At 64.6% G+C, this 56231-nt stretch carries 57 protein-coding genes and 1 pseudogene (2 of these 58 running past the window's edge); 20 read left to right on the top strand and 38 right to left on the bottom strand.

The genetic code is table 11. The features are described from left to right. On the bottom strand, positions 1-2464 hold the 5' portion of the coding sequence (gene dpdE / locus ACT89H_RS17945; RefSeq protein ID WP_445109754.1) for a protein DpdE. The gene continues 848 nt to the left of window position 1, outside the view; 2464 of the gene's 3312 nt are visible here — the first part of the coding sequence; the start codon lies at positions 2462-2464; the stop codon falls past the left edge of the window. Between the two features lie 157 nt (positions 2465-2621). Between dpdE and ACT89H_RS17940 the strand changes: the two are divergent. After that, positions 2622-2755 (top strand): annotated as a pseudogene (locus ACT89H_RS17940) (ATP-binding protein); the annotation flags it as partial. Between the two features lie 105 nt (positions 2756-2860). Beyond that, positions 2861-4486, top strand: coding sequence for an IS1634 family transposase (locus ACT89H_RS17935; protein WP_445109753.1), 1626 nt, complete (start codon positions 2861-2863; stop codon positions 4484-4486). A gap of 308 nt (positions 4487-4794) precedes the next feature. Here the strand turns inward: ACT89H_RS17935 and dbpB (ACT89H_RS17930) are convergent, their stop codons facing one another. Genes dbpB (ACT89H_RS17930) through queC form a run of 8 tightly spaced genes read right to left on the bottom strand, consistent with a single transcriptional unit; the run spans position 4795 to position 11744 of the window. Next, entirely contained in the window at positions 4795-5901 is a 1107-nt protein-coding gene (gene dbpB / locus ACT89H_RS17930) for a DGQHR domain-containing protein DpdB (RefSeq protein ID WP_445109752.1), read from the bottom strand. Next, a complete protein-coding gene (dpdA, locus tag ACT89H_RS17925) occupies positions 5894-7141 on the bottom strand; it encodes a tRNA-guanine transglycosylase DpdA (RefSeq protein ID WP_445109751.1) in 1248 nt (415 codons plus the stop codon). Before dpdA ends, dbpB (ACT89H_RS17930) begins: the two co-directional genes overlap by 8 nt. A 2-nt stretch (positions 7142-7143) precedes the next feature. Beyond that, entirely contained in the window at positions 7144-8283 is a 1140-nt protein-coding gene (dbpB, locus tag ACT89H_RS17920; protein ID WP_445109750.1) for a DGQHR domain-containing protein DpdB, read from the bottom strand. Beyond that, positions 8280-9170 (bottom strand): hypothetical protein, encoded by an 891-nt coding sequence (locus tag ACT89H_RS17915; protein WP_445109749.1) that lies wholly within the window; start codon positions 9168-9170, stop codon positions 8280-8282. Before ACT89H_RS17915 ends, dbpB (ACT89H_RS17920) begins: the two co-directional genes overlap by 4 nt. Before the next feature lie 52 nt (positions 9171-9222). Beyond that, complete coding sequence (gene folE2, locus ACT89H_RS17910; RefSeq protein WP_445109748.1) at positions 9223-10038, bottom strand: GTP cyclohydrolase FolE2; 816 nt, start codon at positions 10036-10038, stop codon at positions 9223-9225. Further along, complete coding sequence (gene queD / locus ACT89H_RS17905; RefSeq protein ID WP_445109747.1) at positions 10028-10399, bottom strand: 6-carboxytetrahydropterin synthase QueD; 372 nt, start codon at positions 10397-10399, stop codon at positions 10028-10030. The genes folE2 and queD overlap by 11 nt, the downstream gene beginning before the upstream one ends. After that, positions 10399-11040: a 7-carboxy-7-deazaguanine synthase gene (gene queE, locus ACT89H_RS17900; protein WP_445109746.1), complete on the bottom strand. Its 642-nt coding sequence runs from the start codon at positions 11038-11040 to the stop codon at positions 10399-10401. Before queE ends, queD begins: the two co-directional genes overlap by 1 nt. Further along, complete coding sequence (queC, locus tag ACT89H_RS17895; protein ID WP_445109745.1) at positions 11040-11744, bottom strand: 7-cyano-7-deazaguanine synthase QueC; 705 nt, start codon at positions 11742-11744, stop codon at positions 11040-11042. The genes queE and queC overlap by 1 nt, the downstream gene beginning before the upstream one ends. Before the next feature lie 827 nt (positions 11745-12571). On the opposite strand from queC, the gene ACT89H_RS17890 reads away from it, so the two are divergent. After that, positions 12572-13048, top strand: a complete 477-nt coding sequence (locus ACT89H_RS17890; RefSeq protein WP_445109744.1) for a hypothetical protein — start codon at positions 12572-12574, stop codon at positions 13046-13048. Here ACT89H_RS17890 and ACT89H_RS17885 read toward each other — a convergent pair. Together ACT89H_RS17885 and ACT89H_RS17880 are read right to left on the bottom strand one after the other, a co-directional pair. Beyond that, positions 13039-13416 carry a hypothetical protein gene (locus ACT89H_RS17885; protein ID WP_445109743.1) on the bottom strand — a complete coding sequence of 126 codons (378 nt, stop codon included), beginning with the start codon at positions 13414-13416 and terminating at the stop codon, positions 13039-13041. The genes ACT89H_RS17890 and ACT89H_RS17885 overlap by 10 nt on opposite strands. Then, positions 13404-14429, bottom strand: a complete 1026-nt coding sequence (locus tag ACT89H_RS17880; RefSeq protein WP_445109742.1) for a hypothetical protein — start codon at positions 14427-14429, stop codon at positions 13404-13406. Before ACT89H_RS17880 ends, ACT89H_RS17885 begins: the two co-directional genes overlap by 13 nt. Before the next feature lie 1212 nt (positions 14430-15641). Between ACT89H_RS17880 and ACT89H_RS17875 the strand changes: the two genes are divergently transcribed. Next, positions 15642-16067, top strand: coding sequence for a hypothetical protein (locus ACT89H_RS17875; RefSeq protein WP_445109741.1), 426 nt, complete (start codon positions 15642-15644; stop codon positions 16065-16067). Positions 16068-16326: 259 nt separating this feature from the next. On the opposite strand, the gene ACT89H_RS17870 is transcribed toward ACT89H_RS17875, so the two are convergent. The 4 genes from ACT89H_RS17870 to ACT89H_RS17855 form a co-directional block, all read right to left on the bottom strand. Continuing rightward, complete coding sequence (locus ACT89H_RS17870) at positions 16327-16602, bottom strand: hypothetical protein (RefSeq protein ID WP_445109740.1); 276 nt, start codon at positions 16600-16602, stop codon at positions 16327-16329. 99 nt (positions 16603-16701) lie between these two features. Further along, positions 16702-18129, bottom strand: coding sequence for an EndoU domain-containing protein (locus tag ACT89H_RS17865; RefSeq protein WP_445109739.1), 1428 nt, complete (start codon positions 18127-18129; stop codon positions 16702-16704). A gap of 5 nt (positions 18130-18134) precedes the next feature. Next, a complete protein-coding gene (locus tag ACT89H_RS17860; RefSeq protein WP_445109738.1) occupies positions 18135-18431 on the bottom strand; it encodes a WXG100 family type VII secretion target in 297 nt (98 codons plus the stop codon). Then, on the bottom strand, positions 18428-18772 hold the full coding sequence (locus tag ACT89H_RS17855; protein WP_445109737.1) for a WXG100 family type VII secretion target: 345 nt from the start codon (positions 18770-18772) through the stop codon (positions 18428-18430). Before ACT89H_RS17855 ends, ACT89H_RS17860 begins: the two co-directional genes overlap by 4 nt. Before the next feature lie 447 nt (positions 18773-19219). Here ACT89H_RS17855 and ACT89H_RS17850 point away from each other — a divergent pair, with 447 nt between their 5' ends. Next, entirely contained in the window at positions 19220-19432 is a 213-nt protein-coding gene (locus ACT89H_RS17850; RefSeq protein ID WP_445109736.1) for a hypothetical protein, read from the top strand. Positions 19433-19477: 45 nt separating this feature from the next. Here ACT89H_RS17850 and ACT89H_RS17845 read toward each other — a convergent pair whose 3' ends face one another. Further along, complete coding sequence (locus tag ACT89H_RS17845) at positions 19478-20299, bottom strand: hypothetical protein (RefSeq protein WP_445109735.1); 822 nt, start codon at positions 20297-20299, stop codon at positions 19478-19480. 709 nt (positions 20300-21008) lie between these two features. On the opposite strand from ACT89H_RS17845, the gene ACT89H_RS17840 reads away from it, so the two are divergent. The 3 genes from ACT89H_RS17840 to ACT89H_RS17830 all read left to right on the top strand — a co-directional run bounded on the left by ACT89H_RS17840 (position 21009) and on the right by ACT89H_RS17830 (position 22987). Then, entirely contained in the window at positions 21009-21776 is a 768-nt protein-coding gene (locus ACT89H_RS17840; protein ID WP_445109734.1) for a phosphotransferase, read from the top strand. A gap of 537 nt (positions 21777-22313) precedes the next feature. Next, positions 22314-22556, top strand: coding sequence for a ribbon-helix-helix protein, CopG family (locus tag ACT89H_RS17835; protein WP_445109733.1), 243 nt, complete (start codon positions 22314-22316; stop codon positions 22554-22556). Further along, entirely contained in the window at positions 22553-22987 is a 435-nt protein-coding gene (locus tag ACT89H_RS17830; protein ID WP_445109732.1) for a type II toxin-antitoxin system VapC family toxin, read from the top strand. Before ACT89H_RS17835 ends, ACT89H_RS17830 begins: the two co-directional genes overlap by 4 nt. 131 nt (positions 22988-23118) lie before the next feature. Here ACT89H_RS17830 and ACT89H_RS17825 read toward each other — a convergent pair whose 3' ends face one another. From ACT89H_RS17825 to hppD, 11 genes are all read right to left on the bottom strand, one after another. Continuing rightward, positions 23119-23325 carry a hypothetical protein gene (locus tag ACT89H_RS17825; protein ID WP_445109731.1) on the bottom strand — a complete coding sequence of 69 codons (207 nt, stop codon included), beginning with the start codon at positions 23323-23325 and terminating at the stop codon, positions 23119-23121. A gap of 97 nt (positions 23326-23422) precedes the next feature. Further along, positions 23423-23740 carry a hypothetical protein gene (locus ACT89H_RS17820; protein WP_445109730.1) on the bottom strand — a complete coding sequence of 106 codons (318 nt, stop codon included), beginning with the start codon at positions 23738-23740 and terminating at the stop codon, positions 23423-23425. Positions 23741-23936: 196 nt separating this feature from the next. Further along, on the bottom strand, positions 23937-24359 hold the full coding sequence (locus tag ACT89H_RS17815; protein ID WP_445109729.1) for a roadblock/LC7 domain-containing protein: 423 nt from the start codon (positions 24357-24359) through the stop codon (positions 23937-23939). Further along, positions 24356-24724 carry a roadblock/LC7 domain-containing protein gene (locus tag ACT89H_RS17810; RefSeq protein WP_445109728.1) on the bottom strand — a complete coding sequence of 123 codons (369 nt, stop codon included), beginning with the start codon at positions 24722-24724 and terminating at the stop codon, positions 24356-24358. The genes ACT89H_RS17815 and ACT89H_RS17810 overlap by 4 nt, the downstream gene beginning before the upstream one ends. A gap of 356 nt (positions 24725-25080) precedes the next feature. Next, positions 25081-26271, bottom strand: a complete 1191-nt coding sequence (tuf, locus tag ACT89H_RS17805) for an elongation factor Tu (RefSeq protein WP_067809956.1) — start codon at positions 26269-26271, stop codon at positions 25081-25083. Positions 26272-26371: 100 nt separating this feature from the next. Continuing rightward, on the bottom strand, positions 26372-28474 hold the full coding sequence (gene fusA / locus ACT89H_RS17800; protein ID WP_445109727.1) for an elongation factor G: 2103 nt from the start codon (positions 28472-28474) through the stop codon (positions 26372-26374). A gap of 136 nt (positions 28475-28610) precedes the next feature. Continuing rightward, positions 28611-29081, bottom strand: a complete 471-nt coding sequence (gene rpsG, locus ACT89H_RS17795) for a 30S ribosomal protein S7 (protein ID WP_014353063.1) — start codon at positions 29079-29081, stop codon at positions 28611-28613. Between the two features lies 1 nt (position 29082). Next, positions 29083-29457, bottom strand: a complete 375-nt coding sequence (gene rpsL, locus ACT89H_RS17790) for a 30S ribosomal protein S12 (RefSeq protein WP_039801925.1) — start codon at positions 29455-29457, stop codon at positions 29083-29085. A 342-nt stretch (positions 29458-29799) separates the two neighbouring features. Continuing rightward, positions 29800-30351 carry a DUF3558 domain-containing protein gene (locus ACT89H_RS17785; RefSeq protein WP_445109726.1) on the bottom strand — a complete coding sequence of 184 codons (552 nt, stop codon included), beginning with the start codon at positions 30349-30351 and terminating at the stop codon, positions 29800-29802. A 10-nt stretch (positions 30352-30361) separates the two neighbouring features. Further along, positions 30362-30889 (bottom strand): DUF3558 domain-containing protein, encoded by a 528-nt coding sequence (locus ACT89H_RS17780; RefSeq protein ID WP_445109725.1) that lies wholly within the window; start codon positions 30887-30889, stop codon positions 30362-30364. A gap of 95 nt (positions 30890-30984) precedes the next feature. Continuing rightward, positions 30985-32187: a 4-hydroxyphenylpyruvate dioxygenase gene (gene hppD / locus ACT89H_RS17775; protein ID WP_445109724.1), complete on the bottom strand. Its 1203-nt coding sequence runs from the start codon at positions 32185-32187 to the stop codon at positions 30985-30987. A 163-nt stretch (positions 32188-32350) separates the two neighbouring features. On the opposite strand from hppD, the gene ACT89H_RS17770 reads away from it, so the two are divergent. Further along, on the top strand, positions 32351-32875 hold the full coding sequence (locus ACT89H_RS17770) for an Lrp/AsnC family transcriptional regulator (protein WP_445109723.1): 525 nt from the start codon (positions 32351-32353) through the stop codon (positions 32873-32875). Between the two features lie 39 nt (positions 32876-32914). Here the strand turns inward: ACT89H_RS17770 and ACT89H_RS17765 are convergent, their stop codons facing one another. Continuing rightward, positions 32915-33889, bottom strand: coding sequence for an NADPH:quinone oxidoreductase family protein (locus tag ACT89H_RS17765; protein ID WP_445109722.1), 975 nt, complete (start codon positions 33887-33889; stop codon positions 32915-32917). A 146-nt stretch (positions 33890-34035) separates the two neighbouring features. Here ACT89H_RS17765 and ACT89H_RS17760 point away from each other — a divergent pair, with 146 nt between their 5' ends. The 3 genes from ACT89H_RS17760 (at position 34036) to ACT89H_RS17750 (ending at position 36530) form a co-directional block, all read left to right on the top strand. Beyond that, entirely contained in the window at positions 34036-34368 is a 333-nt protein-coding gene (locus ACT89H_RS17760) for a type VII secretion target (protein ID WP_445109721.1), read from the top strand. Next, complete coding sequence (locus ACT89H_RS17755) at positions 34365-35543, top strand: transglycosylase SLT domain-containing protein (RefSeq protein WP_445109720.1); 1179 nt, start codon at positions 34365-34367, stop codon at positions 35541-35543. Before ACT89H_RS17760 ends, ACT89H_RS17755 begins: the two co-directional genes overlap by 4 nt. Before the next feature lie 201 nt (positions 35544-35744). Then, positions 35745-36530 carry an acyl-[acyl-carrier-protein] thioesterase gene (locus ACT89H_RS17750; RefSeq protein WP_445109719.1) on the top strand — a complete coding sequence of 262 codons (786 nt, stop codon included), beginning with the start codon at positions 35745-35747 and terminating at the stop codon, positions 36528-36530. Between the two features lie 96 nt (positions 36531-36626). On the opposite strand, the gene ACT89H_RS17745 is transcribed toward ACT89H_RS17750, so the two are convergent. Next, positions 36627-38297 (bottom strand): FAD-dependent oxidoreductase, encoded by a 1671-nt coding sequence (locus ACT89H_RS17745; RefSeq protein ID WP_445109718.1) that lies wholly within the window; start codon positions 38295-38297, stop codon positions 36627-36629. A 171-nt stretch (positions 38298-38468) separates the two neighbouring features. Here ACT89H_RS17745 and ACT89H_RS17740 point away from each other — a divergent pair, with 171 nt between their 5' ends. Further along, on the top strand, positions 38469-38960 hold the full coding sequence (locus ACT89H_RS17740; protein ID WP_445109717.1) for a SixA phosphatase family protein: 492 nt from the start codon (positions 38469-38471) through the stop codon (positions 38958-38960). Between the two features lie 24 nt (positions 38961-38984). On the opposite strand, the gene ACT89H_RS17735 is transcribed toward ACT89H_RS17740, so the two are convergent. Continuing rightward, on the bottom strand, positions 38985-39188 hold the full coding sequence (locus tag ACT89H_RS17735) for a hypothetical protein (RefSeq protein WP_355080041.1): 204 nt from the start codon (positions 39186-39188) through the stop codon (positions 38985-38987). Between the two features lie 58 nt (positions 39189-39246). Here ACT89H_RS17735 and ACT89H_RS17730 point away from each other — a divergent pair, with 58 nt between their 5' ends. From ACT89H_RS17730 to ACT89H_RS17705, 6 genes are all read left to right on the top strand, one after another. Next, positions 39247-39618 carry a VOC family protein gene (locus ACT89H_RS17730; protein ID WP_445109716.1) on the top strand — a complete coding sequence of 124 codons (372 nt, stop codon included), beginning with the start codon at positions 39247-39249 and terminating at the stop codon, positions 39616-39618. Between the two features lie 248 nt (positions 39619-39866). Further along, positions 39867-40325, top strand: a complete 459-nt coding sequence (locus tag ACT89H_RS17725; protein WP_445109715.1) for a MerR family transcriptional regulator — start codon at positions 39867-39869, stop codon at positions 40323-40325. Beyond that, positions 40322-41332 (top strand): aldo/keto reductase, encoded by a 1011-nt coding sequence (locus ACT89H_RS17720; protein WP_445109714.1) that lies wholly within the window; start codon positions 40322-40324, stop codon positions 41330-41332. The genes ACT89H_RS17725 and ACT89H_RS17720 overlap by 4 nt, the downstream gene beginning before the upstream one ends. A gap of 28 nt (positions 41333-41360) precedes the next feature. After that, positions 41361-41654 (top strand): putative quinol monooxygenase, encoded by a 294-nt coding sequence (locus ACT89H_RS17715; protein WP_445109713.1) that lies wholly within the window; start codon positions 41361-41363, stop codon positions 41652-41654. A 298-nt stretch (positions 41655-41952) separates the two neighbouring features. Beyond that, positions 41953-42264, top strand: a complete 312-nt coding sequence (locus tag ACT89H_RS17710) for a GNAT family N-acetyltransferase (protein WP_445109712.1) — start codon at positions 41953-41955, stop codon at positions 42262-42264. Beyond that, a complete protein-coding gene (locus ACT89H_RS17705; protein ID WP_445109711.1) occupies positions 42261-43250 on the top strand; it encodes a pirin family protein in 990 nt (329 codons plus the stop codon). Before ACT89H_RS17710 ends, ACT89H_RS17705 begins: the two co-directional genes overlap by 4 nt. Before the next feature lie 119 nt (positions 43251-43369). Here the strand turns inward: ACT89H_RS17705 and ACT89H_RS17700 are convergent, their stop codons facing one another. Both ACT89H_RS17700 and ACT89H_RS17695 read right to left on the bottom strand, forming a co-directional pair. Further along, positions 43370-43846, bottom strand: a complete 477-nt coding sequence (locus ACT89H_RS17700) for an SRPBCC family protein (RefSeq protein WP_445109710.1) — start codon at positions 43844-43846, stop codon at positions 43370-43372. Continuing rightward, entirely contained in the window at positions 43843-44175 is a 333-nt protein-coding gene (locus ACT89H_RS17695) for an ArsR/SmtB family transcription factor (RefSeq protein WP_445109709.1), read from the bottom strand. Before ACT89H_RS17695 ends, ACT89H_RS17700 begins: the two co-directional genes overlap by 4 nt. 264 nt (positions 44176-44439) lie before the next feature. Here ACT89H_RS17695 and ACT89H_RS17690 point away from each other — a divergent pair, with 264 nt between their 5' ends. After that, entirely contained in the window at positions 44440-45063 is a 624-nt protein-coding gene (locus ACT89H_RS17690; RefSeq protein WP_445109708.1) for a DUF8020 domain-containing protein, read from the top strand. Between the two features lie 184 nt (positions 45064-45247). Here ACT89H_RS17690 and ACT89H_RS17685 read toward each other — a convergent pair whose 3' ends face one another. The 6 genes from ACT89H_RS17685 to ACT89H_RS17660 form a co-directional block, all read right to left on the bottom strand. After that, entirely contained in the window at positions 45248-49201 is a 3954-nt protein-coding gene (locus tag ACT89H_RS17685) for a DNA-directed RNA polymerase subunit beta' (protein ID WP_445109707.1), read from the bottom strand. A 107-nt stretch (positions 49202-49308) separates the two neighbouring features. Further along, on the bottom strand, positions 49309-52815 hold the full coding sequence (gene rpoB, locus ACT89H_RS17680) for a DNA-directed RNA polymerase subunit beta (protein WP_445109706.1): 3507 nt from the start codon (positions 52813-52815) through the stop codon (positions 49309-49311). Between the two features lie 410 nt (positions 52816-53225). Continuing rightward, the gene (locus ACT89H_RS17675) at positions 53226-53957 is read right to left on the bottom strand and encodes a hypothetical protein (protein WP_445109705.1); all 732 of its coding nucleotides are present in this window, start codon (positions 53955-53957) and stop codon (positions 53226-53228) included. 10 nt (positions 53958-53967) lie between these two features. Next, on the bottom strand, positions 53968-54702 hold the full coding sequence (locus ACT89H_RS17670; RefSeq protein ID WP_445109704.1) for a hypothetical protein: 735 nt from the start codon (positions 54700-54702) through the stop codon (positions 53968-53970). A gap of 106 nt (positions 54703-54808) precedes the next feature. Next, positions 54809-56050, bottom strand: a complete 1242-nt coding sequence (locus tag ACT89H_RS17665; protein WP_445109703.1) for an MCE family protein — start codon at positions 56048-56050, stop codon at positions 54809-54811. Then, positions 56047-56231, bottom strand: the 3' portion of a protein-coding gene (locus ACT89H_RS17660) for an MCE family protein (RefSeq protein ID WP_445109702.1). The gene runs 1054 nt beyond the window's last position; the window shows 185 of its 1239 coding nt (coding positions 1055-1239); its start codon lies off the right edge, out of view; it ends in the stop codon at positions 56047-56049. The genes ACT89H_RS17665 and ACT89H_RS17660 overlap by 4 nt, the downstream gene beginning before the upstream one ends.

The raw sequence follows: 56231 nt of genomic DNA, 5'->3' as shown, positions 1-56231 counted from the left end.
CGATGGATTGCTCCAGCCTTCGGATGTCGATACCGCCGTTCTTGCCCGACGTATAGCCGAGAACCGCCTCTCGAATCTTGGTCCAATGGGTCTCTAACGAGCTCATGGCATCTGCCACGTCGTCGGAGTACGTCACGCTGTGATGGATCGACTCCAGCATGTCCATCTTGTCGATTTCGATCGACGCTTGCTTCAACGTCCCCTCCACTTCTTCTGAGCAATCCACCAGTGCGTCGGTCCCAACATCGAGCGCTCGACACCATACGGAGCCCAACCCTTGGGAGATCGCGTCCTGAAGTGTCGACACCGAGGCATCGAAGATCCGGTAGCCATTGCACAGCAGTTCCAGCCACGAAGTTGTCGCCGCCAACTCGCCTCCCGAAGGCAGGACAACATAGTTCGCGGCAGGGCCACGCGGGGCATGCTTGCCACTCTCCACGAACCTATCCACCCGGCCGAGTCGTTGTTCGAGCCGATTGGGCGACCATGGCAGCCTCAGATGAATCGCCGCATCCGCAACCTGAAGGTTCAGGCCGTCTTCGCCAGAGTCGTCGCATACCAGCAAGCCGGTAGGCGCATCCCGCCAACCGGCGACCGACTTCTCCGCGTCCTCCGCAGGCATGAATCTGGTGTGCCGAAACAACGGGGCTTTCGGGAATCGCGCCCGCAGGTGAGCAGCCAGATCATCCGCCAGGGCACCACCACCGCAGAACGCGATCGTTTTCCGGTGCTGTGAGAGCACAGGTAGCAAAGCCTTGGTCACCTGCTCGAAGACAGTCACGTCGCTCTCGGCCACCACCTGCTCGACTGCACGCAGAGTATGGGATTCGTGAGCCAAGACTGGGGGAAAGGTCAAGAGCCCGCGGTCGACCGGGTCCATGGCGACCGAAGGGTCGACGCCCTCGACCCGCAACCGCAAGATTTCGAGGAGGTCACGCCCGCTGACGCCCAAACGCGACACGAGGACGCCGTAGACATGAGCGTAGGCAGAATCTATGTCCTCGGCACCCTTGTCCAAGAGAGCGCCGCGTGTACCGGTCCGCCATTCTTCAAGAATCTCTTGAATTCGCTCATCGGCAGGGGACTGGATCGTCATACGTTTCGGTAGCTCGCGGCCTCGCACCTCGTAGGGCACAAAGTCGGAGTCGGCCCGGTCCGCCAAGACTCGAGATCGCCGGTGGCGAATCGTCCGCCGATGCAACCGGTAGGTCTCGCTGATGTGCCCTCGCAGTTCGTCCACACGCAACCGGAGCTCGTCCTCATCGGCCACATCGGCGAGGTCGCCGTCGGGAGTGAGCAGTGCGAGCACCGCAGCGCCCAACTCTTCCACCCGCTGGTCCTCGGGGAGGATGGCACGTACCCGGTCAATGTTCATCGGGAGCAGCGGTGGCCAATCGGCATCGATCGCGTAGGCGACGTCTGCCAGTTCGGCGCGCAAGGCATAACGAGTCTCGAACGCCGCTCGGTCCTCCCAGCGGTAGACGTCTGGGTCCAACAAGTGCAGCAGACCGAGGTGGGTGAGCGGGTTGGACGTGATGGGAGTGGCTGAAAGAAGCAGAAGCCGCTCCGAGGTGTGGGCCAATGATGCCAACTCGCGGTACGGCGAGGAGTTCGGGTCACCTCCTTGGACCAGCGCGTGTGCCTCGTCCACAACAAGCAGATCGCTATTCTTATGCTTGGCCCAACCGCGCGGGTTCTCGTGGGCAAGGACCTTGATTTCAGCTCGCGGGAAATCGTCGGTGAAGAACTTGCCCGTCAACTCGCGAATCCACTGCCTGCGCAGCACGTCCGGTGCCACGATTGTGATCTTGGCTAACGGGTTGTCGATCAGGATCTGCCGGATGACGAACCCCGCCTCGACCGTCTTTCCCAATCCCACTTCATCGGCCAAGAGGTACCGCTGAACCGGGTCTGACAGGACCGCAAGACTGGCTTCGATCTGGTGAGGGAACAGTTCGACCGCAGAAGACAAAAACGCTGGGACGTTGGCGCAGGCCGCGCGCTGCCAGACCAGCGCATTCAACATTGGCATACGAGCCTGTCGAAAGAACCAGGGCTCGCTTCCGCCGGCGGTCAGCACAAGCAGCGGATCCCGGACGGGGCGGTTCCAACGCACCCGTAGATCCGAGCCGCTCACTCGCTGGTCTGCGCTGCTATTGGGGAATCGGACAAAATACGATTCGCCCTGCCTTGCGGTGACCCTCCCGGCGGTCCAATCGTGGGTGTCGGGGTCGCGCCAAAATACTCGCGCACCCACGGAAAGCGTGACGAGTTGGCAGTCCCCTACGAGAGCGTCGACGGTTTCAACGATCGGTTCGGCAATCGACTCGAAGTACTCGATGCGAACTCGGCTCCCCTGGACCGCGGCCACGCGACCGATATCCCACCTGTATCGTTGGATGATAAAGCTGCCAGGCTGCAACCCCGGTACCCCTCCCGAACTCCGGCAAGATGGAGGCCACACCAGTAAGTGTGACAGACATCTCCCACTGGCCCTGTCCTGCAATAGAGTACGACGAGGTTCAAGGGCTCCGCTCCCTGGGTCCGTCACCAAGCCGCGTAGCAGCGTACCGGGTTATGGCCTTGGCCGAGTTCGGGTTTCGCAACCAAAGCAGTGCTCGCTTATCGGCAGGCCAGGGCCGGGGAAGATGCACCTGGCCACAGGACTGCCGCGTGCGGCCCGCATGCGGGCTACCGCATCTATTTCACCACCGCCGCCGACCTAGCCACCCGCTGTCATCGCGCAGCGATCGAACCTGAGTTAGGACACCTCTGGCCGGATTTTCGGCTTGGGGGGCTGTGACCTGCATCGTTGTCTGGTTGCGGGAGTGGATGGGGGTACTAACGGTAGGGTCGGCGGGTGTTCGTGCGGCGAGTGCGGACCGCGTCCGGCGCGGTAGCGGTGCAGGTGGTTGCGAAGGTCCGCGGCCGTGTCGTGGTCGTCGAGCATGTCGGCTCGGCGCATTCCGACGCTGAGCTGGGCATGCTGATCGAGTACGCGCGTGGGGTCGTCGCCGCTGGTCAGCAAGAGCTCGACCTGGGGGTTACGGCCGTGGTCGCGGTCGAGCGGATGGACGATGTCGCCGATTGGCGCAGCGGGCGGCTGCCGGTCACGCCGGAACCGGCGGTGGCGGTGGCGGGCCGCACGGTCGCGACAGGTTCGCGTCTGCTCTATCAGGCGTTGGGGTCGGTGTTCGACCGGCTCGGATTCGACGTCGTCGCCGATGCGGTGTTCCGGGATCTGGTGATCGCCCGGATCGTGGAACCCTCGTCGAAAGCCGACGCGGTCCGGGTCCTGACCGATCTCGGTGCGGATCCGGTGTCCTACAAAACGATTCAACGTCACCTCGCCCGGATTCAGGCCGGCGGGTATCGGGGCCTGATCGCCGGGAAGTGTTTCGAGCATGCCGCCGGCGGCGGCGGGTTGGGGTTGGTCCTCTACGACGTGACAACCCTGTATTTCGAGGCGGAGAAAGAAGACGGGCTGCGCAAGGTCGGATACTCGAAGGAAAGGCGGGTCGACCCGCAGATCCTGGTCGGGCTGCTGGTGGACCGGTCCGGGTTCCCGCTGGAGATCGGCTGTTTCGAGGGCAACACCGCCGAAACCACCACGATCCTGCCGGTTGTGCGGGCGTTTCTGACCCGCCACGGCCTTCCCGGCACCCGCCTGGTTGTCGCCGCGGATGCCGGGATGCTGTCGACATCGAATCTGAAAGAGCTCGATGCCGCCGGGTTGTCGTTCATCGTCGGATCCCGCACGGTCAAAGCTCCCGGCGACCTGGCATCTCATTTCCATTGGCACGGAGACTGTTTCGATGACGGTCAGATCATCGATACCGTTACGCCGAGGCATGCCAAGAGTACGGTCAACGACCCGAAACTGCGGGCCGAACCGGTCTGGACGGCCGACGACCGGAAAGCGTGGCGGGCGGTCTGGCAGTATTCCGCGGCACGCGCCCGCCGCGACACGATCACGTTGAACGCCCAGGAAGCCACAGCGCGAGCTGTCGTCGCCGGAGACACCGCGGTGAAGGCGACCCGGTTTGTGAAGATCGCCGGGAAAGACCGTGCCGTGGACGAGAAGTCGCTGCAGCGGGCGCGGTCGTTGATCGGGTTGAAAGGCTATGTCACCAACGTTCCGGTCGAGGTGATGCCGGCGGTGGAAGTGATCGGGAAGTATCACGAGCTTCGGCATGTCGAGCAGTCGTTCCGTATGTCGAAGACCGATCTGGCGGCGCGGCCGGTGTTCCACCGGACCCGGGACGCGATCGAGGCCCACCTCACGATCGTGTTCACCGCCCTCGCGGTCGCCCGCCGGGTTCAAGCCGTGACCGGGCTGGCGATCGGCAACGTCGTGAAGCAGCTTCGGCCGCTTCGCAGCGCGACGGTCACCGTCAACGGTGTCACTCAGACGTTCCCGCCCGAGATCCCGCCGACCCAGGCCGCGATTCTCGACCGGATCAACCGGGCCGAACCGGGACACTAAAGCAAATGTCCTAACTCAGGTCGAAGACCGCGGGCCAGCACGATACATTTCTGCGCCGACCCGCAACTGCTGATGATCGACGAACTCGGCTACCTGTCACCGACCGTGCCGGGGACGACCCCGGGGTCCAGCGCACGGGGCCGAGCATCTTCTTGGCCAGCGTGGCCTTGGCGGCGAACTACACGCTTTCGGTCACGTTCGCCTCTCCACAGCGGGCCGACGTCTCGGTACATGGCTTCGGCAGATGCAGTTCTCGACCGATCACGCGCGCACCATCACGTACTTCGTCGACGGCCCCACACCGCTGGCTAGGGACGGAGACCCACAGCTTTCTCCAGGACATTGGTTAGCAGCTTTATGTCGTTCGGTGTGTTCTGCAACGAGTTCCACCGACGCTGATCCTCTGGCCCAAGATCCCACGTCCCTCCAGTCCACGCTGTGACATCCCGCAATCCGTCCAACTTGCTCTCCAACCCACTTCCCACAAGTTGGTCGGCCGTACGCTCGGCGGTCAGGCCATCCATTACATAGCCGAGCGACTGGATACCGACCCCATGGGTCAATCGAGACTTCCGCGGCGGCAACGCCCATTCGATCGGCCACATGGACTCGATCAGTTTCCAGAAGATCTTCAGGTGCAGGACCATCTGCTCGACATCGCCCGTCCCGTCCTCGGGATTCCGGTATTGGTAAAGGACACCGTGGTACAGGCTGTTCTCGATCATCTTCAGGACACTGTTGTCCTTGATTCGTCCGTCCGGCGAGGTCGGGGTTGCGATCGCGCCGCAGAACGGGCTGTCTTCCTCTGTGTTGAGCCGGACCATTACTTCCGCGGGGAGTTTCCGCCGCGCGTACTTCGGCGGGAGGTAGCCAGCCGAATCTGGCAGCAACTCGTGAATCAGGCCTTTGGGGAGAGGTTTGGTGTTGTTGACGAGGATGAACTGCGAACGCTGCTCGTCCTGTCCTTCGGCGATGAATGCCACCACGGCGACTGCGAATTCATCGACGTCAGCGTCGCGGATCGCGGCTACCCGTTGCTGTCCATCCACAAGCAAGCCTGGCTTCTCCGCTTCGTCGAGAGCCTCGTCGATCGGAATAACCAGATCGCCGGTGATCGAATAGTCGACCGGGCTGAACTGTCGACTGGGCTCGAATCGGACGCGGTCGTCGAAAGCCAGGACGATGGCGTTCGGAAGCATGGCCTCTGGGGACTCCACATATCGCCGGATTGCGCGGATATGGCTGAGTACCTCGGGCCGCTGATAGCCGTCGAGGATGCCTTCGTTGGTCCGTCGTACACGCGATACGCTGGTGAAGTCGAGCAGTCGCTTGCCGTCGATCCCGAAGCAGTAGATATGCCGGTCGCCCTGTCGCACTTGTAGTGCCGGAACCCGGATGTCGTAGCGATCAGCCATGTGAAATCTCCTCCTGGGTTGGCAACGGTTCTGCATGGAGCGCGTTCATCTTGGCTGCAAGAACTGACAGATTATGAAATCCGCGTCTTTTATTGCGCTCCGTACCACGGAATATCATTATTTCAATGCCATGTTTAACGCACAGTCCGCAGTCACACGATTTCCATGGCGCATCCTCAAGAGTTCGCTGGTATGCATCGCGATAGCTCTTCTTAACTCCTACGATCTTCTCGTAGGCCAGCACTTCATCGAGGGCGTCGGCAACATTGCAGGCGCCCTGGTCGAATTCTCGCAGCGCGGCCAGGCAACTGCGCTCAGCTTCCAGAGCTGCGCGTTGAGATACCTTCCCTGAGAGTATCGCTCGTTTGAGTGCCACGTTGGCATCAACCTGCGGAACACGGATAGCCGTGTAGGTCGACGAGTGAGTGTGGTAGTTGTCTCGGTCATCCATGAACGACTGCCGGAAGGCGGAAGTACTGTCGAAACTGGCCACTCCAAGACTTTCGAAAACGCCAATGGATTCCAGTCGTGTGATACCAAGTAGATGCAGCTCTGTATCACTTGCCAGTATTTCAGCTATCTCATGCAGACAGTCGAGAATGTCCGGCGTCTTCAGTGGGACCATACCCCCAAGGGCGATACGTTTGTATCCCATCTTCTGCAGTTGGACAACACTGTCAGCATAGCTGGCCGGATCCCACCCCTGCGCTGCACCCACCGGTTCGACTGTTGATTTCCTAGCATCTACCGCAGCTAGAAATTTCTCAGCATATCGAAGAGAGATGAGACGGCGCTCCGTCCACTTTTGGTCGGGTTCGTTGAAAATGCCCGGCCTCTGGTATCCAAAGATCACATGATCGACACTCACGCCAGCGTCGAACCCGCACTCTTCATAAAAGTCCAAGACCTCGTCTACCGTATAGGGCGGAACCGGTTCGTCTACATAGTTGAACGCGCCGCAATCCCCCAAAGTCGCCACACCGTCAGGCAGCCGGAAGAAGTCCCGCACACCCAGCCTATATAAACGATGCCTCTGTGGCGATGAGTACTTTCCGGCGCCGCGGACCGAGCCGTCCACGATAGCCTTCGATACCAGGATTCCGTTGTAGGCCGGCTTGGCCAGCACTTCGTGAGCGTACAGGTCATCTCGTTGACGCACTCGCGTAGCCAAGTACTCGTCATGCATAAAGTCATACGTCGGACTAACCAAATCCTGACTGTCTGGAAAGTAGAATTTCATTCTCAGACGCCCGCCCTCGCATTGAGATACGCGCGAATCAGGTAGTTCGACAACTCTTGTATATGCTTGGGAACATTTTGAACCTCGTTCCACCGCATGCCGTTCCCATCCCAAGTACCCGAGGTCCAACAGCAATGCGGCGCAACCAGTTCGAGATGCTTTCGGATTGTTTCATCTGCGTGCGCATCGCGGGCGTCGACCGTTCCCAGTATGCGATCCATTAATCTCCCCATTGCCCGTATTCCTGCACCGTGCATAAGGCGACTCTTACTGGGCGGTTTACCCCAAGAATCAGGAAATGTATCACGCACAGCAGACCAATATGTCACCAATGCATGAATAATACCATCGAAATCAGTTTCGTTCTGCCGCACATCGCGATATGGGTACAGGCATCCGGAGGGTGAAGTGAGACTTTCCTGAATCATATCGACGATAGCAGTATCAGTTATCACCGCTCTTACGTTAGCGTTTTGTTTCGTCGATGAGCGGCGAATCATACCTTGCATCGGCGATCGCTCGTCGGTATTCAACACATCACAAAGTTCCGAGGGCGCCTTACGCAGCGCTAGCCTCGGCGGTAACTTGCTATCAACTTCGGGCAGTAGTTCGGTTACGAGACCTCGGGGCAGCGGGCGAGTATTGTTTACGCGAATGAACTGGTCTCGCTGAATCTGCACAGAGTCAGCGATGAATGCAGTAACCGGAACCGGAAAATCCTTCTTCTTTATTCTCGAAAGTGCAAGTGCCCGCTGTTGCCCATCGACTATCCAGGCAGGCTTCGTCCGTCCATTCATTGGTAAAGGTATAGTCACGGTGCCGGTGATTCCCAGTTCGTCCCCAGGCATTCTGTTACCGCGGATCGCCTGGAACTGCACCCGGTCGGACAGCGCCATGATTATCGGGTTGGGGAAGATCGCCTCGACGCCGTCGAGGTACTCGACGATATCCTGGATATGGCGCCGAACCTCAGGTCGCTGGTATCCGATTAATTTACCGGCCTCGTCCCGGCTGACTCGCGAGATATCGGCAACCTGCAGTATCTCCTCAGCCCTGAGGGTGAAGACATACAGCGGGTGCTTGCCTGACTGGGACAGGCAGAGAGCACGTCTCCGCAGAAGGTTCTGACTCCCCGATGTCATGCAGCCACCTCCTGCATCGTCTCGTGGAATAGCTTCTTGAAGCGCCCCTGTTCACAAGAGAACCCCGATTCACGCAACTGCCGCAACAGTTTGGTCGCACTCACAGAGGCCACGTGTCGGTGCCTGTCGATGTATTCCCGAACCGCTCTGTCGTCCATACGGACACCGGGAGCCCGCCGACTCGGATCGACCGGTGAATTGTCGATGGCACGCTGAGCGACGACGCGCAGGCTCCGCAGGCCGAGATCGCCCGAGTCGGCCACTGCAAGAGGCAGCAGATGAGCCGCGGCACGTACCTGAAGCGCGTGGAGGCTTCCCCCAACAACCGAGCGCAGGCGTGCCGGGATCGGAATGACTACATCTTCCAGTTCGGGAACAGCTTGGTTCGCGCCCATAACTACGAACCGGTCCTTAGAACGTAGCAACTCTTTAGCCACGCGAAGGTCTTCAGCGCAGGCGTACAGGTATGTGTTCGAGAGAATTGCGATGATCGTTGCGTCAGGATCTCGCCGAGCCAGATCCGCAAAGGATCGTGGCTGATCTGATTGTGGCCCTGGCCAGTCAGTAAGCCGCCGCCACCAGTCGACGGATTCCACACGACTGCGGCCAACGGAATCTCGGTTTCCGGGCGTGAAGGTCGCCATGTAGGGGTGCAGGTTCGTCTGGTCGCGAATAAGTCCATACCCAGCCGAGCAAATCCACAGCTTGTTATGCCCTCCGACCAGGGCTGGGAGATTTCGGGCGATGTTCCAATGCTCTCCGCAGTACAAGTCTTGCGCCGGGGTGGTCGGTCCCTCCGCGTTGAGGCGGTGGATCCAAGTGTCAAATCGGTTGCGGGGCTGCAGGTCGCCAATGCTCCCCAACATCAGCTGCGCGGGTACCGCCATCCGCTTACGGTTCGTGCAAGTGACAACGATATGGACAGGCGGTTCGGGGGCACTACTGTCCATCACGGCTCCCATCGACCGTGGCCACCGCTGTCCATGGAATCACCGCATAAGCCAGGTGATTGTGGATGCTCTCTTCGTTGACGATGCGAACGCGATACGCGGCGATGCGGTGGTCACGCTGGAGCGCCATCGCCGCGTTCCGGGCCATATCCTCGACGAACACCGGCTTGTCGTAGGCGGCCATGGTGACATGTCGCTCGTCAGGCCGCTTCAAGAGGGTGTAGACCGGCGACGATCCAGACGACTCCGCGACGTCGATGAGGTCGTCGAACCAGAGGTCACCGCGCGGGTCGCGCGGTCGCACACCGATCGTGGCGTAGCCTCGCTGGTTGTGGGCACCACGATCGCTGATCGCCTTGCTGCATGGGCAGACGCTGGTCACCGGGACCTGCACTTGCTGTATCAGGTCAGCACCCGAACCTGTAGCCGCAACCTCAAGTTCGCACCCGTAGTCGACAAACGACGGGATACCGGAGACTGGAGCACGACGTTCGAGGAAGTACGGGAACGACAGTTTGACTCGTGCCGAGTCGCTTCCCATCCGCCGCCGGAGTTCATCGACCATCCCGAGAGTATTGTCCGGCCCCAACTGCTCGCGCCAGTCGTGTAGCACCTCGATGAACCTACTCAGGTGCGCGCCTTTGACATTCGCGTCAAGGCCGACCGACATGCTGACGGTTGCGACTACTTCGCGCTTGCCACCCTGACCGTCTGCGATCAACAGCGGGTACCGCAACTCCTCAATCCCGACCTCGGCGAGCGGGACTCCGCGCATATCGGGCTCCGCTTGCACATCAGCCAACATCCGACTCGTCCTCCCCTCGGTACACGCATCCGGAGGTACAAGTCTCTTTTACAACCACCTGCGACAGCGGCAAATGCCCGACCAGCCGGACCCAGATCCATCGTGCGATCACTTCGCTGGTCGGATTTTCCAACCCTGGAACCTCATTGAGGTAGTGGTGGTCCAACTGATCGGACAGCGGCGCAAACGCCTTCTTGAGATCGGCGAAATCCATAACCCAGCCCGTCTCTGGTTCCACCTCGCCAGAAACGTGAACTACTACCCGGTACGAATGCCCGTGCAACCGCGCGCATTTATGTCCCTCGGGCACGTTCGGGAGCCGGTGCGCCGCTTCGAACGTGAACTCACGATAGATCTCCATCACTTGACTCCTATGTACTTATGGGTCTGGATGCTCAACCTCCATTGCGGATGCTGAAGGCAGTACTCGATCGCCGCCTTGGTGTTCTCCTGGAGCAACGGGCCATCCATCGGTTGCAGGAGCAGGGACGAAAAATCGAGAGATTCGAATAGTTCCGGCGGTGCTTCCACCTGGGGGTAGACCAGCTTCAGTTCGTCGCCCGACGTGAGGACAAGATCTGCGCCAGCCTTTGGACTGACGCAGATCCAATCCAATCCCTCCGGCGCGGGCTTCGTGCCGTTGGTTTCGACCGCTATTTCGAAACCAACGGCGTGTAGTTCGTCGACCAGCGGCTGATCCAGTTGAAGCAACGGCTCCCCGCCGGTGCAGACAACTAGCAGCCGTGACCTGGGATGCGAGATCCCCTCCCAAGCCGCCAAGACTGCCGACGCCAACGCGGCTGCGTTCGCGAAGCTTCCACCGCCGGGGCCGTCAGTGCCCACGAAGTCGGTATCGCAGAATTTGCAGATCGCGCGAGCGCGACCCGACTCGCGACCATTCCAGAGGTTGCAGGCCGCAAACCGGCAGAACACCGCCGGGCGGCCGGCATTCCCACCCTCGCCCTGGAGAGTGTAGAAGAGTTCTTTGACTTGATAGGCCATCAAGCCACCCCTGCGTCTACATACGACGCCGGGTCAGACAGACCGAGTTCCTCGAAGCCCCTGATGCGGAGGAGGCATGAATCACATGTTCCACATGCTGCCCCATCGGCCGCGGGGTCATAGCAACTGTGGGTAAGGCTGTAATCCACGCCGAGTGCCAAACCCCGCTCGATGGTCTGTGCCTTGGTGAGCCGGATGAGCGGGGTATGGATCTTAAGTCGCTGACGCCCCTCGACCCCCGCCTTCGTGGCCAAATCCGCCATATTCTCGTATGCCGCTATGTACTCGGGTCGACAATCCGGGTATCCGCTGTAATCCAGTGCGTTGACACCGATGAATATGTCGCTCGCGTCCAGCGTTTCAGCCCAGGCCAGGGCGAAAGACAGAAAGATCGTGTTCCGAGCAGGCACATAGGTAATCGGAATCTCGTCAGCATCGATCTGATCGGCATGGTCGTGATGGGGAACCTCGATATCCGCGGTCAACGCGGACCCACCGAATATCCTCAGGTCTATGTCGGCTACGACATGCCCTGCGGCTCCTAAACCCTTGGCCACGCGGCCCGCAGCTTCGAGTTCCACACTGTGACGTTGGCCATAGCGAAAGCTAAGCGCGTAGGTTTCGTACCCCTCGCTCTGTGCAATCGCTAGCACCGTCGAGGAGTCCAGACCCCCACTCAAGAGCACTATCGCCTTCTTGCCCATATCGCCTCCTACGATTACCCGCTCGTCGCGCGCGAGCGGCAGCACCAAAAACTGCAGCTATCATCAACGCAGCCGGGCGCAGTTTCTGGCCAGCTGTGTGTCAGTAAACTACAGCAATGCAGTTCGGCGCAGGTGGCCTACTACGGAAGTGTCCACGATACGGCCAAAGACACCTCGGGACCGCATCGTGCTGCGTAGCAAAGCAAATGGGATCTACGCTGCGGGTCTTAACGTTCGTGCAGGCGGTAGGGTTTCAGAGCCAGTGGCGCGGTCACCAGGCGGGTGGACGAGTCCTGATCTCGCACGCTTGCAGCGAGAGCCGGACTGGGCGACTGACACGCCTAGCGGACAGTCACGGCAACGAGTGCCGAGCAGATCCGCCATGAGGAGCACTGCATCGTCGATGGAGACAGACATGCCGCGTGATCTAGCCGAGGTGGCTGTCGGCGAACTCTGGGCGTATCGGCAGCGAGGAACCGACCCAGTCACTTGTGTGGAAGTGCTTCGGCTCGGCACTGCCAAGCCACCGCGTGTGCTGGTCAAGTTCACCGACGACCGATTCGAAGGACGATCGGAATGGGTGCCGCCCGGGCGTCTCAAAGTACCGTGTCGTGGGACCAGGCCGACGCGTAGTCAGCCCGCGAACAGCGCTGGGCGACGTTGCGTGACGGGTCTGAATACATTCGCGACAGCACTGAAAGCCGTGCCCTCGACATGCTCGAGAGCGGCCTCCCGATTATGACCTCGTTAAATTCCTGTACAACTGCGACTCCGGCATCCTGAAGATCCATGATGTCGACGCTCTCGCCGAAGATCTCGACCTCGACATGGAGTTCATCGCCGGTGACCCTGCGTCGTTTGTCGACGATAAAGGCAGCCTGCTGGTGCCCTGGCGTGTGACCCAAGTCATCGCGAAAAGCCTCGCCCGCAAGTTCGCCGACGTCGTCCTGCCACAGATCGAGGAGAGCGAAGCAGAAGCTCAACGTCACAACCGGTGGGGGTACGCATCGAGCAGTGCCAGCGATGGTTGGATCAGCGCCGAAATCTGCGCAGAGGCGGACCAAGAATTTGCACCAGCCCGGGAGTTGGTGCGGCAGTGGTGCGGCGCGGAAGCTCGCGAGGGTTACGATGAACTGCTTGCCTTCCGAGCCGAGGTGTACCGATTGGGCGCACTCATCGAGCGAGCCATCACAGCTCTACGTTCATCGGGAGATGAGCGCGGCGCCGACGCGATCGAACGCGATCTCGGCATCCCGCTGGAAGCTCTACGCCAAGCGCATCAACGCGACTCAGATCACCAGTAGGTCCGCTGCCCGTCCGGCCCATACGGGCTCCAATGCCGCAGATAGGGCCGAAGGTTTTCTGGTTTCATGTCGATCTCGGGCGATGTGGCCGTACCGTTCAACGCTGGGTCGATGCGGTCGGCATACTGACGACACCACTGCAGCCACCCGTCCACCTCCACCTCGGTACCTGTCTGCTGTTCGCATGCAGCGCAGAAGGCGCGGATCGCCTGAGCCCGTTTCCAATCAGCCAATTGCTTGTCGAGAGCCGAGACCCGACTGTGCTCGGTCAACTCAGCACGCGCGCGACCCATCGCCGCCTCCCATTCGCGCCGACGTCGGTCCGCGGCTTCCTCGGCGGCGACACGCAGATCCTCTACCTCGCGCACTCGAAGCGGTACAGCCTCCAACGACGCGATCCTCGACGCACCACCGCTTTCGATCCGCCCACCCACCTGCGATACGGAGAGTTCGGGTCGCCTACGTGGGTGAGCGACAGCACCAGCCGCCCCGAGGGCATCACGCGCTTGGTCGGCCGAACCGCTGCCACTCGTATACCCTTCCGAGCGTTCAGTTCATCCGGATCGGGCAGGACTTCGCGTTCCTCAGTCTCCTCGGCCAAAGACACCTGGAACACCAGGTTGCAGGCGGTGATTTCCGCACCGTCGGCCGGGTTCTCCGCCCAGTCGACCGCGTATCCCCGCGCTGCGGCCTCGACCAGGATCGTGTGCATATGCCTCTGCGACCGCGGCACCAGCGACGCTGAAATATCGAATACCGCAGCGAGGTCGGACAAACCCACGAGCAGGGGATGCAGCTCATCGACCCGCTCAGGAACCAACACCCGGTGGGCGGGGTCGCTCTTGGCGGGATTGGAATTCGGGTGCGTCCCAGCCACTAGCACGATCTCCAGGGCACCGAGATACGTCCGGCGCCTCACCAACGTATGGCCCGCCGGCACCATATCGTGACGCTTGGCGAAATCGACGACCTTGCGCCACTCGGCAACCGACTCATCACTCGGCTGCTCGACCACAAATCGGCCGCCACCCACCAAGTCCGCGACCAGCTTTGCCGCCGCGGCCCGCCGATCCTCGGCAACCCGAGCCGTAGCCGCCGGTGCCGACCGCCGCCGCTTCTGTTCGGGCAGCGCTTGCTTGGGTTTTCGCACACGCACTCTCGCAGCCGCAGCACCGGACGGGCCATCGTCGGCCGGGCGATCAGGATGATGCCCATGCTCGAGATAGAAACGGCCCGCATCCGTAACCTCCGCAGACCACCCACCCCGCCTCGTAATGGTCACCAACCCACGCGCCTCCAGCGCTCGCGCTGACACCTTCATCACAGACCCAGCATCATCAAAGCAATCGCCAGCAGCGATCACCCGCAGCACATCCAACATTCGCACGCAGAGCGGATCCCATCGACGCATACCCCACAGCACACACCCACACAAGCAACCGTGCAATCCCCCGCTACTACAGCGTTCGTCAGCACCATAATGGGGATTGGTCATCACGTCGCCGTGATGTTCGCCGGTTCTACGGAATCGATTCGCTTGACTTCTTGGTCACGGCGTCGTTGAAGGAGACTCGTTCGCGCGAAGGCGTTATCCGGCGGAGCTCCGCCGCAGGGTGTTGTACCTGATCGCTGCAGGAGGCCCAGTGCAAGGGCGGTCGCAGTCGATGATCAGATCGCCGCGTAATTCCAACTTGAGCCCGGGAATAGCAACCGTACGCAGTTCATCCCGCCTCCCCTTCCTCGCGTGTGATCTGCAAGTTCGACAGAGGACCATGCCCCAGTGGTGTGGATCCTGGAGAACTGTGCTGTGTAGTGCTGCCGAGTCCGCGGCGAGCGTGTGGCATAGCTGGGCTCGGTGGCCGCTGTCGGCGTCGGCGATCAGCTGGACTATCGCACGGACAATGATGATATCGCGCACTGTCCGCCCTGTTTCGCGAATCATGCCGAAAAGGACGAGGCTTACCAGCGGAACCGCCGTCAGCCCGAATACTGCAGCTGACATCACCGGATCGCTCCGCCGGACTCCGCGGTGGTGTGTATGCATGGTCGGCACCAGCGGAAGTCGATATATCCTCCGCCGATATTGCAGAACATCTCGCTCGCGCTGGCCCATTTGTCCGATTCCAGGCCCGTCACGACACACCGTTCCGGGGACGTTATTCTCATGCCACTTCGCCGGATCGCATCGACCAATGAATCAGGCTCCGGTCCGCAGCACCACTCGACGACGAAGTACTCACAGTTCAACGAGTAGGCGGTGAGATGCCCGTGTTCGATCGCTAGGTCGTTCAGCAGGTGAACCCGGCGAAGAAGTCTACTCCACAACAGATTTCGGCCTTCCACCGCCTGCAGACTTGCAGGCCCGCGGCCAGCCTGCGATCCTGTCCAGCTGCCACCACGCACGCCGGGCCTCCCTTTCGGCGTCGGTTAGACGCAACGGTGACCATCGCCAAAGAGCCAACTCTTTCCCAAGGCCTCGTCGCGGGTCGAGCGGGCTGGAATCGGGCAATGAAAGCAGCAGGCCGGCGCGTCCGGAGACATCAGCCATCAGTAGCCCGCGGGCATCCGGGTAGGGCCGAAGACCGGGCACCCCGTGCAGTCGGCCACATTGGTCTATCCGCGGAAGCAGAGCAGTAACGACACCGTCGGCCATCGCTGGGTTCAGCCGAAGCCGCAATGGGCCGTCGGAGGCCGCGGCGATAGCGTCCACTCCCAGGACGGCGCACTCGACCTGTCTGCCCTGCATCGCGTTGACGAGCACATCGACAGCCATCGCCTCCAGACCACGCTGGTGCGCCGACGGCGCCTCGGGCACTGCCAGGTTCTGTACATTAGTACCGGCAATCGGTACGGCGCTCCAGTCAAGGCACCACCGGTATTTCAGTCCAGTGGCCTTCTGCAGGCTCCTGGCCGCACGCTTCCGCTTCTTGTCTATCGACACACCAATGCCCTCCACGCTGTCCGGCGGCAACGCTTCAAGGCCATGTGGTTCCTGTGGAACGACCAGTTGTCAGAATAGAGTGCGTGGGGTGCTGAGCACCTTGAGCTCGCCGCAGGTTCGCCGGAAACCCCGGATCAGTGAGCCACGCCTCCAGCAGGCGCCTGGAAACGCTACCACAGCGCTGATGGAGCGACGAACAGTCTCGATTGTGGCCATTTGGCCAGTATTCGTTGCTTCGTCGATGTCCCGACCAACAAACCGCTACCGGAGGTAGCAGTCGGAACCGTACAGCCGCCGCGCACGACTCCGCCGTTCAGCCCGATCGAATCACGAGGATTTACGCGGTGACCACGTTGAGCTCGGAAAGCACGCCTTGGGGGTCGCTGAGGTAGCGGTATCCCTCCACTGGGGGATTGAACTGGCCGAGCACGTTCGCCACGGCATCGCGTTCCGCTTCAGTGACCGGGATCCGGCGCTTGATCAGACTGGCGCACAGCACGTCGACCAGCATCGCCCACTCACCAACGTCGCTATAGGTCCGGTAGCTGTCGACCAGGTCAGGAGGCAGACGGTCGGCGACGCTCTCGAGAAGGTCTCGCGAGTCCTTGCTCATCTTGTTGAGCCGACGGTTACGGGCTTCGATAGCTTGCGGGTCTCGCTGACGCTTTCGCGCTTCTCGTGCCGCCCTGTCCGGATTCATCGCTCTCCTAGCCTATTTGATCGGGTCACCATTCGCGTCGTTCCTGACTACACCCTCGCCGCCGATGGGGTAGCCGGTCACGACTGAGCCGTCAGGAGCGACGATGACTTCGATTTGGACGCCGTTGCGGGTGCCGTTGACTTTCCAGTTGCCGTTGTCCTGGAGGACTGGCGGCTGGTCCGGATTCTTCGCGACGTCGACTATTCGGTCGATGATTTTGTCGTCTTCCCAGTCATCGGTGTCAGGGAACTCGGTCTTGTTGGGCATTCCAGTCCCGGGCGCGTGCCCACCACCGTTGATGTCGTCACTCCCGTCGCCGTCGAGGATATGGATCCGCCGTTTCTGAGAAATAGTAATCTTCGCCGGGTTGGGCTTCGCCCCCTCCACCTTGTCCCACTGGTTCCCGCCACTGCCACCATCGGTCAGCTTGATCGTCATTGCCGCGATACCGTCGAGAGCGGCTTTGGTGCCGCCCTGAGAGAGGTCGGGGATGGCCGAGAACACCCCCGAGCCGGCAGAACCAACGGAAGTGACCGCCTCGTAGATGTGGATGAGGTCACTGGCATGAACAGCAGTGCGGATAACCGCTGCCGCCGCCGTGACGACTTCTGTCGTCACCGCAGCGCCACCCGCGGCGGCAGGCCCAGCGGCTACACCGCCAGTTACGACGGCTAGGACCCCGACGACCGCGATCGTGACAGCTATCGATGCAGCGAGCTCCTTGTTGGCGTCGGAGACAGCTTTCTGGATGTCGGAGCGCATTTTGTCGAGAGCGTCGTAGTGTCCCTGGACCGGTCCGTATAACGCTTTCGCCGCCTGAGCCAACAGTTCCGCGGCTTTCTGCAGCGTTGACAGTTTCTCCTCGATCGCAATGATGTTCGGGTCGGTGCTGCCGGCGAACTTGGCATTGATGCCCTTGATCCGGTCTGCGGCCCCGGTGATGTTCGTGTGCTCGGAGAACGTTTTCCACGCCTCCGCGGCGGTGTGCAACTTGGTGACGTCCCCGTTGGGGATCTTGCCGACCTTCTCCAGTAGGCCCGTGATCGGGCTGTCGATTCCGGATCCGTTGTCTCCCTTGGCGGTAGCGGGGAAGTCCATCCCGGTGTCGTACAGCAGTTGGGACTCTGTTGGACGTGTCGGTTCGGTGCCGCTGGTGGTGGAGCGGTTAGCCTGCCACCAGTTGTAGCCGGTGGCGGCAAGCACATCGCCGTATCGCTGCAGTGCGTTCGCCAGGGCCGCTGTCAGTTGGACTATCTCGCTGGCGTACTGGTCGTAGGCGGTGATCCATGCCTGGCACTTCTCGTGGTTGCCTGCCATTCCGCCGCACTCGTGGACCAACGTGGACAGCAATGGACCCAATGCGAGAGAGATGTCGCTGGCGAGCAGCTGGCATTTCTTGGCCGCATCGAAGTAGATGCCGGAATCGATGGTCCATCCCATGGGCGTTATCCGCCGTTGAGCATCAGCTTGTTGACCTCGGCAGCGTTGATGTACTTCGTGTGTGCCTTGCGGGCGGCGTCGCTCATGTCGCGGACACCCTCCGCGAACTCCCGTGCGGCTGTGACCCATTTCGTATGCGCTTCGAAATAGGCCCGGCCTGCGATACTTTCCCAACCGGTACCGGTGAGTCCTGCTACCTTGTCGTCGATGTCGTCGAGGTGATCACTGATGAATCCGGCCAGGCCGGACAACCTAGCGACGATCTGGTCCAGGTGGTCGACATCGACGGTGAACTCGCTCATGGAAGCTCCAGGCTGGATGCCGAGGTGTTCAACGCTGATGCGTTGGTGCAGTCGCGGCTTTCGTAGGTTTGGGCGGAAACACCAAGCTTTTCAGCCATCTCCCTCAACGCCGTGATGATCTGAACTCCCCCACCGCGGACCTCGGGCCACCCTGCGGAGAAGTCGGTCGCTGCGCCGCCAGACCAGCCCCCGTCGAGCAAAGCCGCGACGTCCTGAGCTACGGACCGCAGGGCGGACTGCAAGGATTCCGCTAGCTCGTAGGTGTATTGCCCGACCTCTCTAACCTTCTCCGGCACAACCGAAATGCTTGCGCCGGAGGCTGAATCTCCCCCATCAGTCATGGCTGGACCGTAGCGATCACCTCCAGGGGTGTCAATCCCGCTGCGTCGTGCAACGCAACACCACGTCCGACACCGCTCGCTCAACCACACGGTGTCGTACTGATCAGTCCCTCAGATGGGATAGCTACCCACGATGACCAAGCGTTTCCCAGTCGCCCATGTTTCGCGTGTCCTGCCCAGTGCCGGTACCGGCGACTCTCGCTGAATGTGTGGCGCATTCGGAGGCGACCTACCTGCTACTCATCGAGGGCAGCTGCTGAGCGATGCCGATTCTCCTCGTCGCTGTTCCCTGGTCGGGATCGGTCGTCTTCACTGGAGCGCTGCGCTTCCGGCTGGGTCACTGGTGGAAGACGACGGAGCCGTCCGGGGACACGCAGTAGGGACTGCGCCGCGGTGGTGCGATCCGTAGGAGTCCGATGAGAATGGGCTCGGTGACGAACATCGACGATGGCCACCACCGCCGGCGACTCCTCGGATGGTCACCGCCTTGCGGACGTGTTCCACACCGTCGGGGAACTGGCTGGCGACCTCACGCCACTGCATGCGCCACTCATGCCAGGCGGCGTGCCCGAGCGGCGGCGGGCAGTCATGTGCGGTGAAACAACACTTCACCTGGACGACGGACTCCTCGGCGGCGATCGAATGTTTCACCAGGTATGACGGCGGAGCGCAGGTGTAGGTTCTCGTCTCCATGTTCCCGCGTCGCTATGCGTAATCGACGCTTCGATCCCACGGCGTGTCCTCGCGTAGACGCAGTCCTATCTTGTGGCGAGTCCGACACTGCACCCCGGCGACGCCGTTCCTGCACGGCAAGCGCATCGATGTCGGCTGACCACAGATTATGGACCAATCACCGGTAACCTCGTTGCGCGCCAGAAACACTCGAGCGCCGCTCTCAGCAGTGCCACCAACCGTACGGTTGGCATAAGTTCGCTCAACAGTGACACGTTCGGGGACATCGGGAACCCGTTCCCATACGGGGGGCTCGACCGGCTTCCATCGCTTGATCTCTATGATTGCGCCGACGGCGGGCGGCGTAGCCATATCGCGTTTCCACTGCTCCGCGGCTCGGGCTTCCTCATAGGCTACCCGTTCTGCTTCTTGTGTTCGCTCAATCTCCCAGCGGCTGCGTCCGTTGGACCGCTTCCTGTGTGTCGCACAGGATTGTCCCTTCTTGTTCACGCATTGCGCACCGGGCGCAGCCCCGCAGTCCGGGCACTCGTAGTTCTCCCTGGCGGGGTCGTCTACAACGACAACGGCGTCGTCATACAACCCGGTACCCCGTGGGTCCACGAACCTGGAGATGAACTTCGTGGTACCGTAAGTGACCGACTTGAAGCCGCCGTTCCGGCCGAGCACCACCTCTGTGACCGGGCCGTACTTCTGTGCCGCATCAGCCGGGCTCAGACGCCCGGTAATCGCTACTCTGCCGTGCTCAGTCCACTCATGCCCGATGACAGGCTCGCCGACCCGTGCCCAGGCGATGGGCTCACCGCAGTAGCCGTCATAGAGAACTGTGCCGCTCATAGCCTCATCTTGCCTCGATCGATCAGACAGCATCCAGGAGTTGCCGGGCAGCCGAGCCTCCGCCGCCACTTTCCGCCTGCCACGGGTGTCCGGCCACTATGCTCAAGAACTCGCTGTCCTCGAAGACCATCGCTCGAACTCATTCACATGGATCGCCGTCCGCCGGTTCCAGTGGTGAGACCCTTTGAAGTTCCGGTCTGAGGCATGCCTGCCAGTGCGGCTGAGCCGCGGACCCACTACCCGACAATCCTCAAGACACGATCACCGCAATCCACTGACCGGAACCGCGATCTAAAGCTGGGAATCGCACGTGCCTGGCGTGGTTGATGGTCAGCCGTCGCTACTTGTCATCAAACTCGCCAATTGATGGCTGACGTCAACCAACCAGGCCCGCACTCGCCAACGTCGGCAGTCGATGTCACGTCGGAATGAAGTCATCGAAGTATCCGCAGCTCAGCGACCCAATGAAACCATCTACCACCAATGCGGTCCGCTCTTGACAACGATGCCAATCGTAAGCTGATTCGATGTGAGTGCATGGAGTTACCCATGTACTCATGAGTCCATTGTCGCCCGTCGGGACCGAGCTGTCTCTGCCGGTGTTCAGGGCGAGCGCCCCTCGCGAAACCGGCGGGCCCCGGACATTGTCTAGGCGCCTGCCTCGAATAAATGACTGGAGGTCCGCGGCGCTCCAACCGATGATCATGCAATGTTCGGTACTGAAGGCACCGCAAATCGGATCGAGTGGCATGAGCTGCCGCAGCCGGTACGTACCGGGATCGAGGTCCGCCTCGGCGCGCCTGTGCGGTCGGCGGTCACGCAGACGGGCGGGTACAGCCACGGCGCGGCCGTGCGGCTGCTGTTGAACGACGGCCGCAGAGCTTTCGCCAAGGTGATCAACTGTGATGACAAACTGTGTGGGATGTACCAGACCGAGGCACGCACCGCAGCGCGGCTACCGCCCACGGTCCCGACACCGGCGGTCCAGTTCACCGCCGAGCTCGCCGGGTGGTTCGTCATGGTGTTCGACGACGTCGCGGGCTGCCATCCGCGTCTCGATAAGCCGGCCGAACTGGATGCGGTGCTCACGGCGGTGGAGCAGTTGGCGAACGTGCTGACGCCTAGCACGATCCGCGATGTGCCCGCGATGGCCGACAGCTACGGGCCGGAGCTGAACTGCTGGCGGCACTTCGCCGAGCACGGGCCGCCCGTCGACTTGGACAGTTGGTCACTGCGCAATCTGGATCGGCTGGCCGAGTTGGAATCGACCTGGCCCGAAGCCGCCGACGGTACAACCCTAATGCATACAGATCTGCGGCCGGACAACATGCTCCTTCGCCCCGACGGCACAGTCGTGGTGATCGACTGGGCCTGGCCCCGCGTCGGCGCCGCGTGGCTCGAACTCGTGTCGCTGGCACCCTCGATCGCCGCCAGCGGGATCGACCCCGACCCGATCCTTGCCGCCCCCATCCGGTGACCCGCACAACCGACTCCGCCGCCGTCGATGCCTTTCTCTGTGCACTGGTCGGCTACTGGGCGCACAACAGCCGGATGCCCCCACCTCCACATTCGCCGAAACTGCGCCGTCGCCAAGCATGCTCGGCGCAAGTGTCGGGAGAATGGCTGCGTCGACGACTTGCATGGCCGTAGCCGCCACACGACTTCATCGGTGATGATTCTCCTATTCGGGTTGTGTCCGGCCTACAGTTGGTAGTCGACTTCGATCACCAGCCGACCATCCGAAAACTGCAGGCCGTCCCCGTTCCCATGTTCGAGGTGCCCCGCCGTGGGCACGACGAGCATGGGAACGGTGAACCGATCCGTGCGGACGCACCGCAAATCGTCAGACCGGATATGCACCCGCTATGACCAGGCCGTTTGCAGTTGCCCATGTTTTGCGTGTCCTGCCGAGGGCACCAAAATAGTTTGTTTCAAACCTGTGGCACCCGCCGCAGGTTTTTTGTATTCATGGAATGAAGCCACCCGACATCCTCTGGGTGGTACCATATATGGCATGGTGAAGACAACCGTGTATCTCCCCGATGAGCTGGAGATCCGGCTCGACGCGGAGGCCGCGGCAACCGGGGTCAGCAAGGCGGAACTCATCCGCCGCGGCATCGCGATGCTGCTGGATGCATCCGACCGGCCCCGCAACGACGCGCCGCTGCCCGTCTTCCACAGCGGGCGCTCGCGCAGCGTCGACGAGATGCGCGAGGACGTCTACCAGCAGATCAAGCAGCGATCAGCCCGTCGATGATCATCGTCGCCGACACCTCGGCGCTGTTCGCCGCATTCGACGCCGACCAAGACGAACACGCACGGGCGCTGCGCGTGATGGAACGCGAAACCCTGGTCATATCTCCGCTGGTGCTGACCGAGCTGGACCACCTGACCCGCCGCGACCTCGGCTTCACCGCGGCGATGAAGATCACCGACGCGCTGCTGGGCCGAGCCCTCGACGGCCGCTACCGGCTTGCCGAGTTGAAGCACGTCGACCTGTCCACAGCGCAATCGATCCGAGCCAAATACGAAGGGCTGCAACTCGACCTCGCCGACGCGGTCGGCGTCGCGCTCGCCGACAAATATAAGACCGACTGCATCTTCACCCTCGATCAGCGCGACTTCCGCGCCATCGAACCACTGACGCCCGGTTTCCACTCGTTCCGGATCCTGCCCGCCGACACGTAGCGACCTGTGCACCGCGGCCACACTGCATCAGCGGGTGTGGGCCGAGGTGGTATCTCCCAACTCACGTTGAACCGCACAACCGCGTCAACCGCCACCGCGAGAGGGCGGGGTGCACTGCGGCGGCTGAGCCGTTATGCGCCTGTTGTCGAGCCGGGGCGGACGATCATCACTACCACGATCAGCCAGGCGAGGGCGAACAGGCCGGTGACCATCGACAGGCGGGGCAGCCGGGCGATCAGGGGCTCCGCGGCGGCCGACGTCTGTTCGGGCTTGTCGAGCTGGGTGACCACTCGGTACTGGGCGCCGAGCACCGCGACGCCCAGCAGGACGGCGGCCATTTCCGTCTCTGCCGGGCCAGACGCCGCTGCGACGTCCTCTACGCCATGCTGAAACCAAACAGCCCTACCGCGATTCACCCGCATCAGCGAGCACCGGCTAGCGCGAACCCTCCCGGCCGCCGCCCACCACGATCACCACCGGGTCGTCGCCTGCGCCGACTGCCTGGTCGAGCCCCACCATCTGCCTGGACCGGGCTTCCTCGACGACATGCCGATAGGACGGAGAAAGCAGCGACTCCACCTGACCGAGCATGCCCGAACCGACTCCAGCGGTCTTGGGCCCATGACGCCAATAGATCCAGCCCCGACGCTCCGCCCACACCGCGATCCGACCGATCACGACCACCGCCACGACAAGCCCCGCCACCCCGATCACCCAGTGCATCCGCCAGCCTCCCACCGCTCGAATCGCCACCCGAAACCAACGTATCCGACGATCACGGACAGAGCCCACCCGCCGCCACAACTTGACGAAAACCATAGGGACACCCCCGCCGGCCAACCAGGACATCACCGACAGCGCCGGCCCGCCCGAAACGGTTTGCCGACCCGTATCGCCGAAGCTGCACCCCGGCGATACGCGTCAGCCCGCACAATTGGCGGATCGCCGATCATTCCTGAGGTGACTGGAGAACTGCCAGTACTTTCTTCGCTGCCGCGCTGAATCTCCCTAAAGTGACCGCCGGTTGGCTGATCACGATCAGCAACAGTGCGGTGCTCAGCGGGAATACACCGACGCAGCCGTCGTCGGCTTCGAATGTCGCGGACTGCAGTTTGCCTTGCGAGACCAGCCTCGCGAAGTGATCTCCGATGCCCGCTGCCGCTGCCGCCATGGCCGAGCTTCGCATGGCGATGGTGTCAGCGCCGTCGTCGCTGCCCCCGGATTCCTTGTTCGCCGCGACAACCAGCCCATCACGGCTGGTGATGACAGCATGCTGCACGTCGCCGATCTCGTCGCAGGCCCGTTGTAGCAGGGCTCCGACGAGGATCGGATCTTGCAGGACGACGTCGTGGCGTTGGGAGCCACCGCTCATACGGCGACAACTTGCTCAATGCGACGAAGTTGGTGACGAGCCAGCGCCAGGTTTGCTCGCGACCTGTCGAGTACCAGGTACAGGAAGAACTCGGCGTCGTTGATCTTTTTGAGCGGCATGATGATGTGGAATTGCGCTCCGAGCGTCACCAAGATGTCTTCTACCGCGTCGTTGAGCTGCAGGCCCTCGATCGCGCGTTGCTTCGCGCGCAATACTTCGGTGTTCAACGCACCGGCCAGTTCGAGGTCGAAAAGAGAACTCCCCCCCTGCTTGGCCAGCAACATGCCAGTTCGAAAATCGACCAGGGCGATACCGATCGCGCCGTCCACGCTCATACCATCGCGCAACGCGTCATCAAGCTTCATCAAAGACTCCCAGGCAGCCCTACACACCAGAGGCCGCTGCCTCCACGGCTGGGGATACCCATTGACAGTTCCGCCTCATCGCGCGAGATGGCCTCGCTGTGACAGCGCGAGACAGAGAATTCCGACAAACCATGCGCCACACCAACGGTACAGACTGGTCTGTCGCCGGAAGGGCAGTGAGAGCGTAACAAAGCAACGAGCACGTAGCCAGTGCTAGAGAATGAAAGGCAGAGTTGGCAATTCGGGCGAGAAGCGCGGTAGCTGGGACCTCTGCTCAGATGACTGTAGGTCCGGCCCGGAAAACAGAAACGGCGCCGCTCCCGAAGGAGCGGCGCCGTTCTCGGCGATTCAGCGAATCACTTGATGATCTTCGTGACGCGACCGGCGCCGACGGTGCGGCCACCCTCGCGGATCGCGAAGCGCAGACCCTCGTCCATGGCGACCGGCTGGATCAGCTTGACCGACATCTCGGTGTTGTCACCGGGCATGACCATCTCGGTGCCCTCGGGCAGGGTCACAACGCCCGTCACGTCAGTCGTACGGAAGTAGAACTGCGGACGGTAGTTGTTGAAGAACGGGGTGTGGCGGCCACCCTCGTCCTTCGACAGGATGTACGCCTGGCCCTCGAACTCGGTGTGCGGGGTGGTGGTGCCCGGCTTCACGACGACCTGGCCGCGCTCCACGTCCTCACGCTTCAGACCACGAACCAGCAGACCGACGTTGTCGCCCGCCTGGCCCTGGTCCAGCAGCTTGCGGAACATCTCGACACCGGTGACGGTGGTCTTGGTGGTCTTCTCGCGGATGCCGACGATCTCGACTTCCTCGTTCACGTTGATCACGCCACGCTCGACACGACCGGTGACCACGGTGCCACGACCGGTGATGGTGAAGACGTCCTCGATCGGCATCAGGAACGGCTTGTCGGTCTCGCGAACCGGGTCCGGGATCGACTCGTCGACCGCGGCCATCAGCTCCAGCACCGACTCCGCCCACTTCGGGTCGCCCTCGAGCGCCTTCAGACCGGAGACCCGCACGACCGGCGCGTCCTCGTCGAACTCCTGCGAGGCCAGCAGCTCACGGACCTCCATCTCGACGAGCTCGAGGATCTCCTCGTCGTCGACCATGTCGGCCTTGTTCAGCGCGACCAGGATGTAGGGCACGCCGACCTGACGGGCGAGCAGCACGTGCTCACGGGTCTGCGGCATCGGGCCGTCGGTGGCGGCGACCACGAGGATGGCGCCGTCCATCTGCGCCGCACCGGTGATCATGTTCTTGATGTAGTCGGCGTGACCCGGGGCGTCGACGTGCGCGTAGTGGCGCTTCTCGGTCTGGTACTCGACGTGGGAGATGTTGATCGTGATACCACGAGCCTTCTCCTCCGGCGCCTTGTCGATCTGATCGAACGCGAAGCTCTCGTTCAGATCCGGGTACTTGTCAGCCAGCACCTTGGTGATCGCTGCGGTCAGCGTGGTCTTGCCGTGGTCGACGTGACCGATGGTGCCGATGTTGACGTGCGGCTTCGTCCGCTCGAACTTCGCCTTCGCCACTTCTTTGTCCTCCTGGACTTGTTGGTGCGTGCAATTGCAGCAGTGCGGGGGTCATCCCCGCGGACAACGGGGAAAGGGTTTACAAACGCCCGGGAGCGATTTACTCGCCGGTCGCCTTGGCGATGATCTCCTTCGACACGTTGGCCGGAACCTCCGCGTACGAGTCGAACACCATGGAGTAGTTCGCCCGGCCCTGGGTCTTCGACCGCAGGTCACCGATGTAACCGAACATCTCCGAGAGCGGAACCAGCGCCTTGACGACACGGGCACCACTGCGTTCCTCCATGGCCTGGATCTGACCACGGCGGGAGTTCAGGTCGCCGATCACATCGCCCATGTAGTCCTCGGGCGTCGTGACCTCGACCGCCATCATCGGCTCGAGGATCACCGGACCGGCCTTGCGGGCCGCTTCCTTGAGCGCTTGCGCGCCCGCGATCTTGAACGCCATTTCCGACGAGTCGACGTCGTGGTAGGCGCCGTCGAGCAGCGTGACCTTCAGGTTCACCAGCGGGTAGCCGGCGAGCACACCGTACTGCATGGCGTCCTGGGCACCGGCATCCACCGAAGGGATGTACTCCTTCGGCACGCGGCCACCGGTGACCTTGTTCTCGAACTCGTAGTGCGCGCCGTCCTCGCCGACGAACGGCTCCAGCGCGATGATCACCTTCGCGAACTGGCCGGAACCACCGGTCTGCTTCTTGTGCGTGAACTCGAGCTTCTCGACCGGCTTGGTGATCGTCTCGCGGTAGGCCACCTGCGGCTTACCGACGTTCGCCTCGACCTTGAACTCGCGCTTCATGCGGTCGACCAGGATGTCGAGGTGCAGCTCGCCCATACCGCCGATGACGGTCTGGCCGGTCTCCTGGTCGAGCTTGACAGAGAAGGTCGGGTCCTCTTCGGAAAGACGCTGGATCGCGGTGCCCAGCTTCTCCTGGTCGGACTTGGTCTTCGGCTCGATGGAAACCTCGATGACCGGGTCCGGGAAGGTCATGGACTCGAGCACGATCTGGTTCTGCGGATCGCACAGGGTGTCACCGGTGGTGGTGTCCTTGAGGCCGATGACCGCGTAGATGTGACCGGCCGAGGCCGCGCCGACCGGGTTCTCCTTGTTGGAGTGCATCTGGAACAGCTTGCCCAGACGCTCCTTCTTGCCCTTGGTCGAGTTGATGACCTGGGCGCCGGAGTCGACCTTGCCGGAGTACACGCGGACGTAGGTCAGCTTGCCGAAGAACGGGTGCACCGCGATCTTGAACGCCAGCGCCGCGAACGGCTCGTCGGCGCTCGGCTTGCGGCTGAGCAGCTGGTCTTCCTTGCCGGGCACGTGGCCGGTGGTGGCCTCCACGTCGAGCGGGGAGGGCAGGTAGTCGATGACCGCGTCCAGCATGGGCTGGACACCCTTGTTCTTGAACGCCGAGCCACACAGCACCGGGTAGAGCTCGGAGGTCACCGTGAGCTTGCGGATGGCGCCCTTGATCTCCTCGACGGTCAGCTCTTCGCCGCCGAAGAACTTCTCCAGCAGCGCCTCGTCCGACTCGGCGACGGTCTCCAGCAGTTCCTGGCGGTACTGCTCGGCCCGCTCCTTCAGGTCGTCCGGGATCTCGACGACCTCGTACTGCTCACCGAGCTTGGTCTCGCCACGCCAGACCTTGGCGTTGTTCTCGACCAGGTCGACGATGCCTTCGAAGGTGTCCTCCGCGCCGATCGGCAACTGGATGACCAGCGGCTTGGCGCCGAGGCGGTCCTTGATGGTCTGCACGGTGAAGTAGAAGTCCGCACCGAGCTTGTCCATCTTGTTGACGAAGCAGATTCGCGGCACGTCGTACTTGTCCGCCTGACGCCACACCTGCTCGGACTGCGGCTCGACGCCCTCCTTGCCGTCGAACACCGCGACGGCGCCGTCGAGCACGCGCAGCGACCGCTCCACCTCCACGGTGAAGTCGACGTGCCCGGGGGTGTCGATGATGTTGATCTGGTTGTCTTTCCAGAAGCATGTGGTAGCCGCGGAGGTGATGGTGATACCACGCTCCTGCTCCTGCTCCATCCAGTCCATCGTGGCGGCGCCGTCGTGGACCTCACCGATCTTGTACGTGATGCCGGTGTAGAAGAGGATGCGTTCAGTTGTGGTCGTCTTGCCCGCATCGATGTGGGCCATGATGCCGATGTTGCGGACCTTGTTCAGGTCGGTGAGCACGTCCTGTGCCACGGAAATCTTCCCCGCTCGTAGCTAGTTGGGATTATCGGGGACGACCCTGTGGTCGCCTCTATGTCAACGCCGGAAGCGGCCGGTGAGTGCCGCCTCCGGCTGTGCCTCCCGACCCAGACGACGGGCCGGGCAGACGTCACCAGCGGTAGTGCGCGAAGGCCCGGTTGGACTCGGCCATCTTGTGGGTGTCCTCGCGGCGCTTGACCGAGGCGCCGAGGCCGTTGCTGGCGTCGAGCAGTTCGTTGGCCAGGCGCTCGACCATGGTCTTCTCTCGGCGCGCCCGCGAGAAGTTGACCAGCCAGCGCAGGGCCAGGGTGTTGGCGCGGCCCGGACGGACCTCGACCGGGACCTGGTAGGTGGCGCCACCGACACGGCGGGGCTTCACCTCCAGCGACGGCTTCACATTGTCCAGCGCGCGCTTGAGGGTGACGACCGGGTCGGTGCCGGTCTTCTCCCGCGCCTGCTCCAGCGCACCGTAGACGATGCGCTCGGCGGTGGACTTCTTGCCGTCCAGCAGGATCTTGTTGACCAGCTGAGTGACCAGCGGCGAACCGTAGACCGGGTCGTTGATCAGCGGACGCTTGGGTGCGGGGCCCTTGCGTGGCATATCAGCTCTTCTCCTTCTTGGCGCCGTAGCGGCTGCGGGCCTGCTTGCGGTTCTTCACACCCTGGGTGTCGAGCGAGCCGCGAATGATCTTGTAACGAACACCGGGGAGGTCCTTCACACGACCGCCGCGCACGAGCACCATCGAGTGCTCCTGCAGGTTGTGCCCCTCGCCCGGGATGTAGGCCGTGACCTCGACCGAGCTGGTCAGGCGAACACGCGCGACCTTACGCAGCGCGGAGTTCGGCTTCTTCGGGGTCGTGGTGTACACGCGGGTGCACACGCCACGACGCTGCGGGCTCCCTTTCAGGGCCGCGGTCTTCGTCTTGGCGACCTTGTCGCGGCGACCCTTGCGGACCAGCTGGTTGATGGTTGGCATAGACCGGCTTTCCTTATTAGTTGACGCGGTGTGTGGACTTCATGTCTGTTTTGAGTTCGCGGCGCTCCCGGGGCCCTTCGTGGAGGCAAGCTTCCGCTTCCGGGCCCGTCGTTCACACCGCTGTCATCGAGCTTTCACTCGCACGTCCGGCCACGTTTCTCGCGTCCCGAGGTCGGGCGTGTCGCGCGCGGCGCGGAGCCCAGATTCCGGGCACGCTGGAGGCGTCGGCCGCTCTCGCTGGCCTACGGTCACGCACGAACTTGCCCGCATGCTTCCGGGCACAGCGATCCACGATACCCGTGGCCGGGACACAGGGTCAAAGCGGGTCGGTTCGACGATCGTCTACCTGGCCAGGTTCAGGGTCAGTTCCATCAGCTTCTTCGCCGCGTCGCACGGATCGGGGTGCGCCGAGCCGGGGCGGTAGTTGATCCACCAGCCGATCACGCCGTTGTCCGGCGCGCTCGCCGTCGTACCGCAGGAGTCCGGGTCCTTCGGCCTGCGGATCTGCAACGCCAGCGAACTCTGGATGGTGATGTTGGTGGTCTCGTAGCCGAGTTTGTTGTTCGTCTGCTTCTCGTTGCTGAGCGTCCCGTTCTCGTACCAGTTGAGCGTGGCCATCCCGTTGCCGCCGGGCGCGCCGAGCAGGTCCCACATGCACACCGCGCCGAAGAACGACTCGCTGACCGTGACGCCCTCGCCGATGGCCTTGCCGATCTGGTCTTCGGACAGAATCTGGCATTCGCGCAGCAACTTGTCCAGCCTGGTGTTGACCGGCTGGCTTCCGCCCACCGGCTGTGGCGAACCGGGTACCACTTGACCACAGCCACCCACTGACAGCGCCACCGCCACCACGGCCACAGCGCCACGCCCGCGCAGGACTCGTCGCACGTTCATGCCCTCTCCCTCACTGCATCCGCTGCAGAGTCAGCTCGGCGAGAGCGCGGCTGCGGTCGCACGGATTGCCGGAGACCGTGCCGAATTGTCCGATGTTCGTCGACCACTCGAAGAAATCGTCACCGAGTTGCACCGCCAGATCGCAGATCTGACCATTCGGATCCAAGGCGGCGAACCCCTCGCGTCCACCGATCTTTATCGGATCGGGGGCTCGCCCGTTCACGGTCACCCACGCCCGCTCACGCTCGATCGGACTGCCTCGATAGGAAGCGAAAGTTATACTGGGCGAACCGATTCCAGCCGACTGCCAGTTGCAGCCGACGGAATTGCGGAACGCCCCGGAGATCCGGCCGAGACCGCCGAGGGTGCGCACCTCGTCGTCGGTCACGTGCCCACACTCCCCGACGAACGGCCCCAACGCCACCACTTTGGGTGCCGGACGCGACGGGCCGGGGTCCTCGGAGTCCCCGCCCGAACCGCAACCCGCCAGTGCGAGCACCAAGGCTGTCGCGGTCACGACCGCCGACTTGATCCGCATGGGAGGAACTCTACCGATTACGCGCCGGACGGACCGTCCGACGAACCCGGCCCGGCGCCGCGGCGAGCGACAGCCGCCGCTGCGCCGAGCTTCGATTACAAATTGCCGCGAGCTTGCTGTTCGCGCTCGATCGCCTCGAACAGCGCTTTGAAGTTGCCCTTGCCGAAGCCGAGGGAGCCGTGGCGTTCGATGAGTTCGAAGAAGACCGTGGGACGGTCGGTGAGCGGTCTGGTGAAGATCTGCAACAGGTAGCCGTCCTCGTCGCGGTCGACCAGGACGCCGCGGCGCTGGAGTTCGTCGACCGGGACGCGGACCCGGCCGATCCGGGCGCGCAATTCGGGGTCCTCGTAGTAGGCCGCCGGCGTCTCCAGGAACTCGACACCCTCCCGGCGCAAGGCGTCCACGCAACCGAGGATGTCGCCGGTGGCGAGCGCGATGTGCTGGACGCCCGGGCCACGGTAGAACTCCAGGTACTCATCGATCTGCGAGCGCTTCTTGCCGACGGCGGGCTCGTTGAGCGGGAACTTCACCCGATGGTTGCCGTTGGCGACGACCTTGCTCATCAGCGCCGAGTACTCGGTGGCGATGTCGTCGCCGACGAACTCGGCCATGTTGGTGAAGCCCATGACGCGCCGATAGAACTCGACCCACTCGTCCATCCGCCCCAGTTCGACGTTGCCCACGACGTGGTCGATCGCCTGGAACAAGCGCGTGGGCGCGCCGTCGCGCCGCTGGTAGTCGGAGCGCCGAGCGATATAGCCGGGCAGGTAGGGCCCGTAGTAGCCGGAACGGTCGACCAGGGTGTGCCTGGTATCGCCATAGGTGGCCAGCGCGGCCGAGCGGACCGTGCCGAAGTCGTCGGTCTCGTCGTGCGGTTCGACCAGGACGGTGGCGCCGTGGCCGCGCGCCCAGGCCACGCAGCGGTCGACGTCAGGGACTTCCAGGGCGATGTCGACCACGCCGTCGCCGTGCCGATCGTGGTGGGCGACCAGCGGGCTGTCCGGGTCCACCGCTCCGGTGATCACGAAACGCGCCGCGCCGCTGCGCAGGACGAACGCCTTGTGGTCGCGATTGCCGGTCTCCGGACCGGAATAGGCCTCCAACCGCATGCCGAAGGCGGATTCCAGGAAGTGCGCGGTCTGGGTGGCGTTGCCCACCACCCAGACCAGAGCGTCCCACCCGATGACCGGAAACGGGTCACCGCTGTTGTCATGGTCCACCAGCCCCACGAGCGTGCGCAGCTCGCCGTCGCTGGGAACGGCGCCGGACCGGGTGTCCTGGAGGTGCTCGATGGTCATGTTCCAAGGAAATCGCCGGTTCCGCCGGGTAGGCAACAGCGCCGATTCCCGATAGTCAGTGTGGCGAATTCGGCTAGGAAGTACCGGGCCATGCTGGACAATTTGAATAGCATGAGCGGGCCGGGCAGCAAGCTCGGCCCGCGTGTTGCGAACGGAGGCCGTCATGGCGCGCACATCGGCGAAGCTCGACGAACTCGATCTCGCCATCCTGACCGCGATGCACGAGTACCAGAAAGCGGGCATTCTCGAACTGTCCCGCCGGACCAGAGTGGCCAGGGCCACCGTGCAGTCCCGGATCGCGCGCATGGAGGAGTCCGGTGTGATCGCCTCCTACGACCCGCAGATCGACGTCACCGCGGCGGGTTTCGATGTGCAGGCCTTCGTCACGCTGGAGATAGCCCAGGGTGCGCTGGATGCGGTGACCGCCGAACTCGACGCCATCCCCGGCGTCCTGGAGGCCTACGCGACCACCGGTACCGGCGACGTGCTGTGCCGGATCGGGGCCGACTCGCACGCGGGGTTGCAAGCCGTCCTGCTGAGCATCGACCGGACCTCCTCGGTGGTGCGCTCGCACAGCGTGATCGTGCTGTCCACCGTGGTGGCACGCCGGGCGCTGCCACTGCTGCGCACGGTGAGCCCGACCGGGACCACCAAAGCGCCCGCCTACCGACCTGCCCGCGAGTCGTAACCGGCCTGGTCAGCTGCACGCCGCGACAGGCCGAATGCGTCAGCGCAGCGTGACCACGACCTTGCCGGTGGCCGTCCGGTTGTCCAGCGAGGCGACCGCCTCCGCGGCCTTGTCCAGCGGGTACAGCACCGGATCCGGCGGCGCGATTTTCCCGGAGGCCAGCAGCGGTTCCACCTCGGCCCACTGCTCCTGCAGATAGCCCGGATGCGACAACACCCATTCGCCCCACGCCGCGCCGGTCACCTCGACGTTCTTCAGCAGCAGCCGGTTGACCTTGACAGTCGGGATCTCCCCGGCGGTGAAGCCGACGACCAGCAACCGGCCGGCCGACGCGAGCGACCGAATGCTGTCGGTGAAACGGTCGCCGCCGACCGGGTCGAGCACGATGTCGACGCCGCGGCCGCCGGTCAGCTCCTGCACCGCCGCCGGCCAGCCATCGGTCAGTACCACATCGGTGGCCCCGTTGGCGCGCGCGACCTCGGCCTTCGCCTCGGTGCTCACCACGGCGATCACCCGGCCGGCCCCGAGCGCGGCCGCCATGCGCAGCGTGGAGGTGCCGATACCGCCCGCGGCGCCGTGCACCAGCACCGTCTCCCCGTGCGCCAGCCTGCCCCGGGTACGCAGGCAGAAGTGCACGGTCAGGTCGTTGAACAGGATGCCGGCGCCGGCCTCGAGCGAGACGTCGTCGGGAAGGCGGAACACCATCTGCGCGGGCACGACGGCGGTCTCGGCCATCGCGTTGCCGAGCATGGTCAGCGCGAGCACCCGGTCACCCGGTCGCACGTGCGCGTCCTCGGGAGCTTCCCGGACGATGCCCGCGACCTCGCCGCCGACGACGAACGGCAATTCCGGCTTCATCTGGTACCGGCCGCGCGTCATCAGCACGTCCGGAAAGGCCACGCCGGCCGCGTGGACATCGATCACGACCCTGCCCGGGAACGCCGCCGGCTCCGGGATGTCCACGATCTGGATCGCCTCCGGCCCCTCCAGCTTGCTGACCTGGGCTGCGCGCATGTGCCGACCTCTCTGTCCTCGCGCCGGCCTGGTCGGCGCCGACGCCACACCGACAACATAACCGGCGCCGTCCGACGATGCCCGTGCGGACGCCCGATTTTGCTATGCTGGCCGCGACCTCACGGTCAGGGAGGGAAGGGGGATTCATGGTCGAGCAAAACCAGTCACAACCTGCGACGACGATGCAAGTCGATCCGGCGGCGCTGCGCTCGTTCGCGCAGACGCTGCGCACGGAGGCCACCTCCGTCGCCGACCTCGGCGGCGGCGAGAGTTTCGGCGCCGTCGTCGGGGCGCTACCCGGCACCGACTTCGGCGCGGCGGCCCAGCGTGCGAACGACGCCGCACACCGCTGCTTGGAGCGGATCGGATCGCGGCTCACCACCATCGCCGACAATCTGCACAACGCGGCGGGCAAGTACGAGCTGGCCGAGGAAGACTTCGCGGCGAAGCTCCGCACCATAGGACTCCAGGTGCCATGACACTGACCATTCCAGACGTCGAGAACTGGCAGCCGGAGCAGCTTTCCGCGGCGGGCGCGCTGGCCGAACGGATGTCGCAGGGCCTGGACACCGCGGTCGGCAAGGGCGCCGACGACACGAAAGCACTCGCCGACGCGAAGCAGTGGTCCGGCTCCGCGGGCGACGCCGCGAGCGCCCGGATGCAGACCGAGAAGATCCGCGCCTCCGCGGTGAGCGCCGCCCTGCTGGAGCTGAAGACGGCGTTCACCACCCAGGTGCAGAACCTCACCGAAGCGAGAGCCAAGGTACTGAGGCTGCGCGACGACGCACTGAACCAGACGCCGCCGTTCGATGTCGCACCCAACGGCACCGTGGACGCCAAGACGCGCATCGACTATCTGCGCTCGCACGCGGACAAGGCCGATGTCGAGGGGCTCGTGTTCGAGGAGGCACTACAGGCGGCCTCGCGGACGTGGGAGCTGACCAACGCCTTGAAGACCGCAAACGATGTGGCGAATCAAGCGAAGACGCAGGTCGAGGGCGCGGTCGGGAAGTTGGATGCGGCGTTCGCCGGGCTCGGTGAGCCCGGTTCCGGCGTGCCCACGGTCCCCACCACGCCCGCGGCCACCGCACCGGTCGCCGCGTCGGGGACCCCGGTCGCCGCACCTTCGTCGCACCAATCGAGCCAGCTGACGTCCGGGCACCACAATTCGGGAACACCGGGCAACCACAATTCGGGAACACCGGGCAACCACAATTCGGGAACACCGGGCATCTCCTCGGACACGCCGTACCACGGCGGCCCGAGTTCGTCCGCGCCGACCGGCCCCATGCCGACCGGTGAGGTCGCGCAATGGATCGCCGAGGCGAAGCAGAAGCTCATCGCCATGGGATACGACCCGGCGGAGATCGACGAGCGGGCCATCGCCCTGATCATCGAGCACGAGTCCGCGGGCAATCCGTACGCGGAGAACCGCTGGGACAGCAACTGGGTAGCCGGGCATCCGTCGAAGGGTCTGATGCAGACCATCGACAGCACGTTCGACGCCTACAAGGCTCCCGGCCACGACGACATCTGGAACCCGGTGGACAACATCATCGCCGGCGTGCGGTACTCGATCGACCGCTACGGTTCGCTCGGCAACGTCCCCGGTGTCGCCGCCGTGAACTCGGGCGGCGCGTACCAGGGTTACTGACCCGCTCACGGCCACGACCCAGTGCCCGTCCGGCCGCCCAGCCACGCAAGACCCCATTTTTGCTGGCCCATATCCCGGCAGACGGACTATTAAGGAGGTAGGGACGGCTCCGACGCGAGGGTGTGATGTATGCCCCGTAAAGTCGTCACAACAGCACCGCACGAAGAAAACGCGGCACACCGTGCAGCGCGAGGAGCACAAGTGTCACTCGATCAGCCACTCGCCCCGCTTCCCCAGGAGGGCATGGGCTTTGCTTCGGCGTGGCCCGTCCGGGCTGGCGATGTGGATCCCTACAACCGGTTGCGGTTCGACGCCGTCGCCCGCTACCTGCAAGATATCGCCTGGGAAAACCTGCATTCGACGTTCTTCCACCGGACCGACCCGAACTGGATCGTCCGGCGCACGGTGATCGACGTGATCCGGCCCATCCTGTGGCCGGATGAGGTGCGGCTGCTGCGATGGTGCTCGGCGATGTCCACCCGGTGGACCAACATGCGCGTGCGGATCACCAGCGGCAACGGCGGGCTGATCGAGACCGAGGGCTTCTGGATCAATATCAGCGAGTCCACCGGCATGCCCGCGCGGATCAGCGACGAGGGCCTCGCCTACCTCGCCCGCACTTCCAGCGAGCAGCGCTTGCGGTGGCGGCCCTACCTGACCGACGCCACCCCACCGGAGTCGGACACCGATTTACCGTTCCCGGTGCGCGCCACCGATATCGACCAGTACAACCACGTCAACAACGCCTGCTACTGGCAAGCGGTGGAACAATTCCTGGTCGAATATCCCAAGTTGCTCGCGGGTCCGCATCGCGCGGTGATCGAATATGTGGCGCCGGTGCTGGCACGCCAGCACGTCAGCGTGCGCAGCCGGTACGAACCCGGGGACCGGACCGGCCAGCCGGTGCTGCGGCTGTGGTTCGTGGTCGGCGGGACCACCACGACGGTGGTCCGCATCATGCCCCTTCCCGCCTCTCCGGGTATTTAGGCCGTACCAGTCAGGTGACGCGGGATTCGCGTTCAGGTCCTGCGTGGGGTGCCGCTCGTTTTTGGGCGTACCCGGTGAGTTGTCAGTCCGGCATCGTCAGTCGCGGGCGGCTTTGAGCAGGTCTTCGCGGGTGGTGAACTTGACCCGCGGGCGGCCTGCGGACTTGCCCGCGGACTTTTCCGCCTGGTCGATCGCGCGCCAGCCCGCCCGGTCCACCAAGTCGGCCTGACGCTCGGCGAGCAGCGCCTTCAGCGCGGCGCGGTCGGCCTGCGGCGCGGCGAGTTTGCCCGCGGTGAAGTCGGCGAGCAGCAGCTCCACCGTCTCCTCGGCGTCGGTCCGGTTGGAACCGATGACGCCGCGTGGTCCCCGCTTGATCCATCCGCTGACGTACACGCCGCTCAGCAGCGTCCCGTCGTCGCCGACGACCCGGCCGTGCTCGTTCGGCACGACGCCGCGCCGCTCGTCGAACGGCAGCTCGCCGATCCGCTCGCCGCGGTAGCCGATGGAGCGCAGCACCAGCGAGGTCTCGATGCTCTCGGTGCGGTCGGTCGGCCGCGCCACGAGCTGACCGTCTTCTTCGAACAACTCGTTGTGCACGATCTCGACGGACTCCACCCGATCGGTGCCGGTGAGCGCGGTGGGCGAGGTCAGATAGCGGAACACGATCCGCCGGTTGCCCTCGGCCCTGCGACCACCCGCGTACTCCTTGGCCAGGGTGTATTTCAACGCCAACGACGGCTCGATCTCCGGGTCGTCCACGATCGCCCGGCCGGCGTGGTCGAGTTCCAGATCGGTCTCGTCCACGACGACGTCCACGCCCTTCAGATGCGCGAGCGCGAGGAACTCCGGCGAGGTGTAGGCCGCTTGCAGCGGGCCGCGCCTGCCGAGCACGACGACCTCGCGGATAGTGCTTCGCCGCAGAGCATCCAGCGCGTGATCGGCGATGTCGGTCTTGGCGAGTTCATCCGGATCGACGGTCAGCACGCGCGCGACGTCCAAGGCGACGTTGCCGTTGCCGACGATCACCGCACGCTCGCCGGACAGGTCGAAGGTCCGGTCGGCGTAGTCGGGATGACCGTTGTACCAGGCGACGAATTCGGTGGCGGAGTGGCTGCCCGGCAGGTCTTCGCCCGGGACGCCCATCCTGCGATCGCTCGCGGCGCCGACCGCGTAGATCACGGCGTGGTGGTGGCGCAGCAGTTCCTCGTGCGAGATGTGCGTGCCCACTTCGACATTCAAGTAGTACTGCAGCGTCTCGCGGCGAAACGCGGACTCGAACATGCCCGAGATCGTCTTGGTGCCGGGATGGTCGGGCGCGACACCCGCCCGCACCAGACCCCACGGGGTGGGCAGCCGGTCGAACATCTCGACTTCCACGTCGGCCCTGCGCAGCAGTTCGTCGGCCGCGTAGCAGGCGGCGGGCCCGGCGCCGACGATCGCGACGCGCAGGGTGCCCAGCTCCTTCGGCGGACGCGAGGGCGTGACGATCGGATCGAAGTTCGATTCCAGCGGATGCCGTTGGAAATAGGCCGCGTTGATGTCGCGGAATCGCGCCAGCGAAGCGGTCAGGTCGTCCTCGGAGAAGATGGCCTCCACCGGACACGCGTCGACACAGGCGCCGCAGTCGATACAGGTGTCGGGGTCGATGTAGAGCATCTCGGTCGTCGCGAACTCCGGCTGGTCCGGGGTGGGACGGATGCAGTCGACCGGGCACTCGGAGACGCAGCTGGCGTCGTTGCAACAGCGCTGCGTGATTACGTAGGCCATATTGTGCTGATCCTCGAAGAAGTACGTGGGCTGTGGCCACCCAGGGGTTGTGGTGGACAGATAAGGCGTCCGCCGCGAGGGTCGCTCCCGGCAGCTCGTCATGTGGTGCCGCTTTCAGTTTGCCTCGAGTGTGGTCGAGACCTCTCGCCCAGAGGGGCTTACCGTATCTCCATGGCGCGGACTCTGATCCTGATGCGGCACGGCAAGTCGGCCTACCCGGACGGCGTCGACGATCACGAGCGACCGCTGGCGCCGCGGGGCAGGCGCGAGGCCGGACTCGCGGGCGAGTGGTTGCGCGCGACCCAGCCGCCGATCGATGCCGTGCGCTGCTCCACCGCCACGCGAACCAGGCAGACGCTGTCGGCCACCGGCGTAGCGGCGCCGGTCGTCTTCGAGCCCGGGATCTACGGGGCGACGCCGGAAACGCTCATCGAACTCGTCCGCCTCAGCGCCGACGACGTGACGACACTGCTGGTGATCGGTCACGCGCCGGGCATGCCGTGGACGGCGTGGGAGCTGGCGAGCAATCGCGACAGCGCCCCGGCGGTCGACCTCAGCCGGAAGTTCCCGACTTCAGCGCTGGCGGTACTGCGTTTCGACCGCGATTGGACCGACGTCGATCCGGGTACCGGCGAGCTGGTGCAATTCCACATCCCGCGCTGACCGCACGCGATTCGCCACGCGCGGTCAGCGCAGTAATCTGCCGCCGACCACGACGACCGCACCGAGCACGAGCAGCAGCGCGAACGCGGCGAGTCCGCCGAACAACCACCACACCACGCCGAGCGCGAGCGCGAACGGCGCGACCGCTATCGCAGTGATCACCGGGCTCTCCTTGACCGTCGCCCAGGCCGAACGGGCCCTGATCCGGTCGATGTCCTTTCCAGGCATGTGCCCAGGGTAGGCCGGAAACGGGGAGTTTGTCGGTGCCCGGTGGAATGCTCGCCCAATGGATTGGAAAATCGAGCTCGTCGCCATCCCGGTAACCGATGTCGACCGCGCCAAGAATTTCTACACCAAGATCGGCTTCAACGCCGACCACGACTACCGGGTGAACGAGAACCTGCGCTTCGTCCAGCTGACTCCGCCCGGGTCCGGCTGCTCGATCTGTCTCGGTGAGGGCATCACCGACGCGGCGCCGGGCAGCGTGCGGGGCATGCAGATGGTGGTCGCCAGCGCGGAGGACGCCTACCGGCAGTTGATCGCCGCCGGCGTGGACGCCACACCCGTCGAAGATCTCGGCTGGGGTCTGTTCACCTTCTTCGCCGATCCGGACGGCAACAAATGGGCCGTCCAACAACTGCCCGACTACAGCGGCTGACCGGCACGCGTCGATCCGCCCGGAGCACGTGCCCTACCACGCCGACGTCGAGCTCCACTTCGATCGGCAGCGCTGGTTGCTCGCGGGTGGCGGGGCACCGGTCCCGCGGAGACCGCGACGGCCGAGAGACACGGAGAATCGGTCTTGCTTGGAGCACACTCCAGGTGATTAGCGTCGTCAGTGTTCAAGAGAAGGGCGAGTGCAGTGAACGAGCGTCAGCGAGTGAACCGCGTCAGCGAGACCCGGTCATGAGCGAAACCGCGTCTCCGGTGACCGCGAGCGACGACTGGCAGCTGCCGCGGTATTCGATCGGCGAGGTGTCCGAGCGTTCGGGCCTGAGCCGCGATACGTTGCGCTGGTACGAGCGGATCGGACTGATGGACTACATCGGCCGCGACCACTCCGGCAAGCGCCGGTTCAGCGACCGGGATCTGGAATGGCTGGCGCTGATCCGGCGGCTGCGCACGACCGGCATGTCGGTGGCGGACATGGTTCGCTACGCCGAGCTCGTGCGGACGGGAGACGCCACGCTCCCGCAACGGCTGGAGATGTTCCGGGACACCCGTGCCGAGGTACTCGCCAAGATCGATGAACTTCGTCAGACCCTGGCCGTGCTGGACTACAAGATCGCCCTGTACGAGGGCCAACTCGACGTGGACCGGCCGGCCGTGGTCACCGCGCACGACAGTGAAGGGATCAAGCTATGACAAGCACGGACAGTCTGCCCACCGCCACCCTGGGAACCAGCGGCATCGAGGTGGGGGCGCAGGGTCTGGGCTGTATGGGCATGAGCGAGTTCTACGGGCCCAGCGATCTCGCCGAATCCAGGGCGACGCTGGATCGGGCGCTGGAACTGGGCGTCACCCTGTTCGACACGGCCGATGTGTACGGCTCCGGGCACAACGAGGAATTCCTCAGCGATTTCGTCGGCGCCGAGCGCGACCGGCTGGTGATCGCCACCAAGTTCGGAATCGTCCGCAAGGCCGATGACCCGGCCTACCGGGGCTTCGACAACTCCCCCGCCTACATCGGCGCCGCGGTGGAGGGCAGCCTGCGCAGGCTGCGGGTGGACACCATCGACCTGTACTACATGCACCGCAAAGACCCCGCCGTGCCGATCGAGGACACGGTCGGCGCGATGGCGGAACTGGTGCGCGAAGGCAAGGTCCGCGCTCTCGGCCTGTCCGAGGTGACGGGTTCCGAACTGCGAGCGGCGCACGCGGTGCACCCGATCGCAGCCGTGCAGTCGGAATGGTCGCTGTTCTCCCGCGACGTCGAGCGCACCGTGGTGCCGGCGGCGGCGGAGCTGGGTGTGACCTTCGTGCCGTACTCGCCGCTGGGTCGCGGCTTGCTGACCGGGTCGTTCACCGGCACCGTGGACACGAGCGATTTCCGGTCCACGATGCCGCGTTTCACCGGCGAGAACGCGGTGCGCAACGCCGAGTTGCTCGGCCCGCTGCGGGCCATCGCCGAGGCACGCGGCATCACCCTGGCGCAGGTCGCGCTGGCCTGGGTGCACGCCCAGGCCGGTGTGCACGACCTCGCGGTGGTCCCGATTCCCGGCACCCGCAGCCGCACCCGGCTCGCCGACAACGTGGCCGCCGCGGCCATCTCGCTCACCGCCGACGAGCTGGCGACGCTGGAGCCGATCGCAAGTCAGGTCATCGGCACCCGGTACGCGGACATGTCTTTCACGTCGGCGGGCCGGGAGTAACCCCCACCCACGAAGTCAGGAGACGCTCATGTCGACGTTGACGCTCAACGTCCGATTCACCGCCAAGCCGGGCCGCGAGACGGAGGTGAAGGACCTGCTGCAAGGCATGATCCAGCCGACGCTCGCCGAGGAGGGCTGCATCCGTTACGAGCTCTACCTGCATCCCACCGACGAGAGCCGGATGGTGCTGCTGGAGGAGTGGGCCGACGAGGACGCCCTGGCCGCGCACTTCCAGACGCCGCACCTGAAGGCCTTGGCCACGGCGTTGCAGGACGTTCTGGTCGAACCGTTCCAGCTGCGACGGTTCACCGAGATCGGCTGAGCGCGCGGCGGTGGTCCGGGGTTGTGCGCAGTCTCGGACCACCGCAGGCTGCCTTCGACTTCCCGGACCGGGACGACACTCACCCGGACCGAAGTCCGCTTGTCCGGTCGCGCGATCTGCGCTGTTCACCGGCGACGGCTAGCATCGCACGAATATGAGCCCCGAAGCACCGCGAGATCGCGTCTGGATCGACAAGCGGACATGCCCGCGTTCCGCGTGCTGAACAGCGTCGCGAGCGAAGTCAGGGCCGCCGCGGCGGGGTCGGCGCCCGGTCCGCGCACGGAAGGAGAAGGGAACCATGACCGAATCGGCTTCGGAATCCAAGGTCGTCCGCGATGACGAGCGGCATCGCTACGAAGTGTTCTACGGCGGCGAGATGGCCGGCTTCGCCGACTACGAGGAACGTGACGACGAAACGGTGTTCACCCACACTGAGATCGACGGCGCGTTCTCCGGGAAGGGCCTCGGCTCGGTGCTGGCCAAGAGCGCGATCGAGGATGTTATCGCGCGGGGGCGGGTGATCCGTCCGGTGTGCCCGTTCATCAAGGCGTACCTGGACAAGCACGCCGACTACGACAAGCACGTGATCGGCAAGGGCGTCGATCGGTGAGCGATCTGGATCCGCGCCCGGCCGAGACGCTGTGTGAGCCCGCGCCGGGCCCCGGCCCAGTCGCGGAGCGGTATCCGGCCCGCGAGGTGCCGCTCGGCGGCGTGCGCGGCGTGTACGTCGAACGCGTCCTGCCGCAACGCGATCTGCCTACCGTCGGCGCGTGGTGCTTCCTGGACCACTTCGGTTCGCCGACGGTCACCAAGACCGATGCGCCGCCGGACATCGATCCGCATCCACACATCGGCCTGCAAACGGTGACCTGGCCGTTCGAAGGACGTATCCGGCATCGCGACTCGGTCGGGTCGGATGTGGAGATCGAACCCGGTCAGCTGAACCTGATGACCTCAGGGCGCGGCATCGCTCATTCCGAGTACGTCGTGCCCGGTGCTCCGGCCGGGCACGGCTTGCAGCTGTGGATCGCGCTGCCGGGCGACCACACCGGCATCGCCCCGCATTTCGAGCAGCACCGGGAACTGCCGGTCGTCGAGACGCCCGGCCTGCGGGCGATCGTGCTGATCGGATCACTGGCCGGACAAACCTCGCCCGCCATCGCCTACACGCCCATCGTCGGCGCCGACGTGCGGCTCGAGCCCGGAGCCGATGTCGCACTGCCGCTCGACCCTCGATTCGAGCACGCTGTGCTGGTGATCGAGGGCGAGCTGACCGTCGCGGGAAACGAACTCGCTCCCGGACCGCTGCTGTATGTGGGCACCGAACGCGACGAACTCCGGCTCACCAGTTCCGGCGGCGCGCACTTCGCCTTGATCGGCGGGGAGCCGTTCGGCGAGGAGCTGGTGATGTGGTGGAACTTCGTCGGCCGCGGTCACGAGGACATCGTCGCCGCCCGCGCCGATTGGGAGAATCACGATGTCACGCGATTCGCCGACATCGCGGGCCACACTCCGCAGCAGCGCATACCCGCGCCGCCGCTGCCCGGACTGCACCTGAAGCCGCGCAAGCGCCGGATCGGCCCGGCCCGGGACTGAATCGAATCGCCGGCTCACCCGGCTCCGCCGTGCAAGCTCTGCCGGCGCCACGGCATTGCGATCCAGAGCCCGAGCGCGCTTCGGCTCCGCTCCCGCGACCGGAGCCGAAGCGCACGGGCTCAGCTGCGGGCGAGCAGCGCGTCCAGTGCGCGGTAGCTCTCGTTGAGCCCGGATTCCATGCCGGACTCCAGCATTCCGTCGCGCTCCTGGGGCGTGTGGAACTGGCTGTCGGTGACCACCTTGGTGCGGCCGCCGCCGAGATCGACGAAGCTGACGCTGTCGATCGCCACGTGGGCGGGCATGCCGTCCCACTCGAAGGAGTACACGATGCGCTCCTGCGGGGTGATCTCCCGGAAGCGGCCCTCGAAGCCGTGGGTTTCCCCGTCGGCGTGCTCGACGAAACGCCAATGGCCTCCGGCGCGAAACTCCCAGCGCTCGATGTCGAGCCGGTTGCCGCGACCCCACCACTGGGCGAGCTGTTCGATCCTGCTGTAGGCGGCCCACACCCGCTCGCGCGGTGCGTCGAAGATCCGCTCGATATGGATCGCGCGGTCGGTGTCGGCCGTGATGACGGCGTCGTTCGTGGTTGTGCTCATCGCTGCTGCTCCGTTCGTCCGAGGAATTCGCCGAGACGGTCCAGCCGCGCTTCCACCATCCGCCGGTAGCCCTGCATCCAGGCCACTTCGCGGTCGAAGACGTTGTCGCCGAGGCGGCAGTACCGCACCCGGCCGCGCTTCTCCGTGACCACCATGCCCGCCGCCTCCAGCAACTGGATGTGCTTCTTGATGCCGGTGAGCGTCATCTCGAAGCGCTCCGCCAGTTCGCTGACGGTCGCGGGCCCGCTGCCGAGACGTTCGAGGATGCCACGCCGGGTGGGATCCGCGAGCGCCCCGAAGGAGGCATCCAAGAAGTCATACTGAACCATCTAGTTCAGTGTCGCGCGGAAACGTGCGGCCGTCAAGAGGGAATCGCCCCGCCTGGATCACCGACTCGACCGAGAACTCACACCATCGCGGCGCCGGGATCGCAGCCACCTGGCAAACCCTCCGCATCCACCGAGGCGAAGCGCGACAGCGACTTTCGCCGCCGCACTCGCTGATGAACTCCTCGCGCAACCCTTCTGATCGAGCCCGGCAGGCGGTATCTTGTCCGGACGAACCGGACACGGGCGGGACACGGAAAGAGCACGATGAGGATCTCCCATTTCACCGCGACGACTCTGGTTGCGTTGGCGGCCACCGCACTCACCACGAGCGCCGCGCACGCGCAGCCTGCGCCCGCCGACGCGCCGCTCGACCTGCACGGCACGTTCCACCAGGTCGCCTACGACGTCACCGCAGGCGAAGATCGCCGTGCCGCGGTGGCGACCCTTCAGGACGGAACATTCAAGCTGACCCACGACGACCGGGTGGTGACGGTCGCCGATCGCGCCGGCCAGATCGTCGCCGCGCTGCCGATGACGCTGCGCATCGGGGACCGGCGGGTAGCGCTGCGGCCCGTACTCGAGGACGAGGGCCATCGCCTGACCGTCGCGCCGATCGCCATGACCGACGCGCCGCTGCGCGACGTCGGCGCCCAGGAGCGGTTCTACGCCGAGGCCGAGAAGGTCATGCCGACCATACTGGCGGGCGCAGGCATCGGCGCCGCCATCGGCTTCATCGTCGGATTCCCGCTCGGCCTGTTCGTGATCGACTTCATCACCGTCCCCATCGCCGCGGTCACGGGCGCGGCGATCGGCGCGATGGCCGGGTACGTCATCGGTGGTGGACAGCCCGCCGTCGACGCGGCGCTCGAGTACGTCACCGCGCCCTGATCGAGCCGGTCGCCGGTCATCGGCACCCGCCGACGCGAGCGCTGGGCGGAAGCCTTGGGCGCACTTCGAGTTCGAACGGCAGTTTCGCCTTACCGGCTTCGCTACCCGCTTGTTCACCACCCGCGAACGAGTCCGGCCCCCGCTCCAGATCGGAGCGGGGGCCGGATGCCTTACGGCTGACGGATCAGCGGTAGTCGCTGAAGCCGTAGTCGTCCAGCGGAACCGCGGCACCGGTGGGGGCACCGAAGCCCTCCGGGCTGTAGTAGCTGTCGTCGTAGGACGGCACCGCGTACGCGGCGGCACGGGCTTCCTCGGTCGGCTGCACCTGGATGTTGCGGTAGCGGTTGATACCGGTACCGGCCGGGATCAACTTACCGATGATCACGTTCTCCTTGAGGCCGATGAGCTTGTCGGAGCGGCAGTTGATCGCCGCGTCCGTCAGAACTCGGGTGGTCTCCTGGAAGGACGCCGCCGACAGCCACGAGTCGGTGGCCAGCGACGCCTTGGTGATACCCATCAACACCGGGCGGCCCGACGCGGGTTCGCCGCCCTCGGCGACCACGCGACGGTTCGCGGCTTCGAACTCGGCGCGCTCGGTGAGCGAGCCGGGCAGGAACTCCGTCGAACCCGAATCGATGATCGTCACGCGACGCAGCATCTGACGCACGATGACCTCGATGTGCTTGTCGTGGATCGACACACCCTGCGAGCGGTAGACCTCCTGGACCTCGTGGACCAGGTGGACCTGAACCTGCCGGGGGCCCATCACGCGCAGCACCTCGTGCGGATCCGCCGCGCCTTCCAGCAGCTGCTGGCCGACCTCGACGTGGTCACCGTCGGAGAGCAGGCGCTCGGTGCCGTCGTCGTGCTTGAACACACGCAGACGCTGCCGCTTCGAGAGCTTGTCGTAGACAACCTCTTCGCCACCGTCATCCGGGATGATGGTGATCTTGTAGAAGCGATCGTCGTCCTCCAGCCGCACGCGACCGGAGACCTCGGCGATGGGCGCCTTGCCCTTCGGCACGCGCGCCTCGAACAGCTCCTGCACCCGGGGCAGACCGCCGGTGATGTCGTCACCCGCGACACCACCCTGGTGGAAGGTGCGCATGGTCAGCTGGGTACCGGGCTCACCGATGGACTGCGCGGCGACGATACCGACGGCCTCACCGATGTCGACCAGCTTGCCGGTCGCCATCGAGCGGCCGTAGCAGGTCGCGCACACGCCGGTGCCGGTGGTGCAGGTCAGCACGGAGCGGACCTTGACCTCGGTGATGCCCGCCTCCAGCAGCGCCTCCAGCGCCGGGTCGCCGAGGTCGGCGCCCTTCGCCACGATGACGTTGCCCTGCGCGTCGACCGCGTCGGCCGCGAGCGTGCGTGCGTAGGTGGAGGTCTCCACGTGCGCGTCGCGGATGATCGAGCCGTCGAGCTGCTTCTCCGCGATCGGCACCACGATGCCGCGCTCGGTGCCGCAGTCGTGCTCGCGCACGATCACGTCCTGCGAGACGTCCACCAGACGACGGGTCAGGTAACCCGAGTCGGCGGTGCGCAGCGCGGTGTCGGCCAGACCCTTACGAGCGCCGTGGGTGTTGATGAAGTACTCCAGAACCGTCAGGCCCTCACGGAAGGAGGACTTGATCGGCCGCGGGATGAACTCACCCTTCGGGTTCGTCACCAGGCCCTTCATACCGGCGAGGGTACGGGTCTGGGTGAAGTTACCCGTGGCGCCCGAGTCGACGATCGTGATGATCGGGTTGTCGGCCGGGTAGTGCGCGCGCAGCGCCTTACCGACCTCCTCGGTCGCCTCCTGCCAGATCTTGACCAGGGCGTTATTGCGCTCCTGGTGATCGAGCGCACCACGCTGGTACTTCTTCTCGATCTGATCCGACTGCGCCTCGTAGCGCTCCATGATCTCGGCCTTCTCCGGCGGCACGAGCACGTCGGACATGGAGACCGTCACACCGGAACGCGTGGCCCAGTGGAAGCCGGCGTCCTTGAGCTTGTCGACGGTCTGCGCGACCACGATCATCGGGTAACGCTCGGCGAGATCGTTGATGATCGTCGCCTGACGCTTCTTCGGCATCTGCTCGTTGATGAACGCGTAGTCCACGGGCAGCAACTCGTTGAACAGCACCCGGCCCAGCGTGGTCTCGATGGTCCACGCGTCGCCGCGACGCCAGCCCTCCGGGAACAGCCGCGCTTCGATGTCCTTCGGCGGACGCTGATCGGTCAGCCGGACCTTGATCAGCGACCGCACGGTGAGTTCACCGCGGTCCACCGCCATCTGTGCCTCGGCGGGCGAGGAGTACACGCCCTGTTCCGGACCGTCCTGGGTGGCCGGCTGGTAGGAGCCCTTCGCGCCCTCTTCCAGACGGGTCAGGTAGTACAGGCCGGTCACCATGTCCAGACGCGGCATGGCCAGCGGGCGGCCCGAGGCGGGCGACAGGATGTTGTTCGACGACAGCATCAGCACGCGCGCCTCGGCCTGCGCCTCCGCCGACAGCGGCAGGTGCACGGCCATCTGGTCACCGTCGAAGTCGGCGTTGAACGCCTCACAGACCAGCGGGTGCAGCTGGATGGCCTTGCCTTCCACCAGCTGCGGCTCGAAGGCCTGGATACCGAGGCGGTGCAGGGTGGGCGCGCGGTTGAGCAGCACCGGGTGTTCGGCGATGACCTCTTCGAGGACGTCCCACACCTGCGGCCGCTGCCGCTCCACCATTCGCTTGGCCGACTTGATGTTCTGCGCGTGGTTCAGATCGACCAGGCGCTTCATCACGAACGGCTTGAACAGCTCCAGCGCCATCAGCTTCGGCAGACCGCACTGGTGCAGCTTCAGCTGCGGACCGACGACGATCACCGAGCGGCCCGAGTAGTCGACGCGCTTACCGAGCAGGTTCTGGCGGAAGCGGCCCTGCTTGCCCTTGAGCAGATCGGACAGCGACTTGAGCGGACGGTTGCCCGGTCCGGTGACCGGACGACCGCGGCGGCCGTTGTCGAACAGGGCGTCGACCGACTCCTGCAGCATCCGCTTCTCGTTGTTGACGATGATCTCGGGCGCGCCGAGGTCGATCAGTCGCTTGAGGCGGTTGTTGCGGTTGATCACGCGACGGTACAGGTCGTTCAGGTCGGAGGTGGCGAAGCGGCCACCGTCGAGCTGAACCATCGGGCGCAGCTCCGGCGGGATCACCGGAACCGCGTCGAGCACCATGCCCATCGGCGAGTTGCCGTTGGCCTGGAACGCCGCGACGACCTTGAGCCGCTTGAGCGCGCGCAGCTTCTTCTGCCCCTTGCCGGTGCGGATGGTCTCGCGCAGCGACTCGGCCTCGGCCTCGATGTCGAAGCTCTGCATCAGCTTCTGGATGGACTCTGCGCCCATCGCGCCGGTGAAGTACTCGCCGTAGCGGTCGACCAGCTCGCGGTAGAGCACCTCGTCGACGATGAGCTGCTTGGGGGCCAGCTTGGTGAAGGTGTTCCAGATCTCCTCCAGCCGGTCCAGCTCGCGCTGGGCACGGTCGCGGAGCTGGCGCATCTCACGCTCGCCGCCGTCCTTGACCTTGCGGCGGACATCGGACTTGGCGCCTTCGGCCTCCAGCTCGGCCAGGTCGGCCTCGAGCTTCTGGGCGCGGGCCTCGAGGTCGGCGTCGCGCTGGTCGGCGACCGCCTTCTTCTCGACCTCCATCTCGGCCTCGAGCGTGGACAGCTCGTTGTGCCGCAGCTCCTCGTCCACCGCCACGATGACGTAGGCGGCGAAGTAGATGATCTTCTCCAGATCCTTCGGCGCCAGGTCGAGCAGGTAGCCCAGGCGCGAGGGCACGCCCTTGAAGTACCAGATGTGGGTGACCGGAGCGGCCAGTTCGATGTGGCCCATGCGCTCGCGGCGCACCTTGGCGCGAGTCACCTCGACGCCACAGCGCTCACAGATGATGCCCTTGAAGCGGACGCGCTTGTACTTTCCGCAGTAGCACTCCCAGTCCCGGGTGGGACCGAAGATCTTCTCGCAGAACAGGCCGTCCTTCTCCGGCTTCAGCGTGCGGTAGTTGATGGTCTCCGGCTTCTTCACCTCGCCGTAGGACCACTGACGGATGTCGTCGGCGGTGGCGAGGCCGATCCGAAGTTCATCGAAGAAGTTGACGTCTAGCACGTAACTTCCTTTCCCCTGTGCGGGTCGAATTCGAGCAAAAGTTCACTAGTTGGGTAATCCGTTGCGGGAGGCCGGATGCCGTGCGATGACGGCATCCGGCCGACCGCCTAGTTCGCCAGATCGTCGACGGTGGCGGCTTCGTTCCTCGACAGGTTGATGCCGAGGTTGGCCGCGGCGCGCTCCAGGTCCTCGTCCTCGCCTTCGCGCAACTCGATCGCGGCGCCGTCGGACGACAGCACTTCGACGTTGAGGCACAGCGACTGGAGTTCCTTGAGCAGGACCTTGAACGATTCCGGAATGCCCGGCTCCGGGATGTTCTCGCCCTTGACGATCGCTTCGTAGACCTTCACACGACCGACCACGTCGTCGGACTTGATGGTCAGCAGTTCCTGCAGCGTGTACGCCGCACCGTAGGCCTGCATGGCCCAGCACTCCATCTCACCGAAACGCTGACCACCGAACTGCGCCTTACCACCCAGCGGCTGCTGGGTGATCATCGAGTACGGACCGGTCGAACGCGCGTGGATCTTGTCGTCGACCAGGTGGTGCAGCTTCAGGATGTACATGTAACCGACCGCCACCGGGTACGGGAACGGCTCACCCGACCGACCGTCGAACAACGTCGCCTTACCGTCGTCGTCGACCATGCGCTCACCGTCCCGGTTGGGCAGCGTCGAGGACAGCAGACCGGTCAGCTCCTCCTCGCGGGCACCGTCGAAGACGGGTGTGGCGATGTTGGAGTCGGCCGGAGCGCCCAGCATCTCCTCCGGCAACGCCGCCGCCCACTCCGGGCGGGTGCCGTCACCGGCGAGGTCGACCTTCCAGCCCGCTTTACCGATCCACCCCAGATGGGTTTCCAGGATCTGGCCGATGTTCATCCGACGCGGCACACCATGAGTGTTGAGGATGATGTCGACCGGAGTGCCGTCCGGCAGGAACGGCATGTCCTCGGTCGGCAGGATCTTGCCGATCACACCCTTGTTACCGTGCCGGCCCGCGAGCTTGTCACCGTCCTGGATCTTGCGCTTCTGCGCCACATACACCCGCACCAACTCGTTGACACCCGGCGGTAGATCATCATCGTCCTCCCGGGAGAACACCCGGATACCGATCACCTTGCCGGACTCACCGTGGGGCACCTTCAACGACGTGTCACGCACCTCCCGGGCCTTCTCTCCGAAGATCGCCCGCAACAGCCGCTCCTCCGGCGTCAGCTCGGTCTCACCCTTCGGCGTCACCTTGCCGACCAGGATGTCCCCATCCCGCACCTCCGCACCGATGCGCACGATGCCACGCTCGTCCAGATCCGCCAGCACCTCATCGGAGACATTCGGGATATCCCGCGTGATCTCCTCGGCACCCAACTTGGTGTCGCGCGCGTCGATCTCGTGCTCCTCGATATGAATCGAGGTGAGAACGTCCTGCTCCACCAACCGCTGCGACAGGATGATCGCGTCCTCGTAGTTATGCCCCTCCCACGGCATGATCGCCACCAGCAAGTTCTTACCCAGCGCCATCTCACCGTTCTCGGTGCACGGCCCATCAGCCAGAACCTGACCACGCTCCACCCGCTGACCCTCGTCCACGATCGGACGCTGGTTGGCACACGTGCCCTGATTGGACCGAGCGAACTTCCGCATCCGGTAGCTCTTGCGCGTACCGTCGTCGGCCATCACGGTGACGTAGTCGGCGGAGACCTCCTCGACCACACCGGCCTTCTCGTTCACCACCACGTCACCGGCATCGACCGCGGCGCGCAGCTCCATCCCGGTGCCCACGATCGGCGCCTCGGAACGGATCAGCGGAACCGCCTGACGCTGCATGTTCGCACCCATCAGGGCGCGGTTGGCGTCGTCGTGCTCGAGGAACGGGATCATCGCGGTCGCGACCGACACCATCTGACGCGGCGAGACGTCCATGAAGTCCACCTCGGCGGCGGCGACGAGCTCGTTCTCCTCGTTGCCGCGGCGGCACAGGACCCGATCCTCGAGGAAGCGGCCGTCCGCGCCGACCGGCGAGTTCGCCTGGGCGCGCACGTGGCGGTCCTCTTCGTCGGCGGTCAGGTAGACCACCTCGTCGGTGACCCGGCCGTCGACGACCTTGCGGTACGGGGTCTCGATGAAACCGAACGGGTTGACCCGCGCGTAGACCGACAGCGAACCGATCAGGCCGATGTTCGGGCCTTCCGGGGTCTCGATCGGGCACATGCGGCCGTAGTGCGACGGGTGGACGTCACGGACTTCCAGACCGGCGCGCTCCCGGGACAGACCACCCGGGCCCAGCGCCGAAAGGCGGCGCTTGTGGGTCAGGCCCGACAGCGGGTTGTTCTGGTCCATGAACTGCGACAGCTGGGACGTTCCGAAGAACTCCTTGATCGCGGCGACGACCGGACGGATGTTGATCAGGGTCTGCGGCGTGATCGCCTCGACGTCCTGGGTGGTCATCCGCTCGCGGACCACGCGCTCCATCCGGGACAGGCCGACCCGGATCTGGTTCTGGATCAGCTCGCCGACAGTGCGCAGACGACGGTTGCCGAAGTGGTCGATGTCGTCCACTTCCACCGGGACCTCGACGCCACCGGGGGCGGTCATGGTCTTGTCACCCGTGTGCAGGCGCACCAGGTATTCGATGGTGTTGACGATGTCTTCCTTCGTCAACACCGCACCGACGACCTGCTCGCCCAGGTGGATGCCGAGCTTCTTGTTGATCTTGTACCGGCCCACGCGCGCCAGGTCGTAGCGCTTCTCCTTGAAGAACAGGTTCTCCAACAGGGTCTGCGCGGACTCCTTCGTCGGCGGCTCACCCGGACGCAGCTTGCGGTAGATGTCCAGCAGCGCCTCGTCCTGACCGGCGGTGTTGTCCTTCTCCAGGGTCGACATCATGATCTCGGAGAAGCCGAAACGCTCGACGATCTCCTCGGTGGTCCACCCCAGCGCCTTGAGCAGCACGGTGACCGGCTGGCGGCGCTTGCGGTCGATGCGCACACCCACGGTGTCGCGCTTGTCCACGTCGAACTCCAGCCACGCGCCACGCGACGGGATGACCCGCACACTGTGCAGATCCTTCTCCGTGCCCTTGTCGACCGTGTGATCGAAATAGACACCCGGCGAACGCACCAACTGCGACACCACAACCCGCTCGGTGCCGTTGATGATGAACGTGCCCTTATCGGTCATCATCGGGAAATCACCCATGAAGACCGTCTGGCTCTTGATCTCACCGGTGTTGTTGTTGATGAACTCCGCCGTCACGAACAACGGAGCCGCATACGTCATGTCCTTGTCTTTGCACTCATCGATCGAGGCCTTGACCTCCTCGAAGCGCGGATCGGAGAAGGACAGGGACATGGAGCCGGAGAAGTCCTCGATCGGGGAGAGCTCCTCGAGCACCTCCTCGAGGCCACCGACTAGGCCGACGTCGCCGCGAGCCGCCGCACGCTCGCGCCAATCCGGCGAACCGATCAACCAGGCGAACGATTCCGTTTGTAGATCGAGAAGCCCGGGCACCTCCAAGGGTTCGCGGATCTTCGCGAAAGACACCCGCAACGGGGCTCCGGGGATTCCGGCAACTGCCTTGGTCTGGGTGGAGACTGCCAAGATGCGTCCTTCCAGCACCTCATGCGCGTCGCGTGGTGGTCCGCGACCGTCGCTCTGTCTGCTACGAATTCCGCTGGTTACTACCCGAACGAAACTCGAACAGGCAACAACGGAAGTAACACCGGAAGGGTGAACTTACGTGTGCAAATCGAGGTATGGACAGGAGGCAGCCAGCGCAACGTCCAAACCTACACCCAAGTACACGGGGGTGTCAAAGTACCACCCGCGCGATCGTCCACATGGCTGCCGCGCCGGGCCGAATTCGCTGGCTGCGTCCTTCGGGCGCGGTGCACTGGAAGCCAGTGTGACAGCTGCCGCTGTTGTGAATAGCGTGACGGTTCGGGCGAAACTCGTCAAGTGGCGGGCCCGGCCGGGGCGCCGTCGAGATCGCCTGCCGCGCTGCGTCATCCCAGCCGATGTGGTAGCCGTTACCGGTCCACGATGTCGCTGGCCAACCAGCGACCGTTCACCTTCTGCATCTGCAGGACCACGGGGCCCGAGACGCTCTGCTGCGCCACGCCGTCCTTGGTCGCGCTCACCACCAAATTGACGATCAGCTCCGCGCGATCATTGGTGAGCAATGTCACAGCAATCGGGTCCGCTTTCGCGTCGGCGCTGGTCTGCGCCTGCTTGACCGCCGAAATGGTGGTACCGGCGTACTTGTCCAGATCGGCGAGCATCTTTCCGGTGAGCACCTGCTTCGCCGTGTCCCGATAGCCGTCGATGTTCTTCACGTCATAGGCGTAGACGGTCCGCAACGCGTTGTCGGCGGCCGCGCGCACCTCTTGCGTGGCCGCGTTGTCCACGTAGGCCTGATTCGACGTGTCCACGCCGGGCCGTCGCGCGGCGAGCCAGGCGAAACCGCCCAGGAGGAGCGCGGCGATCAGCAGGGCCGCGGTGATGCCCCAGCGCGGCCGTCCAGTTGGGCGCCGCCGTGGCCGGTCGGTGCCAGGCGAAACGATCTTGCGCCATCGTGACGCACCCGCACGGTTCTGTTCGGCGCGGGGGGTTTGCGATTCCGTGGCGGGCCGGGAAACGCCCGCCACGCGTGGTTTGCGGGCCGGCGCGGGCCGTTCGGCGCGCGCGGACGCGGTACGCGACGGTTCCGTGGTGGGCCTGCGCTTGGAGGTGACCCGGTTGACCGGTCGGCGAGAGGTCATGGGTGTCCTCCTACGATCCCGGCTTCGGCGCGGCGGGCGGCTGGTCGGCCGCCGGCGCCGGCGCGGGCGGCTGCGCGGCGGGTCCGCCGCTCAGCAATACCGGCTGGCTGAGCGAGGAGATCTGCTCCGCTTTCCACACCTCGCCGTCCTTGGTCAGGTCGACGGTCCAGGTGTAGCGGTAGTCGGCGGGCGGCTTGTCCTTGCCCTTCTCGGTGACCTGCAGCACGACCAGCGCGGAGGCATTGTCTTCCTCGCTGTTGAGCGAGGTGAGCGCGGCGCCGAGCACCTTCGAGGTCATCGCGACCCCGCTCTGCCGCGCCATCCGCTCGGCTTGGTCCTTGTTCTTCGTGGCCGAGTCCAGCAGCGCGCCGGTCATCGAGGATCGAGACAGCGCCAGTGAGCCGGGTACGTCGTCCGGATTCATCGAGGTCATGTTCAGCGCGGCTTGGCGCGCGGCGTCCAGCGCGGCGTCCCTGGCGTCCACGCGCGGGCCGTCGGTGAACGCGGCCCGCACCCAGCCCGCGCCGAACCATGCGGCGCCGATCAACGCGATCACCAGCAGCACGGCGGAGCAGCCGAAGGCCACACGAGCGAGCACGGAGCCACCACCGGGGCGCTCGGGCTCGACGGTGCGGTCGGCGGCCTTCCGACGGTCGGACTTCGCGGCAGGCGTCTGCGCCGCCGTCGTCACGGAGCCCGGTGTGCGCGCCGCCGCGTCGGACTGCTTGGTCAGATCGGCGGTCACGACAGCGCCTCGCCGTCGGTCGGCTCGGTCGCGCTCCACGGCGGCCTGCCCGCGGTTCGCTCGCTCCAGTCACTCACGCGAGACACCCTAACGTCATTGTTCCTGGTCACCGCTTCGGCGTGACCCCCAGCAGGGTCGACAACTGCACGGCCACCGGGGTCAGGTTCAGCTTCTCCGGATCGGTTTTGGGGTTGGAGTCCCAGGGCTGAACGATGGCCGGATCGGCGAGCTCAGCTCGCTCGCCACCCCGGACGGCGGTCGGATTACCGAATGGCACAAGACATTTGGCGGCCTTGTTGAACGGGAACTCGTCGCGCGTGTCGTCGAAGTTCGGGTTCTGCGCCTTCATCTGTTCGAGAATCCGATGCGTACCTTCGTAGCCCACGGTACAGGCGGGCGGATTGTTGGTCTCCAGCACCAGGCCGAAGTGGCTGGTCCCGTCGCCGGGCGCGGTGGAGGAACCGCCGATCGACAGCTGCGGAAGCATCTGCAGCAGGGGCTTGATCGCGTAGAACTTCGGCGAGATCGCCTGCAACAACAGCCGCAGGTTGAACAGGTCCTGGGTGAGCGAGCCGCCGCTCTGCTCGAGCAACGCGCCGATCTGCTCACCCGCGTCGGTTCCGGTGCCGATGAGCCTGCGCACGTCGGGGTCGCTGGAACGCAACTGGGCGGTGAGCTTGTCCAGGCCGTCGCTGAATTCGCGGATCGCCGCGGACTGCTCGGCCTGCGTGCCGAGGGCGATACGGCCGTCGCGGATCAGCTGGATGGTCTGCGGCAGCGTCGCGTGGAAGGTCTCGGTGAACGTGTTCAGCGAGTCGATCAGCACCTGCAGGTCGTCGCCCTTGCCGTCGAGCGCGTTGCCCAATTCGCGCACCGTCGTGTTGAGCGCGTTCAGGTCCACCGAGCTCGCGAAGGTGTCCACGCTGGACACCAACTGCTCCACCGACACCGGCAAGGTCGCCGAGGTGATCACGGAGTTGTCCCGCAGGTAGGGACCCGCGTCGGAATCGGGCTGCAGGTCGACGTACTGCTCACCGATCGCGGACCGGTTGGCGACCACGGCTTTCGCCGACGCCGGGATCTTCGGCGCGCTCGAGTCGATAACGAGGTTCATCAGCACGCCCTCGCCGGTGAGTTCCAGTTCACCGACCCGGCCGACCGGGACGCCGCGATAGGTCACCTCGGCGCCCTGGTAGATGCCGCCGGTCTGCGCCGCGCGCAGCTTCACCGTGTACTGGTTGAGCCCGAACATGTGGTCGAGCCGGATGTACTTGCCGCCGACGTACACGACGCCGAGCACCGCGATGACCACGAACGCGATGAGCTGCCACCGCACCAGACGCGTCATCGCGGACCACTCCCTACACCGAGTTGCTCGAGGATCGCCCCGACCGGATCGGGCACGCCGGGCGCGGGCGGCTGCGCCATCAGCGGGGGCAGCGGCAGGATCGACACCGTGGGCCAGCCCGGACGCGGGCCGTTGCCGTTGTAGTACGGGTTGGTCGGGTTCACCGGCACGGGCGGACCCA

The sequence above is a fragment of the Nocardia aegles genome (genome assembly GCF_052545135.1).
Note: the sequence above shows the minus strand (reverse complement) of the source record. Positions and strands in the feature narration are given on the sequence as shown.

Excerpts from the sequence above, each read along its gene's own strand:
- dbpB (WP_445109752.1), bottom strand. The coding sequence starts at position 5,901 with ATGGCTGATCGCTACGACATCCGGGTTCCGGCACTACAAGTGCGACAG.
- dpdA (WP_445109751.1), bottom strand. The coding sequence starts at position 7,141 with ATGAAATTCTACTTTCCAGACAGTCAGGATTTGGTTAGTCCGACGTAT.
- dbpB (WP_445109750.1), bottom strand. The coding sequence starts at position 8,283 with ATGACATCGGGGAGTCAGAACCTTCTGCGGAGACGTGCTCTCTGCCTG.
- ACT89H_RS17915 (WP_445109749.1), bottom strand. The coding sequence starts at position 9,170 with ATGGCGGTACCCGCGCAGCTGATGTTGGGGAGCATTGGCGACCTGCAG.
- folE2 (WP_445109748.1), bottom strand. The coding sequence starts at position 10,038 with ATGTTGGCTGATGTGCAAGCGGAGCCCGATATGCGCGGAGTCCCGCTC.
- queD (WP_445109747.1), bottom strand. The coding sequence starts at position 10,399 with ATGGAGATCTATCGTGAGTTCACGTTCGAAGCGGCGCACCGGCTCCCG.
- queE (WP_445109746.1), bottom strand. The coding sequence starts at position 11,040 with ATGGCCTATCAAGTCAAAGAACTCTTCTACACTCTCCAGGGCGAGGGT.
- queC (WP_445109745.1), bottom strand. The coding sequence starts at position 11,744 with ATGGGCAAGAAGGCGATAGTGCTCTTGAGTGGGGGTCTGGACTCCTCG.
- ACT89H_RS17890 (WP_445109744.1), top strand. The coding sequence starts at position 12,572 with ATGGAGTTCATCGCCGGTGACCCTGCGTCGTTTGTCGACGATAAAGGC.
- ACT89H_RS17880 (WP_445109742.1), bottom strand. The coding sequence starts at position 14,429 with ATGTTGGATGTGCTGCGGGTGATCGCTGCTGGCGATTGCTTTGATGAT.
- ACT89H_RS17870 (WP_445109740.1), bottom strand. The coding sequence starts at position 16,602 with ATGAGCAAGGACTCGCGAGACCTTCTCGAGAGCGTCGCCGACCGTCTG.
- ACT89H_RS17865 (WP_445109739.1), bottom strand. The coding sequence starts at position 18,129 with ATGGGATGGACCATCGATTCCGGCATCTACTTCGATGCGGCCAAGAAA.
- ACT89H_RS17860 (WP_445109738.1), bottom strand. The coding sequence starts at position 18,431 with ATGAGCGAGTTCACCGTCGATGTCGACCACCTGGACCAGATCGTCGCT.
- ACT89H_RS17855 (WP_445109737.1), bottom strand. The coding sequence starts at position 18,772 with ATGACTGATGGGGGAGATTCAGCCTCCGGCGCAAGCATTTCGGTTGTG.
- ACT89H_RS17850 (WP_445109736.1), top strand. The coding sequence starts at position 19,220 with ATGGCCACCACCGCCGGCGACTCCTCGGATGGTCACCGCCTTGCGGAC.
- ACT89H_RS17845 (WP_445109735.1), bottom strand. The coding sequence starts at position 20,299 with ATGAGCGGCACAGTTCTCTATGACGGCTACTGCGGTGAGCCCATCGCC.
- ACT89H_RS17840 (WP_445109734.1), top strand. The coding sequence starts at position 21,009 with ATGTTCGGTACTGAAGGCACCGCAAATCGGATCGAGTGGCATGAGCTG.
- ACT89H_RS17835 (WP_445109733.1), top strand. The coding sequence starts at position 22,314 with ATGGTGAAGACAACCGTGTATCTCCCCGATGAGCTGGAGATCCGGCTC.
- ACT89H_RS17830 (WP_445109732.1), top strand. The coding sequence starts at position 22,553 with ATGATCATCGTCGCCGACACCTCGGCGCTGTTCGCCGCATTCGACGCC.
- ACT89H_RS17825 (WP_445109731.1), bottom strand. The coding sequence starts at position 23,325 with ATGGCCGCCGTCCTGCTGGGCGTCGCGGTGCTCGGCGCCCAGTACCGA.
- ACT89H_RS17815 (WP_445109729.1), bottom strand. The coding sequence starts at position 24,359 with ATGAGCGGTGGCTCCCAACGCCACGACGTCGTCCTGCAAGATCCGATC.
- ACT89H_RS17810 (WP_445109728.1), bottom strand. The coding sequence starts at position 24,724 with ATGAAGCTTGATGACGCGTTGCGCGATGGTATGAGCGTGGACGGCGCG.
- rpsG (WP_014353063.1), bottom strand. The coding sequence starts at position 29,081 with ATGCCACGCAAGGGCCCCGCACCCAAGCGTCCGCTGATCAACGACCCG.
- rpsL (WP_039801925.1), bottom strand. The coding sequence starts at position 29,457 with ATGCCAACCATCAACCAGCTGGTCCGCAAGGGTCGCCGCGACAAGGTC.
- ACT89H_RS17785 (WP_445109726.1), bottom strand. The coding sequence starts at position 30,351 with ATGAACGTGCGACGAGTCCTGCGCGGGCGTGGCGCTGTGGCCGTGGTG.
- ACT89H_RS17780 (WP_445109725.1), bottom strand. The coding sequence starts at position 30,889 with ATGCGGATCAAGTCGGCGGTCGTGACCGCGACAGCCTTGGTGCTCGCA.
- hppD (WP_445109724.1), bottom strand. The coding sequence starts at position 32,187 with ATGACCATCGAGCACCTCCAGGACACCCGGTCCGGCGCCGTTCCCAGC.
- ACT89H_RS17770 (WP_445109723.1), top strand. The coding sequence starts at position 32,351 with ATGGCGCGCACATCGGCGAAGCTCGACGAACTCGATCTCGCCATCCTG.
- ACT89H_RS17765 (WP_445109722.1), bottom strand. The coding sequence starts at position 33,889 with ATGCGCGCAGCCCAGGTCAGCAAGCTGGAGGGGCCGGAGGCGATCCAG.
- ACT89H_RS17760 (WP_445109721.1), top strand. The coding sequence starts at position 34,036 with ATGGTCGAGCAAAACCAGTCACAACCTGCGACGACGATGCAAGTCGAT.
- ACT89H_RS17755 (WP_445109720.1), top strand. The coding sequence starts at position 34,365 with ATGACACTGACCATTCCAGACGTCGAGAACTGGCAGCCGGAGCAGCTT.
- ACT89H_RS17745 (WP_445109718.1), bottom strand. The coding sequence starts at position 38,297 with ATGGCCTACGTAATCACGCAGCGCTGTTGCAACGACGCCAGCTGCGTC.
- ACT89H_RS17740 (WP_445109717.1), top strand. The coding sequence starts at position 38,469 with ATGGCGCGGACTCTGATCCTGATGCGGCACGGCAAGTCGGCCTACCCG.
- ACT89H_RS17735 (WP_355080041.1), bottom strand. The coding sequence starts at position 39,188 with ATGCCTGGAAAGGACATCGACCGGATCAGGGCCCGTTCGGCCTGGGCG.
- ACT89H_RS17730 (WP_445109716.1), top strand. The coding sequence starts at position 39,247 with ATGGATTGGAAAATCGAGCTCGTCGCCATCCCGGTAACCGATGTCGAC.
- ACT89H_RS17725 (WP_445109715.1), top strand. The coding sequence starts at position 39,867 with ATGAGCGAAACCGCGTCTCCGGTGACCGCGAGCGACGACTGGCAGCTG.
- ACT89H_RS17720 (WP_445109714.1), top strand. The coding sequence starts at position 40,322 with ATGACAAGCACGGACAGTCTGCCCACCGCCACCCTGGGAACCAGCGGC.
- ACT89H_RS17715 (WP_445109713.1), top strand. The coding sequence starts at position 41,361 with ATGTCGACGTTGACGCTCAACGTCCGATTCACCGCCAAGCCGGGCCGC.
- ACT89H_RS17710 (WP_445109712.1), top strand. The coding sequence starts at position 41,953 with ATGACCGAATCGGCTTCGGAATCCAAGGTCGTCCGCGATGACGAGCGG.
- ACT89H_RS17700 (WP_445109710.1), bottom strand. The coding sequence starts at position 43,846 with ATGAGCACAACCACGAACGACGCCGTCATCACGGCCGACACCGACCGC.
- ACT89H_RS17695 (WP_445109709.1), bottom strand. The coding sequence starts at position 44,175 with ATGGTTCAGTATGACTTCTTGGATGCCTCCTTCGGGGCGCTCGCGGAT.
- ACT89H_RS17690 (WP_445109708.1), top strand. The coding sequence starts at position 44,440 with ATGAGGATCTCCCATTTCACCGCGACGACTCTGGTTGCGTTGGCGGCC.
- ACT89H_RS17675 (WP_445109705.1), bottom strand. The coding sequence starts at position 53,957 with ATGACCTCTCGCCGACCGGTCAACCGGGTCACCTCCAAGCGCAGGCCC.
- ACT89H_RS17665 (WP_445109703.1), bottom strand. The coding sequence starts at position 56,050 with ATGACGCGTCTGGTGCGGTGGCAGCTCATCGCGTTCGTGGTCATCGCG.